Annotated in this window: 61 protein-coding genes and 1 pseudogene (1 of these 62 only partly in view); 29 read left to right on the top strand and 33 right to left on the bottom strand. The window is 71.4% G+C overall.

All coding sequences use genetic code 11. The annotated features are described in order from the left end of the window. Together BLT43_RS16675 and BLT43_RS16670 are read left to right on the top strand one after the other, a co-directional pair. Positions 1-323, top strand: partial view of an AzlC family ABC transporter permease gene (locus tag BLT43_RS16675; protein ID WP_090114801.1) — the 3' end only. Its footprint begins 391 nt before the window's first position; the window shows 323 of its 714 coding nt (coding positions 392-714); its start codon lies off the left edge, out of view; it ends in the stop codon at positions 321-323. After that, on the top strand, positions 320-673 hold the full coding sequence (locus tag BLT43_RS16670) for an AzlD domain-containing protein (protein ID WP_090114718.1): 354 nt from the start codon (positions 320-322) through the stop codon (positions 671-673). The genes BLT43_RS16675 and BLT43_RS16670 overlap by 4 nt, the downstream gene beginning before the upstream one ends. Before the next feature lie 2 nt (positions 674-675). Here the strand turns inward: BLT43_RS16670 and BLT43_RS16665 are convergent, their stop codons facing one another. Genes BLT43_RS16665 through BLT43_RS16655 form a run of 3 tightly spaced genes read right to left on the bottom strand, consistent with a single transcriptional unit; the run spans position 676 to position 2004 of the window. Then, complete coding sequence (locus tag BLT43_RS16665) at positions 676-1287, bottom strand: hypothetical protein (protein WP_090114716.1); 612 nt, start codon at positions 1285-1287, stop codon at positions 676-678. Between the two features lie 7 nt (positions 1288-1294). Continuing rightward, the gene (locus tag BLT43_RS16660; RefSeq protein ID WP_090114714.1) at positions 1295-1438 is read right to left on the bottom strand and encodes an aa3-type cytochrome c oxidase subunit IV; all 144 of its coding nucleotides are present in this window, start codon (positions 1436-1438) and stop codon (positions 1295-1297) included. Positions 1439-1494: 56 nt separating this feature from the next. Next, positions 1495-2004, bottom strand: a complete 510-nt coding sequence (locus BLT43_RS16655) for a DUF6173 family protein (RefSeq protein WP_090114712.1) — start codon at positions 2002-2004, stop codon at positions 1495-1497. A gap of 133 nt (positions 2005-2137) precedes the next feature. Here BLT43_RS16655 and BLT43_RS16650 point away from each other — a divergent pair, with 133 nt between their 5' ends. Continuing rightward, entirely contained in the window at positions 2138-3100 is a 963-nt protein-coding gene (locus BLT43_RS16650) for an acetyl-CoA carboxylase carboxyltransferase subunit alpha (protein ID WP_090114710.1), read from the top strand. Positions 3101-3154: 54 nt separating this feature from the next. Here the strand turns inward: BLT43_RS16650 and BLT43_RS16645 are convergent, their stop codons facing one another. The 4 genes from BLT43_RS16645 to BLT43_RS16630 are packed head-to-tail and all read right to left on the bottom strand — an operon-like array spanning position 3155 to position 6081. After that, positions 3155-3757 carry an MSMEG_1061 family FMN-dependent PPOX-type flavoprotein gene (locus tag BLT43_RS16645; RefSeq protein WP_090114708.1) on the bottom strand — a complete coding sequence of 201 codons (603 nt, stop codon included), beginning with the start codon at positions 3755-3757 and terminating at the stop codon, positions 3155-3157. Continuing rightward, positions 3744-4508, bottom strand: a complete 765-nt coding sequence (locus BLT43_RS16640) for a lysophospholipid acyltransferase family protein (RefSeq protein WP_090114706.1) — start codon at positions 4506-4508, stop codon at positions 3744-3746. Before BLT43_RS16640 ends, BLT43_RS16645 begins: the two co-directional genes overlap by 14 nt. Beyond that, positions 4505-5410: a cell division protein FtsX gene (locus tag BLT43_RS16635; RefSeq protein ID WP_090114704.1), complete on the bottom strand. Its 906-nt coding sequence runs from the start codon at positions 5408-5410 to the stop codon at positions 4505-4507. The genes BLT43_RS16640 and BLT43_RS16635 overlap by 4 nt, the downstream gene beginning before the upstream one ends. Continuing rightward, positions 5407-6081 (bottom strand): cell division ATP-binding protein FtsE, encoded by a 675-nt coding sequence (locus BLT43_RS16630; protein ID WP_090114701.1) that lies wholly within the window; start codon positions 6079-6081, stop codon positions 5407-5409. Before BLT43_RS16630 ends, BLT43_RS16635 begins: the two co-directional genes overlap by 4 nt. A gap of 172 nt (positions 6082-6253) precedes the next feature. Here BLT43_RS16630 and BLT43_RS19275 point away from each other — a divergent pair, with 172 nt between their 5' ends. Further along, complete coding sequence (locus BLT43_RS19275; RefSeq protein ID WP_090114699.1) at positions 6254-7567, top strand: zinc-ribbon domain-containing protein; 1314 nt, start codon at positions 6254-6256, stop codon at positions 7565-7567. 22 nt (positions 7568-7589) lie between these two features. On the opposite strand, the gene BLT43_RS16620 is transcribed toward BLT43_RS19275, so the two are convergent. Next, positions 7590-10148 carry a TIGR02302 family protein gene (locus tag BLT43_RS16620; protein WP_090114698.1) on the bottom strand — a complete coding sequence of 853 codons (2559 nt, stop codon included), beginning with the start codon at positions 10146-10148 and terminating at the stop codon, positions 7590-7592. A 58-nt stretch (positions 10149-10206) separates the two neighbouring features. Next, positions 10207-11472 carry a diaminopimelate decarboxylase gene (lysA, locus tag BLT43_RS16615; RefSeq protein ID WP_090114696.1) on the bottom strand — a complete coding sequence of 422 codons (1266 nt, stop codon included), beginning with the start codon at positions 11470-11472 and terminating at the stop codon, positions 10207-10209. 129 nt (positions 11473-11601) lie between these two features. On the opposite strand from lysA, the gene BLT43_RS16610 reads away from it, so the two are divergent. Continuing rightward, positions 11602-12429, top strand: a complete 828-nt coding sequence (locus tag BLT43_RS16610) for a class I SAM-dependent methyltransferase (RefSeq protein WP_090114695.1) — start codon at positions 11602-11604, stop codon at positions 12427-12429. A gap of 24 nt (positions 12430-12453) precedes the next feature. On the opposite strand, the gene BLT43_RS19405 is transcribed toward BLT43_RS16610, so the two are convergent. Genes BLT43_RS19405 through argH form a run of 3 tightly spaced genes read right to left on the bottom strand, consistent with a single transcriptional unit; the run spans position 12454 to position 14281 of the window. Next, positions 12454-12759 carry a DUF2834 domain-containing protein gene (locus BLT43_RS19405; RefSeq protein WP_090114694.1) on the bottom strand — a complete coding sequence of 102 codons (306 nt, stop codon included), beginning with the start codon at positions 12757-12759 and terminating at the stop codon, positions 12454-12456. Further along, a complete protein-coding gene (locus BLT43_RS19400; RefSeq protein WP_131802684.1) occupies positions 12756-12896 on the bottom strand; it encodes an argininosuccinate lyase in 141 nt (46 codons plus the stop codon). The genes BLT43_RS19405 and BLT43_RS19400 overlap by 4 nt, the downstream gene beginning before the upstream one ends. Then, a complete protein-coding gene (argH, locus tag BLT43_RS16600; RefSeq protein WP_090114692.1) occupies positions 12893-14281 on the bottom strand; it encodes an argininosuccinate lyase in 1389 nt (462 codons plus the stop codon). Before argH ends, BLT43_RS19400 begins: the two co-directional genes overlap by 4 nt. Before the next feature lie 24 nt (positions 14282-14305). Here argH and BLT43_RS16595 point away from each other — a divergent pair, with 24 nt between their 5' ends. Then, positions 14306-14863, top strand: coding sequence for a TlpA family protein disulfide reductase (locus tag BLT43_RS16595; protein ID WP_090114690.1), 558 nt, complete (start codon positions 14306-14308; stop codon positions 14861-14863). A 105-nt stretch (positions 14864-14968) separates the two neighbouring features. Here the strand turns inward: BLT43_RS16595 and BLT43_RS16590 are convergent, their stop codons facing one another. Then, positions 14969-15538, bottom strand: a complete 570-nt coding sequence (locus tag BLT43_RS16590) for a YqgE/AlgH family protein (protein ID WP_090114688.1) — start codon at positions 15536-15538, stop codon at positions 14969-14971. Between the two features lie 143 nt (positions 15539-15681). Here BLT43_RS16590 and BLT43_RS16585 point away from each other — a divergent pair, with 143 nt between their 5' ends. Continuing rightward, positions 15682-16479 (top strand): protein-disulfide reductase DsbD domain-containing protein, encoded by a 798-nt coding sequence (locus BLT43_RS16585; protein WP_090114686.1) that lies wholly within the window; start codon positions 15682-15684, stop codon positions 16477-16479. On the opposite strand, the gene moaB is transcribed toward BLT43_RS16585, so the two are convergent. From moaB to ubiA, 6 genes are read right to left on the bottom strand one after another with little or no spacing between them, the layout of a single operon-like run. Then, positions 16480-17007: a molybdenum cofactor biosynthesis protein B gene (moaB, locus tag BLT43_RS16580; protein ID WP_090114684.1), complete on the bottom strand. Its 528-nt coding sequence runs from the start codon at positions 17005-17007 to the stop codon at positions 16480-16482. A 2-nt stretch (positions 17008-17009) separates the two neighbouring features. Then, positions 17010-17627 (bottom strand): LysE family translocator, encoded by a 618-nt coding sequence (locus tag BLT43_RS16575; protein WP_090114682.1) that lies wholly within the window; start codon positions 17625-17627, stop codon positions 17010-17012. Between the two features lie 11 nt (positions 17628-17638). Next, complete coding sequence (locus BLT43_RS16570; RefSeq protein ID WP_090114681.1) at positions 17639-18424, bottom strand: uracil-DNA glycosylase; 786 nt, start codon at positions 18422-18424, stop codon at positions 17639-17641. Positions 18425-18466: 42 nt separating this feature from the next. Then, positions 18467-18793: a hypothetical protein gene (locus BLT43_RS16565; protein ID WP_090114679.1), complete on the bottom strand. Its 327-nt coding sequence runs from the start codon at positions 18791-18793 to the stop codon at positions 18467-18469. A 10-nt stretch (positions 18794-18803) separates the two neighbouring features. Continuing rightward, the gene (locus BLT43_RS16560; protein ID WP_090114677.1) at positions 18804-20762 is read right to left on the bottom strand and encodes an OmpA family protein; all 1959 of its coding nucleotides are present in this window, start codon (positions 20760-20762) and stop codon (positions 18804-18806) included. 59 nt (positions 20763-20821) lie between these two features. Next, positions 20822-21790 carry a 4-hydroxybenzoate octaprenyltransferase gene (ubiA, locus tag BLT43_RS16555; protein WP_090114675.1) on the bottom strand — a complete coding sequence of 323 codons (969 nt, stop codon included), beginning with the start codon at positions 21788-21790 and terminating at the stop codon, positions 20822-20824. Positions 21791-21802: 12 nt separating this feature from the next. On the opposite strand from ubiA, the gene BLT43_RS16550 reads away from it, so the two are divergent. The 3 genes from BLT43_RS16550 to BLT43_RS16540 all read left to right on the top strand — a co-directional run bounded on the left by BLT43_RS16550 (position 21803) and on the right by BLT43_RS16540 (position 24568). Then, positions 21803-22522 carry a 16S rRNA (uracil(1498)-N(3))-methyltransferase gene (locus BLT43_RS16550; protein WP_090114673.1) on the top strand — a complete coding sequence of 240 codons (720 nt, stop codon included), beginning with the start codon at positions 21803-21805 and terminating at the stop codon, positions 22520-22522. Between the two features lie 30 nt (positions 22523-22552). Continuing rightward, positions 22553-23068, top strand: a complete 516-nt coding sequence (locus BLT43_RS16545) for a hypothetical protein (RefSeq protein WP_090114800.1) — start codon at positions 22553-22555, stop codon at positions 23066-23068. A 129-nt stretch (positions 23069-23197) separates the two neighbouring features. After that, on the top strand, positions 23198-24568 hold the full coding sequence (locus BLT43_RS16540; RefSeq protein WP_090114672.1) for a glutamate--cysteine ligase: 1371 nt from the start codon (positions 23198-23200) through the stop codon (positions 24566-24568). Between the two features lie 36 nt (positions 24569-24604). Here the strand turns inward: BLT43_RS16540 and BLT43_RS16535 are convergent, their stop codons facing one another. The 5 genes from BLT43_RS16535 to BLT43_RS16515 all read right to left on the bottom strand — a co-directional run bounded on the left by BLT43_RS16535 (position 24605) and on the right by BLT43_RS16515 (position 28857). Beyond that, positions 24605-24919, bottom strand: coding sequence for an NINE protein (locus BLT43_RS16535; RefSeq protein WP_090114671.1), 315 nt, complete (start codon positions 24917-24919; stop codon positions 24605-24607). A 63-nt stretch (positions 24920-24982) separates the two neighbouring features. After that, positions 24983-25588 (bottom strand): glycerol-3-phosphate 1-O-acyltransferase PlsY, encoded by a 606-nt coding sequence (gene plsY, locus BLT43_RS16530; RefSeq protein WP_090114669.1) that lies wholly within the window; start codon positions 25586-25588, stop codon positions 24983-24985. Next, complete coding sequence (gene pyrC, locus BLT43_RS16525) at positions 25588-26865, bottom strand: dihydroorotase (RefSeq protein ID WP_090114668.1); 1278 nt, start codon at positions 26863-26865, stop codon at positions 25588-25590. Before pyrC ends, plsY begins: the two co-directional genes overlap by 1 nt. Next, positions 26862-27818, bottom strand: a complete 957-nt coding sequence (locus BLT43_RS16520) for an aspartate carbamoyltransferase catalytic subunit (protein ID WP_090114667.1) — start codon at positions 27816-27818, stop codon at positions 26862-26864. The genes pyrC and BLT43_RS16520 overlap by 4 nt, the downstream gene beginning before the upstream one ends. Before the next feature lie 91 nt (positions 27819-27909). After that, positions 27910-28857 carry an L-threonylcarbamoyladenylate synthase gene (locus BLT43_RS16515; protein ID WP_090114666.1) on the bottom strand — a complete coding sequence of 316 codons (948 nt, stop codon included), beginning with the start codon at positions 28855-28857 and terminating at the stop codon, positions 27910-27912. Between the two features lie 106 nt (positions 28858-28963). On the opposite strand from BLT43_RS16515, the gene BLT43_RS16510 reads away from it, so the two are divergent. The 5 genes from BLT43_RS16510 to BLT43_RS16490 all read left to right on the top strand — a co-directional run bounded on the left by BLT43_RS16510 (position 28964) and on the right by BLT43_RS16490 (position 33974). After that, positions 28964-30664, top strand: coding sequence for an acyl-CoA dehydrogenase (locus BLT43_RS16510; protein ID WP_090114664.1), 1701 nt, complete (start codon positions 28964-28966; stop codon positions 30662-30664). A 52-nt stretch (positions 30665-30716) separates the two neighbouring features. After that, complete coding sequence (locus BLT43_RS16505) at positions 30717-31757, top strand: MBL fold metallo-hydrolase (RefSeq protein WP_090114662.1); 1041 nt, start codon at positions 30717-30719, stop codon at positions 31755-31757. Further along, positions 31754-32719 carry an N-acetyl-D-Glu racemase DgcA gene (dgcA, locus tag BLT43_RS16500; protein ID WP_090114660.1) on the top strand — a complete coding sequence of 322 codons (966 nt, stop codon included), beginning with the start codon at positions 31754-31756 and terminating at the stop codon, positions 32717-32719. Before BLT43_RS16505 ends, dgcA begins: the two co-directional genes overlap by 4 nt. A gap of 62 nt (positions 32720-32781) precedes the next feature. Next, positions 32782-33642, top strand: coding sequence for a D-amino-acid transaminase (locus BLT43_RS16495; RefSeq protein WP_090114658.1), 861 nt, complete (start codon positions 32782-32784; stop codon positions 33640-33642). A gap of 17 nt (positions 33643-33659) precedes the next feature. Beyond that, positions 33660-33974 carry a DnaJ family domain-containing protein gene (locus tag BLT43_RS16490; RefSeq protein ID WP_090114656.1) on the top strand — a complete coding sequence of 105 codons (315 nt, stop codon included), beginning with the start codon at positions 33660-33662 and terminating at the stop codon, positions 33972-33974. Between the two features lie 4 nt (positions 33975-33978). Here BLT43_RS16490 and BLT43_RS16485 read toward each other — a convergent pair whose 3' ends face one another. Both BLT43_RS16485 and BLT43_RS16480 read right to left on the bottom strand, forming a co-directional pair. Continuing rightward, positions 33979-34299: a DUF1244 domain-containing protein gene (locus BLT43_RS16485; RefSeq protein ID WP_242652333.1), complete on the bottom strand. Its 321-nt coding sequence runs from the start codon at positions 34297-34299 to the stop codon at positions 33979-33981. Between the two features lie 20 nt (positions 34300-34319). Beyond that, positions 34320-35063, bottom strand: coding sequence for an N-formylglutamate amidohydrolase (locus BLT43_RS16480; protein ID WP_090114654.1), 744 nt, complete (start codon positions 35061-35063; stop codon positions 34320-34322). A gap of 170 nt (positions 35064-35233) precedes the next feature. On the opposite strand from BLT43_RS16480, the gene pyk reads away from it, so the two are divergent. Further along, positions 35234-36679: a pyruvate kinase gene (pyk, locus tag BLT43_RS16475; RefSeq protein WP_090114653.1), complete on the top strand. Its 1446-nt coding sequence runs from the start codon at positions 35234-35236 to the stop codon at positions 36677-36679. A 61-nt stretch (positions 36680-36740) separates the two neighbouring features. On the opposite strand, the gene BLT43_RS16470 is transcribed toward pyk, so the two are convergent. Both BLT43_RS16470 and BLT43_RS16465 read right to left on the bottom strand, forming a co-directional pair. After that, positions 36741-38168, bottom strand: coding sequence for a PepSY-associated TM helix domain-containing protein (locus BLT43_RS16470; protein ID WP_090114652.1), 1428 nt, complete (start codon positions 38166-38168; stop codon positions 36741-36743). Between the two features lie 172 nt (positions 38169-38340). Next, positions 38341-38700 carry a hypothetical protein gene (locus tag BLT43_RS16465; RefSeq protein WP_090114651.1) on the bottom strand — a complete coding sequence of 120 codons (360 nt, stop codon included), beginning with the start codon at positions 38698-38700 and terminating at the stop codon, positions 38341-38343. Positions 38701-38964: 264 nt separating this feature from the next. On the opposite strand from BLT43_RS16465, the gene rpmI reads away from it, so the two are divergent. The 5 genes from rpmI to pheT all read left to right on the top strand — a co-directional run bounded on the left by rpmI (position 38965) and on the right by pheT (position 43804). Then, positions 38965-39165 carry a 50S ribosomal protein L35 gene (rpmI, locus tag BLT43_RS16460; protein WP_090114650.1) on the top strand — a complete coding sequence of 67 codons (201 nt, stop codon included), beginning with the start codon at positions 38965-38967 and terminating at the stop codon, positions 39163-39165. Positions 39166-39177: 12 nt separating this feature from the next. After that, a complete protein-coding gene (gene rplT, locus BLT43_RS16455) occupies positions 39178-39540 on the top strand; it encodes a 50S ribosomal protein L20 (protein WP_090114649.1) in 363 nt (120 codons plus the stop codon). A gap of 111 nt (positions 39541-39651) precedes the next feature. Continuing rightward, positions 39652-40719: a phenylalanine--tRNA ligase subunit alpha gene (gene pheS, locus BLT43_RS16450; protein ID WP_090114648.1), complete on the top strand. Its 1068-nt coding sequence runs from the start codon at positions 39652-39654 to the stop codon at positions 40717-40719. Next, the gene (locus tag BLT43_RS18980; RefSeq protein ID WP_131802683.1) at positions 40719-41414 is read left to right on the top strand and encodes a hypothetical protein; all 696 of its coding nucleotides are present in this window, start codon (positions 40719-40721) and stop codon (positions 41412-41414) included. The genes pheS and BLT43_RS18980 overlap by 1 nt, the downstream gene beginning before the upstream one ends. Beyond that, positions 41411-43804: a phenylalanine--tRNA ligase subunit beta gene (gene pheT, locus BLT43_RS16445; RefSeq protein WP_090114647.1), complete on the top strand. Its 2394-nt coding sequence runs from the start codon at positions 41411-41413 to the stop codon at positions 43802-43804. Before BLT43_RS18980 ends, pheT begins: the two co-directional genes overlap by 4 nt. Positions 43805-43858: 54 nt before the next feature. Here the strand turns inward: pheT and BLT43_RS16440 are convergent, their stop codons facing one another. Then, entirely contained in the window at positions 43859-44560 is a 702-nt protein-coding gene (locus BLT43_RS16440; RefSeq protein ID WP_090114646.1) for a glutathione S-transferase family protein, read from the bottom strand. A gap of 123 nt (positions 44561-44683) precedes the next feature. On the opposite strand from BLT43_RS16440, the gene mscL reads away from it, so the two are divergent. Together mscL and BLT43_RS16430 are read left to right on the top strand one after the other, a co-directional pair. Further along, positions 44684-45124 (top strand): large conductance mechanosensitive channel protein MscL, encoded by a 441-nt coding sequence (gene mscL, locus BLT43_RS16435; RefSeq protein ID WP_090114645.1) that lies wholly within the window; start codon positions 44684-44686, stop codon positions 45122-45124. Positions 45125-45227: 103 nt separating this feature from the next. After that, positions 45228-45758, top strand: a complete 531-nt coding sequence (locus BLT43_RS16430) for an FMN-dependent NADH-azoreductase (protein ID WP_090114644.1) — start codon at positions 45228-45230, stop codon at positions 45756-45758. A gap of 95 nt (positions 45759-45853) precedes the next feature. Here the strand turns inward: BLT43_RS16430 and ald are convergent, their stop codons facing one another. Next, the gene (gene ald / locus BLT43_RS16425; protein WP_090114643.1) at positions 45854-46972 is read right to left on the bottom strand and encodes an alanine dehydrogenase; all 1119 of its coding nucleotides are present in this window, start codon (positions 46970-46972) and stop codon (positions 45854-45856) included. A 129-nt stretch (positions 46973-47101) separates the two neighbouring features. Here ald and BLT43_RS16420 point away from each other — a divergent pair, with 129 nt between their 5' ends. After that, complete coding sequence (locus BLT43_RS16420) at positions 47102-47563, top strand: Lrp/AsnC family transcriptional regulator (RefSeq protein ID WP_090114641.1); 462 nt, start codon at positions 47102-47104, stop codon at positions 47561-47563. Between the two features lie 55 nt (positions 47564-47618). Here BLT43_RS16420 and BLT43_RS16415 read toward each other — a convergent pair whose 3' ends face one another. Next, positions 47619-48149: a peroxiredoxin-like family protein gene (locus BLT43_RS16415; RefSeq protein WP_090114640.1), complete on the bottom strand. Its 531-nt coding sequence runs from the start codon at positions 48147-48149 to the stop codon at positions 47619-47621. A 95-nt stretch (positions 48150-48244) separates the two neighbouring features. Continuing rightward, positions 48245-48559, bottom strand: coding sequence for a hypothetical protein (locus tag BLT43_RS16410; RefSeq protein ID WP_090114638.1), 315 nt, complete (start codon positions 48557-48559; stop codon positions 48245-48247). Between the two features lie 169 nt (positions 48560-48728). On the opposite strand from BLT43_RS16410, the gene BLT43_RS16405 reads away from it, so the two are divergent. Then, positions 48729-49247 carry a GNAT family N-acetyltransferase gene (locus BLT43_RS16405; RefSeq protein ID WP_090114636.1) on the top strand — a complete coding sequence of 173 codons (519 nt, stop codon included), beginning with the start codon at positions 48729-48731 and terminating at the stop codon, positions 49245-49247. An 82-nt stretch (positions 49248-49329) separates the two neighbouring features. Here BLT43_RS16405 and rpsU read toward each other — a convergent pair whose 3' ends face one another. Beyond that, positions 49330-49536, bottom strand: coding sequence for a 30S ribosomal protein S21 (rpsU, locus tag BLT43_RS16400; protein ID WP_007255353.1), 207 nt, complete (start codon positions 49534-49536; stop codon positions 49330-49332). Positions 49537-49640: 104 nt separating this feature from the next. Between rpsU and BLT43_RS16395 the strand changes: the two genes are divergently transcribed. The 4 genes and pseudogenes from BLT43_RS16395 to BLT43_RS16380 form a co-directional block, all read left to right on the top strand. After that, complete coding sequence (locus tag BLT43_RS16395; protein WP_090114634.1) at positions 49641-50366, top strand: COQ9 family protein; 726 nt, start codon at positions 49641-49643, stop codon at positions 50364-50366. Then, the gene (locus BLT43_RS16390; protein ID WP_090114632.1) at positions 50363-51340 is read left to right on the top strand and encodes an NAD(P)H-quinone oxidoreductase; all 978 of its coding nucleotides are present in this window, start codon (positions 50363-50365) and stop codon (positions 51338-51340) included. Before BLT43_RS16395 ends, BLT43_RS16390 begins: the two co-directional genes overlap by 4 nt. A 341-nt stretch (positions 51341-51681) precedes the next feature. Beyond that, positions 51682-52440: an electron transfer flavoprotein subunit beta/FixA family protein gene (locus BLT43_RS16385; RefSeq protein ID WP_090114394.1), complete on the top strand. Its 759-nt coding sequence runs from the start codon at positions 51682-51684 to the stop codon at positions 52438-52440. After that, a pseudogene (locus BLT43_RS16380) lies at positions 52440-52911 on the top strand (electron transfer flavoprotein subunit alpha/FixB family protein); the annotation flags it as partial. The gene BLT43_RS16385 and the pseudogene BLT43_RS16380, both read left to right, overlap by 1 nt.

The raw sequence follows: 52911 nt of genomic DNA, 5'->3' as shown, positions 1-52911 counted from the left end.
GGCGGCTCGACCAGAAGCTCGCCTATTTCTTCGGCGCGGTGCTGCCGGTCTGCCCGCTGTGGTACGTCTTCACCGTGGTCGGCGCGCTGGTCGGCGCGGCGATCCCGGGCTGGATGGCGCTCGATTTCGCGGTGCCGATCACCTTCCTCGCGCTGATCGCGCCGATGCTGCGCACGCTGGCGCATCTGGCCGCGGCGCTGACCTCGATCGTTCTGGCGCTGGCGCTGGCCTTCCTGCCCTACAATCTCGGCCTGCTGCTGGCCGCCGTCGCGGCGATGATGGTCGGGGCCAGGGTCGAGCTGATGATGCGGAGCGAGGCATGACCCCCGACATCGACATCGACACCGCCACGATCTGGACCGTGATCCTCGTGCTCGGGGCGGGCAGCTTCGTGCTGCGCTTTTCCTTCCTCGGCATGATCGGCGCCAAGCCGCTACCCGAATGGGTGCTGCGCCACCTGCGCTACACCGCGGTGGCGGTGCTGCCGGGGCTCGTGGCGCCGGCCGTGCTCTGGCCCGCCGCCACCGGCGGCGAACCCGATCTCGCGCGCGGGCTGGCCGCGCTCGCGGTGATCGTGGTCGGGCTCGTCACGCGCAACGTGCTGGCCGCGATGGCGGCCGGGGCGGGGGTGCTCTACGCGGTGATCGGCGCGACCGCGGCACTGGCGCTCTGAGATCAGCCCTCGAGCTGGCGCGCCACCGAGCGCGTCGCGTCGCGCAGGCTGCTGCTGTCGTTCTCGTTGAACTCGCGGGTGCTCACGCCGGGCAGTTCGCCGAAGCGGTCCGACAGCTCGTCGGGAAACCAGGTCGTGCCGACCCGCTCGAAGCCCGGCAGCGCCGAGATCAGCCGCGAGGCGGCGCGGGTGCACTGCACCTTCGGCACCGGCCCGGCCGTCTTGGCCAGCCGGAACGCCTGCTCGGCGGTGGCGGCGGGCACCTCCTTGCGCTGCACGACGGTCGTGAAGGAGACGCGCGAATGGTAGGAGATGTAGGAGGCCTCGACCTCGGGCGTGATGCCGTAGAGCAGGTCGTTGCGCTCGGGGATCGAGGCATGGCCGTAGCTGCCGGCCGGGTCGAACATCACCCGCTGGCTGGCATTGATCATCAGCCCGGTATGCGCACCGTTGCCCGATCCGAGGTTCTTCACCGTGATCAGGGTGAGCGCCGGCGGCCCGTCATGCCGGTAGGCCACGCGCGCCAGCGCGTCGTCGGGCGCCCAGACCGGCTCGCCCGCGCCGCAGCCCGCCAGCGCCAGCGGCGCGGCGGCAAGGAAGAGCCGACGATGCATGGGGCGATCAGGCGTTGACCAGCGCCAGCAGGATCAGCGCGACGATGATCGCGATGGTGCCCCGGACGGTGAGCTTCATGAACCCGTCGAAGGTCTTTTCCTGCTCGGTGATGTCCATGGTGCCGTGCTCGTGCTTGTGATCGTCGGCCATGTCGGGCTCCTGCGTCTGCGTGTCGCTGGGCGGGTTAGCCCAATTCGGTGACGCTGTCACGATGTCTCGCCTGCGGCATCGGGCCCGCGTTGCGCGGCGGCGTCGTCCTCCTCCTCCGTCTCCTCCAGCTCGCGCGCGAGCCGGAAGCCGATCCGCTCGGCCGGTTCCTCGGGCCGCTGCCGGGGCAGGGCGCGCAGGATCACCGACAACTGCGTGACGTGCTGGATCAGCTGCGTCTTCGCGCCCGAGGGGTCGGTGCCGTAGAAGGTCACGATGTCGGGGTCGAAATAGCCCATCCCCTCGATCCGGAGCACGCCGGAATGGCCGCCGGTCATCGCCATGGCGACCTCCTGGTCGGCGTCGAGCGCCTGCTCGAAGCGCTGGATGTAGAGGATCAGCCGCTCATAGGCCCAGCGGGCCGGGGTCTTGGCATCGGCCGGGCGGCGCAGCGCCGGCGGCAGCACGGCGTCGGCCGGGCGGTCTTCGCCGGCATGGACCTCGCGCAGCCGCGGCAGCGCCTCGGCCTCGAGCGCCTCGGCGGCGGTGGCGATCACGTGGTCGGGCATGGCGGGGGTCCTTCTCGCGCTCCGGTCTTCCCGACACTGGCCCGCCCGCCCTGCGCGTCAAGTCGGCCACGAGTTGCATGGCCCCGCCGGAGGCGGCATATACGGGCGGCAGCGCAACCGAAGGGCCCGTCGCATGACCATCTACCTCGAATTCGAGAAGCCGCTCGCCGAGATCGAGGGCCAGGCCGCGGAATTGCGGGCCCTGGCGCAGCGCAGCCCGGAGATGGATGTCGAGAAGGAGGCCGCCGCGCTCGACCGCAAGAGCCACGAGATGCTGGTCCAGCTCTACGCCAACCTGACGCCCTGGCGGAAATGCCAGGTGGCGCGCCACCCCGAGCGGCCGCATTGCAAGGACTACATCGAGCGGCTCTTCACCGAGTACACGCCGCTGGCCGGCGACCGCAACTTCGCCGACGACCACGCGGTGATGGGCGGGCTCGCGCGCTTCAACGGCCGCCCCGTCATGGTGATCGGCCACGAGAAGGGCCATGACACCAAGAGCCGGATCGAGCGCAATTTCGGCATGGCGCGGCCCGAGGGCTATCGCAAGGCGATCCGGCTGATGGACATGGCCGACCGCTTCGGCCTGCCGGTGGTGACGCTGGTCGACACGCCCGGCGCCTATCCCGGCAAGGGCGCCGAGGAGCGCGGCCAGTCCGAGGCGATCGCGCGCTCGACCGAGAAATGCCTGCAGGTCAAGGTGCCGCTGGTGTCGGTGATCATCGGCGAGGGCGGCTCGGGCGGCGCGGTGGCCTTCGCCACCGCCAACCGCGTGGCGATGCTCGAGCACTCGATCTACTCGGTGATCTCGCCCGAGGGCTGCGCCTCGATCCTGTGGAAGGACGCCGAGAAGATGCGCGAGGCGGCCGAGGCGCTGCGGCTGACGGCGCAGAACCTCAAGGAGCTGGGCGTCTGCGACCGCATCGTCGCCGAGCCGCTGGGCGGCGCGCATCGCGACCGCACCGCCGCGATCGACGCGGTCGGCCGCGAGATCGCGGCGATGCTGGACGAGATGAAGGATCTCGACGGGCAGGGCCTGCGCGCCGACCGGCGCAAGAAGTATCTCGACCTCGGCTCGAAGGGCCTCGCCGCCTGAGGCGGCCGGCGCCCCTGCGGGGGCGCCTCTACCCGCTCGTGCCCCGTCCGGGTCTCACCACATCGATTCGCGCGCCCGCTTGGGCCATGCGGCGTCGTAGGCCGCGGCGTCGATGTCGTCGCGCCCCTCGGCCAGCAGCTCGCCGACGCTGGGCAGCCCCGCCGCCTCGTCTTCGCCGCGCCACAGCCGCGCGCGCAGGATCGCGCGGGCGCATTGCACGTAGACCTCCTCCACCGCGACCACGATGACGCTGCGCGGCTGCCGCCCGTCGCGCTCGAACCGGGCGAGGTGGCCCGGCTCGACGCTGATCACGGCGCGGCCGTTGACGCGCACCACGTTGTGCGAGCCCGGCACAATGAACATCAGGCTGACCCGGCCGTCGCGGACGATGTTGCGTAGCGAATCGAGCCGGTTGTTGCCGCGCCAGTCGGGCAGCAGCAGCGTCCGGTCGTCCGGCATCGCCACCACCGGGCCGTCATCGCCGCGCGGGCTGGCATCGGTGCCCTCAGGCCCGGTCGTGGCCAGCACGCAGAAGCGCGCCGCCGCGATCCAGTCGCGGTAGAGCGGGGTCAGGCGGTCGCGGATCTTGTCGCGCGCGGCGGGCGAGGCGGCGCCGTAGAGCGCCTCGAGCGCGGCGATGTCGTCAATGGTCCTCAACCGGGCCTCCGAGCGCGATCGGGAAGCCCGCCTCGGCCATCAGCCGGTCCGAGCGCGATTCCACCATGTCCTCGAGCCGGCTCATGAACTCGGCCGGCGGCAGGCCGGGCGGGATCTCGGGCAGGAACTCGACGATGGCGGTGCCGGGGCGGCGCAGCACGCCGCGCTTGGGCCAGAACACGCCGACATTGCAGGCGACCGGCACGCAGGGCTGGCCCAGCTCGCGGTAGAGCGCGGCGGTGCCGACCTTGTAGGGCGCGGCCACGCCCGGCGCGACGCGGGTGCCCTGCGGGTAGATGATCAGCTGGCCGGGGTCGGCGTTGCCGGCGCGCACGTCCTCGGTCATCTGCCGGATCGCCGCGCCGCGCTTGCCGCGATCGACCGGCACGCAGCCGATCCGGAGCGCGATCTGGCCGAGGATCGGCGCGTAGACCAGCTCCTTCTTCATGATGAACTTGCCGCGCGGCACCGCGCCGTAGATCAGGATGATGTCGAGGAAGCTCTGGTGCTTGGCGGCGATCATCACCTCTCGCGTGGGCGGCGTGCCGCGCACCTCGGTCCTGAGCCCCAGCATGACGCGGGCCAGCCAGCGCACGATCCGGCACCAGCGATGCGCGGCCGCCACCGCGCCGTCGCGATGCGCCAGCGTCCAGGGCAGGTAGGCCAGCGCGACGGGGATCATCGCGGCGTAGATCAGGATGCTGAAGGCAAGGCTCCTGAGCCAGCGCCAGGCATAGGCGGGTCCGGTCATGACTGTCGCTCCAATGTGCGTCGCGCCGCCGCGCGGGTGGCGGTGAAGGCCACCGCGGCGGCCAGTGGCGGGATCGGCAGCAGCCAGAGCCATTGCCCGCCCGCCAGCCCGAAGCCGCCCAGAAAGCCCGCATCCGCCGCGCCGCCCGGCAGGACGAGCAGGATCGCCGCGCCGAGCGTGGTGCCGGAGGCCGCGCCCCACAGCGCGCGCAGCGTGAAGCGGCGCACGAAGGCGCGCGCGATATAGGCGTCGCGGGCGCCGATCAGCCGCAGCACGCGGATGACCTGGGCATTGGCCGACAGCGCCGATTGCGCGGCCAGCGTGATCATCGCCGCCATCGCCCCGCCGATCAGCGCCATCGCCAGCCAGCCCAGCAGCCGCAGCCGCGCGGCCGCCGCCACCAGCGGCTCGCGCCAGCGGGTGTGGTCGTCGAGCACGGCGCCCGGCACCTCGGCCTGAAGCCGTGCCCTGAGCCCGGTGGCATCGTAGCCCGGCCGGTCCTCGACGATCTCGATCAGCTGCGGGATCGGCAGCTGCTCGAGCGGCAGGTCGGGCCCGAACCACGGCGTCAGCAGCGCCTGCGTCTCCTCGGCGTCGAGCGCGCGCGCCTCGGCGATGCCCGGCGTGGTGGCGAGCAGCTCGAGCGCGGCGCGGCGCTGCGCCGCCATCTGCTCGGGCGGGGCCGAGATCCGCAGGGTCGCGGTGCGCGCCAGCTCCTCCGACCAGCGTTCGGCCAGCCGGCCGGTCGAGAGCGAGAAGGCCAGCGCGAAGACCGCCAGCAGCGCCATCGCCGCGGCGGTGAAGATGGTCAGCCGGGCGGTGAAGCCGGTCGGCGGCACGGTGCGGTCGGCCTGCACGTCGCCCGCCAGCAGGTCGAGGATCTGCGCCAGCAGCCGGCTCACAGCTCGGCCCCGGCCATCATGAGCTGCCGTCCCTTGAGCCGCAGCGTACGCGCCGCGACCTGCGCCTTGGCGGCGCGGATCAGGTTGAGGTCGTGGGTGGCGATCAGCACCGCCTTGCCCATGCGGTTGAGTTCAACCAGCAGCGCCAGCAGCCGCTGCGACATCTCCCAGTCGATGTTGCCGGTGGGCTCGTCGGCGATGATCACGTCGGGCGACATGATCACGGCGCGGGCCAGCGCGGCGCGCTGGCGTTCGCCGCCAGACAGCTCGGGCGGCCGCCGCCCGGCCTGCCGGTTCAGCCCGACCCAGGCCATCAGGTCGGGCAGGTAGGCCTCGGCCTCGGCGCGCCGGCCGGCGACCGAAAGCGGCAGCGCCACGTTTTCGGCGACGGAAAGATGGTCGAGGAACTGGCAGTCCTGGTGCACCACGCCGATCCGGCGGCGGGTCAGCGCCAGCCCGTCGCGCGCCATGCCGCGCGTGGTCTCGCCGAACAGCGCGACCTCCCCGGCGGTCGGCACGAGGTCGCCGTAGCACAGCTTGAGAAGGGTGGTCTTGCCGGCGCCGGAGGGGCCGGTCAGGAAGTGGAAGGATCCCGGCGCGAGCACCAGCGAGAGGCCGGAAAACAATTCCCCGCCGCCATAGCTGTAGGCCACGTCGCGTAGCTCGATCACCCGCCTCTCCCTGCTCTGGCCCCCTTCTGCCGGAAGCGGGACGGCGTTGCAATTGCAGCGCTGCATCAGCCGGGCCCGGCGAGGGCGGGCTTTCTTGGCGGCAGGGCGGCGCGGCGCTAGGGTTGGGCCGGATGAAGGCCGCCCCGATGGGGCGGGCAAAGGGACGCGACGCATGCGCTTGATCTGCCCGAATTGCGGGGCCCAGTACGAGGTGGACGAGGAGGCGGTGCCCGAGGAGGGCCGCGAGGTGCAGTGCTCGGATTGCGGCCTGACCTGGCTGGCCCGGCGCGAGGCGCCCGGCGCGCCGGCCGACGACCCGGCGCCCGAGGGGCCCGAGGGCGCGGCCCCCGCCCCGGACGAGGTCGAGGCCGAGGACGAGGATGAAGACGAGGCGGCTGCCGCGCCGCCGCCGATGCCGCGCCGTCGCACCATCACCCCCGAGATCGAGGAGATCCTGCGCGCCGAGGCCGAGCGGGAGGAGGCCCAACGACGCGCCGAGGCCGGCCTGCGCCGCCGCGATGCGCCGGACCGGGACGAGGCCGAGGAGACGGCGCCGGACGAGCGCCACGATCCGCCCCCGCCCGATGCCGAAGCGGCGGCAGAGCCCGAGGCCGACGACACCCGCACGCTCAAGCCCGATGACAACGATCCGCGGGCTGCCCCGTCAGGCGCGCCCTCGGTCGAGGAAACGGCCGAGGAGACGGTCGAGACGCGGCCCGCGCCGGAGCACGCGGCGGAGCCCGACGCCCCGGAAGCGTCGATCTTCGGGGAGGATGATTTGAGCGGGGAGGAGGCGGAGAACGCCGCGCTCGCCCGCGCGCTGCGCTCCGAGCCGGAGGCCGAGCCGCTGCCGGCAGCTCCGCTGCCGCCGGAACGTGAACGGGAACGGGAGCGGGAACCTGAATTGGAGACCGACGCGGCGCGGGGCTTCGGCGCCGAGGCCCCGGCCGAACCCGAGGAGGAGGCATGGGCCGCGCCGCCGTCGGAGCGCGTGACGGAGGCCGATGCCGTGACGGCCGAGCCGCCGCAGGACGAGCTGCCGCCCGACGAGATCGCGGAGATCGAGCGCCACGAGGCGCCGGAGGCGATGGCGGCCCGGGACGAGGTCGAGGCCCCGGAGGAGGACGCCGCGCGGGCGCGGGCCCGCGCCGCCGCCGCCTCGACCGGGGCGGTGTCGCGCCGCGACCTGCTGCCCGACATCGAGGAGATCAACTCCACGCTGCGCGGCACCGCGCTCAAGAGCGGCGGCGTGCTGCGGCCGGTGCAGGACGACGGCGACGGCAGCCGGGCCCGCGGGTTCCGGCTCGGTTTCGCGGCGGCGATGCTGCTCGCCACGGTTCTGGCGCTGGTCTATGCCCATGCCGGCCGGCTGGCCGAGATGATGCCGGTCCTGGCCGAGCCGCTCGCCGCCTATGCGGACTGGGTGGATACCGGGCGGGTGTGGCTCGACGACCGGCTGCAGGCGCTGCTGCTGCGCATCTCCTGAGCCGCGCGGGCCGGCCGGCCGCTCAGAACAGGTCGAGCAGGCGCTCGAGGTAGTCGCGTTCGCTCTGCGGGCGCTCGCGTTCGCCGGCGCGGCGGCGGATCTCGTCCAGGAGCTCCTCGGCGCGGCGGGCCACGTCGCCGTCGCCAAGCAGCGAATCCTCGGTGCCCATCCGCCCGTTCGACCCCATGTCCCGGCCCAGCGGGTCGCGGCGGCCGGGGCCGGTCTCGGCGCCGGTGCCGCCGCGGGCCTCGCCCTGTCCGGGCTGCGGCTCGCCGTTCTCGGCCAGCGCGCGGCCCAGCTCGCGCACGCCCTCGCGCAGCGCCTCCATCGCCTCGGCCTGCCTATCGATCGCGCCGGCGAGATCGTCCGAGCGCAGCGCCCGCTCGGCCTCGTCCATCGCGCCCTCGGCCCGGTCGAGCGCGCCGCGGGCGCGGTCGGCGCTCTCGCCGTCGAGGCGGGGCAGGGCGCCGCGCTGGCGCTCAAGCTCGTCGCGCAGCGCCTGCTGCCGGTCGGCGAGCGAGCCGCGCATGTCGCCCTGCCCGTCGCCGCCCTGCTGGCCCGGCTGCGGCTGGCCGTCCTGCGGCGGGCCGTTGTCACCGGGCTGTCCGGCGCCGGGCTGGCGGCCCGGAGACTGGCCGCGCTGGCCGGGCTGGCGCCCGTTGAACCGGTCCTGCAGGTCGCGGAAGGCCTCGTCCGACAGGTCCTGCTGGCCGCGCAGCGTGTCCTGCAGATCCTGCATCGAACGCTGGCCCGGGGTCTGCGGGCCGCCGCCGCCTTCGCCCTGCGTGACGCGCAGGTTCTCCATCATGCGGTTGAGCTGCTCCATCAGCTCGGCCGCCTCGGCCATCCGGCCTTCCTCCATCAGCTCCTGGATCCGGTCCATCAGCGCCTGCAGCTCGTCCTGCGTGACCTGCATGCCCTCGTTCTGGCCGGTCTGCGGCTGGTCGAGGCCGCTCTCGCCCGGCTCGGCGTTCTCGGCCAGCATCCGCAGGTAGTCGTCGGTGGCGGCGCGCAGCTCGTCCATCAGCTCGGCGATCTCGTCTGGCGTGGCGCCCTCGCGCATCGCCTCGGCCAGCCGTTCCTGCGCCCGGCGCAGCCGCTCGCGCGCATCGGCCAGCGTGCCGTCCTCGAGCTGCACCGCGAGATCCCACAGCGCCTGCGCGATCTCGGCCTGCGCGGCATCGCTCAGCCCGCCCGGCGCGCCGGCGGCGGTGTCGAGCCGGCGCAGCGCCACGCGCAGCCGCAGGTAGGTGCTGCGGTCGCGAAACAGCCCCTCGGGGCGGTGCGAGACCGCCCGCAGCACGTCGCGCACGCGGGCCGCGTTCTGCTTGGACCACAGAAGGTCGCGGCGCTGCTCGGCCACGGCACGGGCCAGCGGCTGGAAGAAGCGCCGCCCCGGCAGGGTGGTCGGGTAGGGGCCCGATTCGCCGGTCTGCTCGGCGGCATCGGTCGCCTGCAGCGTGATCCGCACCGGCAGGTTGGCGAAGGGGTGTTGCGAGAAGTCGCCCGCCAGCACCTCCTCGACCTCGTCGCGCGCGCCGCTGTAGGGCATCGGCAGGTCGACCACGATCGGCTCGCGCGCCTGCCATTCGGTGGCGAGGCCGTGGCGGCGCTCCACCGCCTCGACGTCGAGCGCGATGCGCGCGGTGCCCGAGACCACGCCGTGATCGTCGCTGGCGCGGAAGGGCAGCGTCATCTGCCCCAGCCCCTCGGTCTCGAGCGGGCCGGCGACGGCGATCTCGGGCGCGGCGTCGGGGGTGACGGTGACGTCCCACGCCGCGCCGCCGGGGCCGGAAATGGCGATGCGGCCGTCGCGGGTGACGATGAAGCTCTGGCTGGCGTCGGAGGCGGCCGGCAGGTCCTCGGTGCGGCCCGAGACGGTCTCCGAAAGGGTCAGCGCGCCGATTTCGCCGTAGAGCCGCACGGTGATCCGGCTGTTCTCGGGTACCGCGAGCGGGCCGGGCGGCTGGTCGGCAAGGTAGAGCGAGGGCAGGCCGGTATGGGCGGGCGGCTCGATCCAGCCTTCCCAGACCGGGCCCTCGGCCAGCGCGCCGCCGCCGCCCGGCGTCATGCCGACGACCGAGCCCACGCGCCAGACCGAGCCGAAGAGCAGCGCCACGACGAGGAACAGGAGCGCGATGTAGCGCAGTCCGAACGGGTCGCGCGCGGCCAGCCGCAGGTCGGGCCGGGCCGGGGCGGCATGGTCGCTGCGCGCGCGCATCCGCTTCAGATGCGCGGCCCAGAGCGCCTCGGAGCCGATATCGCCGCGCCCCGTCGCCTGCGCATCGAGAAGCGCCGAGACCGGGCGGCCGGGCAGGCTGCGGTCGAGCCGGTCGATCGCGGCGGCGCGCGAGGGCCAGCGGAAGCGCCACAGCCCCCAGCCCAGCGCGACGGCCGCGCCGAGCACCGCGATCACCGCCCAGCCCCAGAAGATCTCGACCGGCAGCCGGTCCTGCCAGCCCGCGATCAGCGGCGCCAGCGCCACGGCCAGCACGGTCCAGAGCGGCCAGAAGGCGCGCAGCGCGCGCTCGGCGACCATGCCGGCGCGGGTCAGCGCGACGGGGCGTTTCAGATGCGACAGGGGATCGCGGGTCTCGGTCAGGGTGCCGGTGCTCCGTGGCGCGGGATGGGCCTCTCCATCATAGCCATTCGGGGATGGTATCGCGCGCGATCATTTCCTCATAGCTGGGGCGGCGGCGGATAACCGCGAATTGATCGTCGCGCACAAGCACTTCCGGGATCAAGGGGCGGGCGTTGTACTCGCTGGCCATCACCGCGCCGTAGGCCCCGGCCGAGCGGAAGGCCACGAGGTCGCCCTCGGCGACGGGCGGCAGGTCGCGGCCGCGCGCGAAGGTGTCGCCGGTCTCGCAGACCGGGCCGACCACGTCCCATTTGCGGGTCTCTGCGCCGGCCTCGGGCTCGACCACCGGGACGATGTCGTGATGCGCCTCGTACATCGCCGGGCGGATCAGGTCGTTCATCGCAGCATCAAGGATCAGGAAGTCGCGCCCCTCGCCGGACTTGGCGTAGGTGACGCGGCTGACCAGCAGACCGGCATTGCCGGCGACCAGCCGGCCCGGCTCGATCTCGATCTCGCAACCCAGATGCCCGACCGTGCGCCGGATCAGCGCGCCGTAGTCGAAGGGCAGCGGCGGCGCCTCGTTGACCCGCTCGTAGGGGATGCCCAAGCCCCCGCCGAGATCGAGGCGGCGGATGTCGTGGCCCTCGGCGCGCAGGGTCTCGGTCAGCTCGGCCACCTTGGTGAAGGCCGCCTCGAAGGGGGCGAGCTCGGTCAGCTGGCTGCCGATATGCACGTCTATGCCGATCACCTCGATTCCGGGCAGGGCGGCGGCCATGGCATAGACCTCGCGCGCCCGCGCGATCGGGATGCCGAACTTGTTCTCGGACTTGCCGGTGGCGATCTTGGCGTGGGTCTTCGCATCCACGTCCGGGTTCACGCGGATGGTGATCGGGGCGGTCCTGCCCAGCGACACGGCCACCTCGGAGAGCGCCTGCATCTCGGGCTCGCTCTCGACGTTGAACTGGCGGATGCCGCCCTCGAGCGCCATGCGCATCTCGTCGCGGGTCTTGCCGACGCCGGAGAAGACGATGCGCTCGCCCGGGATGCCGGCGGCGCGGGCGCGGGCGTATTCGCCGCCCGAGACGATGTCCATCCCGGCCCCGGCCTCGCCCAGAAGCTTCAGCACCGCGACGTTGCCGAGCGACTTGACCGCGAAGCAGACGAGGTGCGGCAGCCCTTCGAGCGCGTCCTCGAACAGCTTGAGATGGCGCAGCAGCGTCGCGGAGGAATAGACGTAGACCGGCGTGCCGACGCTGGCGACGATCTCGGAAATGGCGACATCCTCGGCCATCAGCCGGCCGTCGCGGTAGAGGAAATGGTCCAAGGCTGGCGCTCCGCTGCAGATTCCGGCTCGGGTCTTAACAGATCGGTTGGTGATCCCAACCCCCGCGATTGTCGCGGCGGGCCGCCCGGCATGTTATGATCATGGCCGGGAACCGCCTAGGGCGGGGGGATGATGGGCGACTACGCGACATTCGCGGAGCGCGAGCGCGAAGGCTGGTCGAGCGCCGGGATCGCGGCCGCCTTCCGGCACTGGTTCGGGCCCGCCGCCGAGGTGGGGGCGCGGCGGCTGGTCGAGATCGCCGATCCGCGGCCGCACCAGGAGGTGCTCGACCTGTGCTGCGGCCAGGGCGCGATGACGCGGATGCTGCGCGCGACCGGCGCGCATGTCGTGGCGCTCGACTTCTCCGAGACGATGCTCGAGGCGGCGCGGGCCAACGCGCCGCGGGCCGAGTATCACCTGGGCGACGCGCAGGACCTGCCCTTCGACGCGGGCCGCTTCGACGCGGTGCTGTGCTCGCTGGGCATCCCGCATCTGCCGGACCAGCCGCGCGCGCTGGCCGAGGTGGCGCGGGTGCTGCGGCCGGGCGGGCGCTTCGCGATGTCGGCTTGGGTCGGGCCGGAGGCCTCGCCGGCCTTCGCCGCCATCTTGGGGCCGATCCGCGAACATGCCGAACCCGGCCTGATCCCGAAGCAGCCGGACCTGAACCGCTTTGCCCGCCCGGCCGAGGCCGAGCCGCTGATCGCGGAGGCGGGGCTGCGCTACGAGGGCATCGAGCGGTTGAAGGCGGTGCTCGAGATCGAATCGCCCGACCAGCTGTTCGAGGCCTTCTCGACCGGCACGGTCGCGGTCTCGATGCTGCTGCGCGACCAGCCGCGCGAACGGGTGGCGGCGATCCTCGCCGGCTCGATCGCGGCGGTGCGGTTGCAGCCGCAGACCGAGACCGGCTGGCAGGTGGCGATGCCGCTGGCGGTGCTGAGCGCGACCAGGCCCGACTAGATGGACCCGATCAAACGAGCCCGGCTAGATCGGCCGGGTGCGCAGGAACAGAAACAGCGGCAGGCCGCAGCCGACGCCGATCAGGGCGGTGGCGGGGATCGCCAGCAGCGCCTCCCAGTTGCGCCGCACCCGGACCTCGACGAGGATCCAGGCGATCAGCGTGATCGCGGCGATCACCAGCTCCCAGGCCAGCGCCTTGGTGGCGAGATTGGCGCCCCAGGCGGCCAGCAGACCGTCCCAGGAATAGCCGTTCTGCGCGAACCACGCGATCGACCAGCGCATCGGGTGCAGCGCGCCCCAGACCGCCAGCGCCAGCCAGAACCACCTCACGGCCGCGCCTCGCCCAGGCCGCCCAGCGTCCGGCCGGGGCCCGTGGCGCCGTAATCCAGCGTCGCCCCGGCCCGCTCGGGCGGGGCCTCGGCGCCGCAGCCGGCGAGCAGGAGCAGCGCCACGAGCGCCGGTCTCACCGCAGCGCCTCGCGCCAGCGGGCGATCTGGGCGCGCACGTTGTCGGGCGCGGTGCCGCCATAGGCGCTGCGCGAGGCGACCGAGTTCTCGACCGTCAGCACACCGAATACGTCCTCGGTGATGCCCTCATGCACGGCCTGCATGTCCTCGAGCGAAAGCTCCGGCAGGTCGCAGCCCTTCTCCTCGGCGCGCGCCACCAGCGACCCGGTGACGTGATGCGCGTCGCGGAAGGGCAGGCCCAACTCGCGCACCAGCCAGTCGGCAAGGTCGGTCGCGGTCGAGAAGCCCGAGGCCGCGGCGGCGCGCATCGGCTCGGGGTTGCCGGTCATGTCGGCCACCATGCCGGTCATCGCGGCCAGCGACAGCATCAGGTTGTCGGCGGCGTCGAAGACCTGCTCCTTGTCCTCCTGCATGTCCTTGCCATAGGCGAGCGGCAGGCCCTTCATCACCGTGAGCAGCGCCACGTTGGCGCCCATGATCCGGCCGATCTTGGCGCGGATCAGCTCGGCGGCGTCGGGATTGCGCTTCTGCGGCATGATCGAGGAGCCGGTCGACCAACGATCCGACATCGCCACGAAGCGGAACTGCGCCGAGGACCAGATCACCAGCTCTTCGGAGAGCCGCGACAGGTGCATGGCGCAGATCGTCGCGGCCGACAGGAACTCGAGCGCGAAGTCGCGGTCCGACACGGCGTCGAGGCTGTTGGCCATCGGCCGGTCGAAGCCGAGCGCCTTCGCGGTCGCCTCGCGGTCGATCGGGAAGGAGGTGCCGGCGAGCGCGGCGGCGCCCAAGGGGCTTTCGTTCATCAGCGCGCGGGCATTTGCGAAGCGCGCCCGGTCGCGGGCGAACATCTCGACATAGGCCATCATGTGGTGGCCCCAGGTCACCGGCTGCGCGGTCTGCAGGTGGGTGAAGCCGGGCATCACCCAGTCGGCGCCGGTCTCGGCCTGGCCGAGCAGCGCCTCGATCAGCGCCTTCAGCGCCGCGTCGGCGGCGTCGCACTGGTCGCGCACCCATAGCCGCAGGTCGGTCGCGACCTGGTCGTTGCGCGAGCGCGCGGTGTGCAGCCGGCCCGCCGGCTCGCCGATCAGCTGCTTGAGGCGGGCCTCGACGTTCATGTGGATGTCCTCGAGCGCGGTCGAGAACTCGAAGCTGCCGCCTTCGATCTCTGACAAGACCGTGAGAAGGCCTTTCCTGATCTCTTCCGCATCCTTAGCGTCGATGATGCCCTGCGCCGCGAGCATCGCGGCATGGGCCCGGGACCCTTCGATGTCCTGCGGCGCCAGTCGCCGGTCGTAGCCGATCGAGGCGTTGATCGCCTCCATGATCGCATCCGGCCCGGCGGCGAAACGGCCGCCCCACATCGCGTTGGAGCTCTCGGTCATCACTTGGTCCTTAAGGGAAGTCACATGCGCAGCGTCGTTCTCATCGGTCTTTACATGGCGTCAGTGAGCCTTGCAAACGCGGACCCCGCGGCGCTCGAGGCGCTGCGCGAGGGCGACATGCGCAAGCTCGCCGTGCATGCCGAACCGCAGCCCGGCTCGGACGTGGCCTTCGAGGCCGAGGACGGCACGGAGATGACGCTGGCCGAGTTCGAGGGCAAGCCGGTGCTGGTGAACTTCTGGGCCACGTGGTGCGCGCCCTGCCGGGTGGAGATGCCGCAGCTCGCCGCGCTGCAGGACGAATACGGCGGCGACGATTTCGAGGTCGTGACCATCGCCACCGGCCGCAACGACCCGGCCGGGATGGAGCGTTTCCTGACCGAGATCGGCGCCGAGAGCCTGCCGCGCCACAAGGACCCGCGCCAGACGCTGGCGCGCGATCTGGGCGTGCTCGGCCTGCCGGTGACGCTGATCCTCGACGCCGAGGGGCAGGAGATCGCCCGGCTGCAGGGCGAGGCGGACTGGTCCTCCGACAGCGCGCGAGCCATCGTCGAGGCGCTGATCGCCGAAGGGCAGGAGGGCTGACAGGGCGGGATCTGCGTATTTGAAGAGAAAAGTAGTCCAGAGAGGTCTACTTTTCTCCGAAAATACGCAAGGCGACCGGCCGGGGCCGGGCGCGCCGCTCGAAGGTCAGGCCGTGCCGGAGGTCGAGGACAGGGTCAGCGGGTCGATGCCGATGCCCTTGAGCGCGGCGGTCCACTTGTGCTCGTTGGCGCGGCCGAAGACCACGGCGTGCTGCGCCTCGCCGATCAGCCAGCCGTTCTGGGCGATCTCGTCCTCGAGCTGGCCCGGCCCCCAGCCGGCATAGCCCAGCGCCAGCAGCGAGGATTTCGGCCCGCGCCCATGCGCGATCTCCTCGAGCACGTCGAGCGTCGCGGTCATGGCGGTGCCCTCGTCGACCTGCAGCGTGCCCTGCTCGGATTCATAGTCGGTCGAATGCAGCACGAAGCCGCGGCTCTCCTCGACCGGGCCGCCGATATGCACGCGGATGTCGCGCAGGCCCGGATCGGGCGAGATGCCGAGCTGGTCGAGCAGGTCGGAGAACCGCACCTCGGTCGCCGGCTTGTTGACGATCAGCCCCATCGCGCCGTCCTCGGAATGGGCGCAGATGAAGATCACCGCATGGTCGAAGCGCGGATCGCCCATGCCGGGCATGGCGATCAGCAGCTTGCCGCTCAGGTCTGCGTTCAGGGCTTTCATGATTCAACAATGTGGCCTGCGGCAGGCGCGATCAAGGGCCGGGGGCAGGCTTCGTCGCGGCGGCGTGAACGCCGGCGGGCCCGAGCGGGCCTCTCGCGCCGACGTGACTTCCCTTTGATCACGCGCAGGGGCACACCCGTGCCATGAGACAATTCGCCCCGCTTCTCGCCGCCGCGCTGGCCTGCGGCCCCGCCCTTGCCGGCCCCGCCGACCAGATCGTCCGCCTCGACGTGCTGCCGGGCTGGCGCACCGAGACCGGCACCCACATGGCCGGGTTCCGGCTGACCATGGCGCCGGGCTGGAAGACCTACTGGCGCGCGCCGGGCGAGGCGGGCATTCCGCCGGAGGTGGACTGGACCGGATCGGAGAACGTGGCGAGCGTGCGCTTCCACTGGCCGGTGCCGGAGGTGTTCGAGCAGAGCGGCTACGAATCCATCGGCTATGCCGAGCAGGTGACGATCCCGGTCGAGCTTACGCCCGCCGCGCCGGGCGCGCCGGCGCGGATGCGCGGCCGGCTCGACATCGGCGTCTGCGAGGAGGTCTGCGTGCCGGTCTCGCTCGATTTCGCGGCCGACCTGCCGGTCAGCGCCGATCGCGACGCTTCGCTGTCGGTGGCGCTGGCCGACCGGCCGATGACGCCCGCCGAGGCGGGGCTCGACGCCGCGACCTGCGCCGTCCGGCCGTCGGAAAGGGGGCTGGCGCTGACCGCGACGCTGGCGCTTCCGCCGCTCGGCGCCGAGGAGACCGTGGTGGTCGAGACCGGCGACCCGGCGCTCTGGACCACGCCGGCACGGGTGCGGCGCGAGGGCGGGCGCCTGGTGGCGACCACCGAGATCGGCCATGCCGGCGGGCAGGGCGTGGCGCTCGACCGTTCGGCGCTGACGCTCACGGTGCTGGGCGGCGGCCGCGCGGTCGAGATCAGCGGCTGCCCGGCCGCCTGATCACTTGCGCCGCAGGTGCTCGTCGAGCCGCGGCATGATCTCGACGAAGTTGCAGGGCCTGTGGCGGTAGTCGAGCTGCTTCTCCAGAATCTCGTCCCAGGCGTCGCGGCAGGCGCCGGGCGAGCCGGGCAGGGCGAAGAGATAGGTGCCGTTTGCCACGCCGCCGGTGGCGCGGCTCTGCACCGCCGAGGTGCCGATCTTGCCCATCGACACCATCGTGAACACCGTGCCGAAGGCGTCGATCTCCTTCTCGTAGACATCGCGATGCGCCTCGACCGTCACGTCGCGCCCGGTGAGCCCGGTGCCGCCGGTCGAGATCACCACGTCGATCTCGGGGTCGGCGCACCATGCGCGCAGCCGCGCGGCGATGGCGGCGCGGTCGTCGGGCAGGATGTTGCGCGCGGCGAGGTGATGGCCGGCCGCGATCAACCGCTCTTCCAGCGTGTCGCCGGAGCGGTCGTCGGCGCGGCTGCGGCTGTCGCTCACGGTGAGCACGGCGATGCGGACGGGCAGGAAGTCGCGATCCATTCTCAGGCCTTCTGCACGAGGGCGAGCCGGGCGGCGAGGCCGGCGAAGATCGAGGCCGAGACCCAGCCGAGCCAGCGCTGGAACCGGGCCGAGCCGGCCAGGCGCCGGCCGACGCCGCCGGCGAAGACGCCGACCGCGCCGTTGACCACCAGGCCGCCCAGGGCCAGCACCGCGCCGAGCGCGAGGAACTGCGCCAGCAGCGGCCGCGCCGGGTCGGTGAACTGCGGCAGGAAGGCCAGCACGAACAGGATCACCTTGGGGTTGGTGAGGTTCACGACCAGCCCCTGCCGGAAGGCGCGGGCCGGTCGCACGGCGGGGAGGTCGGCGGCCGGGGCGCCCGCGCGCAGGGCGGCGACGGCCAGCCACAGCAGGTAGGCCACGCCGGCCCAGCGGATGGCGTCGAAGAGCCAGGGCAGGGCCGCCACCGCCGCGCCGAGCCCGAGGCCCGCCAGCGTGACATGGCCGAGGATCGCCAGCGCGATCCCGGCATCGGCGGCGAGCGCGGCGCGCGGCCCGCCACGCAGGCCCTGGCCGAGGCAGAACATCATGTCCGCGCCGGGCGTCAGGTTCAGCGCCAGCGCGGCGGGCACGAAGGCCAGGAGGGTGAGCGGGTCGATCATGCGGTCTCCCGTCAGCGCGGCCGGTCGAGCCGGGCGCGCAGCGTCAGAAGGTCGGCCCAGGCCTCGCGCTTGAGCGCCGGATCGGCCAGCAGCCGCGCGGGCGGGAAGATCGGCAGCGCCGGGCGGCCCATCAGCTCGGCCCAGCGGCCGCGCAGCCGGTGCAGCCCGCCGCCATCCATCAGCGCCGCGCAGGCCACAGAGCCCATCACCACCAGCAGGTCCGGGCCGGCCAGCTCGACATGGCGTTCGAGGAAGGGGCGCATCATCGCCAGGTCCTTGGGGTCGGGCGCGTGGTCGCCCGGCGAGCGCCAGGGCAGCACGGGGGCCATGTAGACCGCGCCTTCGAGGTCGGGCGCCTCGGCCGACAGCCCGATCGCGCCGAGCATCCGTTCGAGCAGCACCGCGCCCGCGCCCGCGACCGGCGCGCCGGCGCGGTCCTCGTCGCGGCGCGGCGGATCGAGCAGCAGCATCACCCGCGCCCCGGCCCGGCCGGCGGCGAAGACGGTGCTGCGGGCGCCGCGCCGCAGCTCGCAGGGCTCGAAGGCGTCCATCGCCGCGGCGAGCGCCTCGAGATCGGGGGCGGCGGCGGCGGCGGCGCGGGCCAGCTCGACCGGGTCGGGCGCCTCGGGGCGGGGCGCCACGGCAGGGGCTGCGCCGGGGGCGGGCACCGCGGCGGGGCGCGCATCGGTCAGGGTGTAGCGGTCGAGCGGCGCGTCGAGAATCGCCTCGTCGGCGCCCATCTCGATCTGCCAGTCGAGCAGCGCCCGTGCGCGCCAGTAATCCAGTGCCGATTCCATGCCGCGCAGGCTATGCCGGATCGCGCCGGGATGGCAGGGGGCTCAGCCCGCGTTCTGACGCTCGATCCAGGCGCGCAGCTCCTCGGCCTCGCCGCGCGCCTCGCGCAGCGCCTCCATCGCGGCGCGCAGCTCGGCCTCGGACTGCTTGATCTGGCCGGTCAGCTCGGCTTCGCGGTCCTCGGCATAGGTGATCGCCTGGTCGCGGGTCTCCTCGGCCTCGTGCAGCGCCTGGGCCATGCGGTCGAGCTCGCCGATATCGGCGCGGGTGACGCGGGTGAAGCGGTTCACCAGCCAGCTGGCGAACCAGCCCAGCGCGAAGGCGGCGAAGAGGATGACCGCCGTGGCGATGATGAACTCGGTCCTGTTCACGTTCCTGTCCCTACTCGTCGTCGTCCGAGGGCCGCGCCCTCGGGCCCGTTCCGGGCTTGTCCATGGCCTGCGGCGCGTCCGCGTCGATCACCGTCGCCTCCTCTGTCGCCGCGTCCGCGTCCGGGTCCGCGGCCGCGTCGGCCTGTTCGGGGCCTTCGGCCTGCGCGCCGGTCAGCCGGAACTCGATCCGGCGGTTGGCCTCGCGGCCGTCGGCGGTGTCGTTGTCGGCGATCGGGTCGGCCTCGCCGTAGCCCACGGCGGTGAAGCCCGCCACCGGCACGCGCGAGCGGCGCAGCGCCTCGACCACGGCGTCGGCCCGCTTCTGGCTCAGCGCGAGGTTCATCTCGTCGCGGCCCTGGCTGTCGGTGTAGCCGGCCACCTCGATCTCGAGCTCGGGGCAGCGGCGCACGATCTCGGCGATGTCGTCGACCACGGGCCGCGCCTCGGCGGTGATCGAGGCCGATCCCGGGTCGAAGGTGATCTTGGTGTCGGCCGTCACGTAGGTGATCTGGCGCAGGCATTCCTCGGGGCTGGGCAGGCCGGCGATCGGGTCGAGCGCCTCCTCGTAGCTGACGTCGATCTCGAACTCGGCACCCTGGCCGAGCTTCTCGGCCATCAGCCGGGCGATCTCGGCCGAGGCGGTCTTGCGGCCGGTGCGGCCCGACACGGCGACGGTCTCGGGGCCGACCTCGAGGCTGCCCTCGCGCAGCAGCGCCAGCGCGTCGAGCCCGGCCAGCACCCGCACCGACCAGTCGGCCGGCAGCGCGTCGGCGAGGCGGGTCGAGATCTCGACCTCGTCGCGGCCGAAGCGGGCGCGGGCGAAGTTCTCGGTGGTGGTGGCGCTGAGCTGGTCGGCCAGCCGCCCGGTCAGGCGCACCGTGCCGTCCTCGGCGAGCCGCGCGGAAAAGCGCGGCGCGTCCTCGGGGCGGGCCTCGGCCGGTTCCGGCAGCACCGCCTCGAGCGCGAAGAGATCGGGCAGGGCGTTGCCGAGCCGGCCGGCGACGCGGTCGAGCTGCGCCTCGTCGGTGCCCTGCGCGGCCACCAGCGAGACGTCGGCATCCGAGAAGGTGACGCTGCCGCCGCCGAGCTCGGCCAGCGCGCCGATCGCCTCGGCCACCGCCTCGCCCCAGTTGCCCGACGGCACGCCGAGCCCCAGCCGGCAGTCGAAGGGCGCCTCGGCGCCGGCCTCTTCGGCGGCCGCCGTGATCTGCGCCAGCGCGGCTTCGGTGTCGGCCGAGCAGGCGTCGAAGCGGGCGCCGTCATCGTCGATCACGAAGCGGGCGGTGAAGGGGGCGATCACCGGGCGGGGAGCGCGGATCCGCAGCGTCAGCCGGACCGAGTCGGGCTTCAGCCGGGCCAGCTCGGCCTCGAGCCGGCGCTGCGCCTCGGGGCTGTCTGCGATCGCCTCGATCCGCACCCGGCCCGGGCGGACCGAGAGCTTGGCGCGCGGCAGGCTCTCGAGCGCGCGGGCGGCGTAGCGCAGCGCCGGCGCCCAGCCCGCGGGCACCGGGTGGTCGGCCACGTCGAGCAGGTCGCTGACGCCGCCCTCGCCGGCGAGATCGGCCAGCTCGCTCGACAGCGCCTCGCGGTCGGTCGCGGCGGGCAGCAGGCCGATCAGCGACACGCCGCCATCGTTGCGCAGGATCTCGACCGCGAAGTCGGGCGGTGGCGGCGTCTCGGCCTCGGCCACCTGCATGTTGTCGATCACCCGGCTCGAATCGACGATGCCGCCTGCCACCGACATGGCGCGGAAGCGCACCGCCTCGGTCGGCGCGGCGCCTTCGAGGATCACCTGCAGCCCGTCGCCCTGCACGCGGGCCCAGTCGTGTCCCTGCGCGGCCAGCGCGGCGCGGACCTCGGTCACGGAGACGTCCTCGACCACCGCCACGGCGGTGCGGGCGGCGATCGCGGAAAGCCCGCCGGCGGCGGCGAAGGCGATCAGCGTGGCGGCGATGGGGGGCAGGCGCATCCCGGCCTCGAGGGTTGTTGCGATCCGCGCCTTTTACGGGCCGCGCCCGGAGGGATCAATCACAGCGCCAGCGCGACGGCGAAAAACGGCAAGGGCAGGAGGCCCGTGTCGCGGTTCGAACGGAACAGCCGCAACAGGCCCGGCCCGTCCTCGGGGTCGAAGCGCGACAGCTGCCAGACCATGTGCCAGCCCATCGCCCAAGGCCCGCCCAGCGCCACCACCAGCGACAGGAGCGAACGCTCGCGCATCGCCAGCAGCACCGCCAGCCCCATCAGCAGCACCGTGGCGACCAGAAAGCCCCTGAGCCAGGCCTTGGAGCGGTCGCCGAACAGCCGGGCGGTCGACTTCACCCCGATCAGCGCGTCGTCCTCGGCGTCCTGGTGGGCGTAGATCGTGTCGTAGAACAGCGTCCAGGCGATGCCGGCGAGATAGAGCACCACCGGCGCCCAGGAGAGCGCCCCGGTCAGCGCCGCCCAGGCCAGCAGCGCGCCCCAGTTGAAGGCCAGCCCGAGAAAGACCTGCGGCCACCATGTGAAGCGCTTGGCGAAGGGGTAGATCGCGACCGGGGCGAGCGACAGCACGCCCAGCCCGATCGCCGCCCAGTCGAAGGTCAGCAGGATCGCCAGCGAGACCAGCGACTGCGCCGCCATCCAGATCAGCGCGCCGGTCACGGTGACCTGCCCCGAGGGGATCGGCCGCGAGCGGGTGCGCGCCACCGAGCCGTCGATGTGCCGGTCGGTCACGTCGTTCCAGGTGCAGCCGGCGCCGCGCATCAGGAAGGCGCCCAGCGCGCAGCCGAGGCCGATCCAGGCGGCTTTCGGGCCGAAGCCGTCCACTGCCAGCGCGGCCAGCATCAGCCCCCACCAGCAGGGCAGCAGCAGGAGCCAGGTGCCGATCGGCCGGTCGGCGCGGCTCAGCCGCAGGTAGGGCCGGGTCGCGGGCGGCGCCAGCCGGTCCACCCAGTTGCCGCGCACCGCGTCCGCGACGCCCCCCTCCGGGCCCTCTGGTGTCCGATCCGCCGCTTTCATATGGTCCGCCCCATGGCATCCAAGGTCCGGCTGTATCTAGATCACCCGCTCGCCCAAGGGCAAACCGTTCAGCTTCCGGCGGCGCAGGCGCATTACCTCTCGGGGGTGATGCGGCTGCCGGCGGGCACGGTGCTGTCGGTCTTCGACGGCCGCTCGGGCGAGTTCGACGCGACCATCCTGCAGGCGAACAAGCGCGGCGGCGAGCTGGAGATCGGCGAACTCACCCGTCCGTTCCAGCCGCCGCCCGACCTGTGGCTGGCCTTCGCGCCGATCAAGAAGGCGCGCACCGACTTCATCGTCGAGAAGGCGGTCGAGATGGGGGCGGCGCGGATCCTGCCGGTACTGACCGAGTTCACCAATTCCGAGCGGGTGCGGGTGGATCGTCTGCAGGCCCATGCCGTCGAGGCGGCCGAGCAATGCGGCGGCACATTCGTGCCGGAGGTGGCCGAACCGGTGAAGCTGGCGAAGCTGCTCGACGGCTGGCCCGGCGGGCGGCGGCTGATGTTCTGCGACGAGCGGCTGGTGGGCGAGACCGGCGAGCTGCCGGACCTGCCCGGGCCCTGGGCGGTGCTGGTCGGGCCGGAAGGCGGGTTCTCGCAGGCCGAGCGGACGCGGCTGCGCAAGCTCGACGGGGCGCACCCGGTCAGCCTCGGGCCGCGCATCCTGCGCGCCGACACGGCGGCGGTGGCGGCGCTGACGCTCTGGCAGCACCGTCTCGGAGACTGGCGATGAGCCGGGCGGCCGCAGATGCGGGGCGGTTCGATGGCTGAGCTGCTGCGCCCCGAGGCGCGCGCCATGCTGTGGCGCGGGCGCGAGGTGATCGCCGGGCTCGCCGTCGCCGGGCTCGGGCTGTGGTGGGCGCTGACGAGCTTCGGCATCCTGCAATGGCTGGGCTGGCTGCTCGCGGCGCTGGGCGGCGGGCTGGTGGTCGGCGGCATCCAGCGCTGGCGCTTCCGGCAGGAGGGGCGGGGCCCCGGCATCGTGCGGATCGACGAGGGCCGCGTCGCCTATATGGGGCCCCTGACCGGCGGCACGGTCGATCTCGATGCCGTGACCCGGCTCAGGCTCGACCGCTCGGCCAGGCCCGCGCACTGGCTGCTCGAGACCGGTTCCGAGGTGCTCGCCATCCCGGTCACGGCCGACGGGGCCGAGGCGCTGTTCGACGCCTTCGCCGCGCTGCCGGGGCTGAAGCGCGGCCGGATGCTGGAGCTGCTGAACGGCACCGGCCGCGACGCCGTGACCGTCTGGACCCGGCCGGCGCGGCTCACCGTGGTGTGAGCCCGGCGACGTCCCAAGCTGTGCGCCTGCGCGAACCGGACCCGCGAGAAACCGGGGGACGCCTCCATTGACTTGTCGCGCCATGCGCGACACCTGTAGCCCCGCCTATCGAGTAACGGAGCCAGCCCCATGTCCATCCCCCAATCCGGCGGCGGTCCGATCGAGCATCACGGCCAGCTCGCCGAGTACCTCGCCCGGGGCTGCAAGCCCGAGGCCGATTGGCGCATCGGCACCGAGCACGAGAAGTTCGGCTATTGCCGCGACAGCCTGAAGCCGCTGCCCTATGAGGGGCCGCGCTCGATCCGCGCCATGCTGGAAGGCCTGCGCGACCGCTTCGGCTGGTCCCCCGTGGAAGAGCAGGGCAAGCTGATCGGGCTGGAGCGCGACGGCGCCAACATCAGCCTCGAGCCGGGCGGACAGTTCGAGCTGTCGGGCGCGCCTCTCGAGACCATCCACCAGACCTGCGACGAGGTGAACCAGCACCTCGCCGAGGTGAAGAGCGTCGCCGACGAGATCGGCGTCGGCTTCATCGGGCTCGGCGCCGCGCCGGAATGGACGCAAGAGCAGATGCCGATGATGCCCAAGGGGCGCTACCGGCTGATGACCGACTACATGGACCGCGTCGGCACCCACGGGAAGCAGATGATGTACCGCACCTGCACGGTGCAGGTGAATCTCGACTTCTCGTCGGAGGCCGACATGGTCAAGAAGCTGCGCGTCGCGCTGGCGCTGCAGCCGGTGGCCACCGCGCTCTTCGCCAACTCGCCCTTCTTCGAGGGCAGGCCCAACGGCATGAAGTCCTGGCGCTCGCGCATCTGGCGGGGCCTCGACGACTCGCGCACCGGCATGCTGCCCTTTGCCTTCGAGGAGGGCATGGGTTTCGAGCGCTACGTCAACTGGGTGCTCGACGTGCCGATGTACTTCGTCTACCGCGAGGGCAAGTACATCGACGCGCTGGGCCAGTCCTTCCGCGACTTCCTGAAGGGCGAGCTGCCGGCGCTGCCGGGCGAGAAGCCGACGCTGTCGGACTGGGCCGACCACCTGACCACGGTGTTCCCCGAGGCGCGGGTCAAGAAGTTCATCGAGATGCGCGGCGCCGATGGCGGCCCGTGGCGCCGTCTCTGCGCGCTGCCGGCCTTCTGGGTCGGGCTGACCTACGACACGACCGCGCTCGACGCGGCCTGGGATCTCGTGAAGGGCTGGGACGCCGAGACCCGCGAAAGCTTGCGCGTGGCCGCCGCCGAAGAGGGGCTGCAGGCGCGGGTCGGCGACATCTCGATGCACGAGCTGGCGCGGCAGGCGGTGGCGATCGCCGAGACCGGCCTCAAGAACCGCGCCCGGCCCGGCAATGGCGGGCTGATCCCCGACGAGACGCATTTCCTCAACGCGCTGAAGGAGAGCGTCGAGACCGGGCGCACCCCGGCCGACGAGCTGCTGGCCGAGTACGAGGGCGAGTGGGGCGGCGACCTGAAGAAGATCTACGCCGCGCATTCCTACTGAGCGGCGCGGGCTGGGCGGCGAAGGGCGCGCGGTGCGCTACTCGGCGGCGAGGCCCTGCGCCTCCTGCCGGGCGGCGTGCTCGTCCCTGAGCCGGGCGCGCAGGGCGCGGTTCTCGTCCAGCACCATGCGCGGCAGGCGGACGAGGTCCCACAGGGTCCAGACCAGCGTCACCGCCAGCCCCACCACCGTCACCGCCAGCATCAGCATCATCGCCGCGCTGCCGCGACGGCCGAGATAGAAGCGGTGCGCGCCCAGCGGCCCGAGAAACAGCGCCAGCAGCAGCGCCGTCGGGTACTGCTTGCCCTCGCGAGCCACGCGGGCATCGATGCGGAGACGTTCGAGTTCGGTCATGCCCGCTGAATGGCACGGCGCCGCATCCGCCGACAAGCGCCGATCGGGAAACGCAGCGTTGGCCTATTTCGCGCCGATCCGCGGCTCGGTGCCGGCGCGCAGCCGCGCGATGTTGGCGGCGTGGCGGGCATAGAGGATGAGCGCGAGCACCATCCCCAGCACGACGATCCGGCCCTCGCCCAGAAGCAGCGACCACAGCGGCGCGAAGCCCGCCGCCAGAAGCGCCGCGAGCGAGGAATAGCGGAAGGCGAAGGCCGCCGCGAGCCAGGTGGCGCAGGCGGCAAGACCCACCGGCCAGCTCAGCGCGATCAGGAGGCCCAGATGCGTCGCCACGCCCTTGCCGCCGCGAAACCGCAGCCAGACCGGGTAGCAATGCCCGGCGAAGGCCGCGGCCCCCGCGATCTGCGCCGCGTCCTCGGCGGCGAAGATCCGCGCCAGGATCACCGCCGCGATCGCCTTGCCGGCGTCGAGCAGCAGCGTGGCCAGCGCCGCCGGCTTCGAGCCGGTCCGGAGCACGTTGGTCGCGCCGATATTGCCCGAGCCGATGGCGCGCACGTCGCCCAGCCCCATCAGCCGGGTGATCACCAGCCCGAAGGGGATGGAGCCCAAGAGGTATCCGACGGCCGCCCAGAGGATCAAAAGGGCGGTGGGGCTCTCCATCAGCGGCATCAGGCGGTCTCCGTCACGCTCCGACCTGCGACCCAGGTCCCGAGGACCCTGCCTTGCAGCCGCGCCCCGTCAAAGGGGGTGTTGCGCGATTTCGACCTGAGTGTGGCCCGGTCGAGCACGAAGGGCGCGTCCGGATCGAACCAGACGAGGTCGGCCGGCGCGCCGGCCGCGAGCCGCCCGGTCTCGAGCCCCAGCCGCTTCGACGGGTTGAGCGAGAGCGCCCGGAACAGCGCCGGCAGGTCGATCCGCTCGGCGTGGTAGAGCCGGAGCGCCGCGGGCAGCAGCGTCTCGAGCCCGACCGCGCCGGAGGCGGCTTCCTCGAAGGGCAGGCGCTTGCTCTCCTCGTCCTGCGGCGTGTGCATCGAGCACAGCACGTCGATCAGCCCCGAGGCCAGCGCCTCGACCGCGGCCTCGCGGTCCTCCTCCGAGCGCAGCGGCGGCTTCAGCTTGAAGAAGCTGCGGTAGTCCGCGACGTCGAGCTCGTTCAGCGTCAGGTGGTGCACCGAGACGCCCGCCGTGATGTCGAGGCCGTTGGTCTTGGCGCGCGTGAGCGCCGGCAGGGCGCGGGCGGTGGTGATCTGGTCGGCGTGGTAGCGCGCGCCCGTCATCTCGACGAGCGCGATGTCGCGGTCGAGCGCCATGCGCTCGGCCATCGGCGACACGCCCGGCAGCCCGCGCAGCGAGGCGAACTTGCCCGATGTCACGCAGGCGCCGTTCGACAGCCCCGGCTCCTGCACGTGGCCCATGACCAGCGCGCCGAGCGAGTGGGCATAAGTCAGCGCGCGGGAATAGACCTTGGTGTCGGTGACGACCCGGTCGCAATCGGTGAAGGCGACCGCGCCGGCATCCTTCAGAAAGCCGATCTCGGTCATCTCGCGGCCCTCGCGGCCCTTGGTCAGCGCCGCCATCGGCAGCACCCGCACCGGGCTGTCCTCGCGGGCGCGGCGCACCACGAATTCGAGCGTCTCGGGCGTGTCGATCGCGGGGCTGGTGTCGGGGCGCGTCACCATGGTGGTGACGCCGCCCGCCGCCGCGGCGCGGCCGGCGGAGGCGAAGCTTTCCTTGTGGCGCTCGCCGGGCTCGGAGACCTTGACGCCGAGATCGACGATGCCCGGCGCGAGGCACTTGCCGCGGCAGTCGATCACCTCGCGCGCCTCGGGCAGCTCGGTTCCCTCGATCACCGCCTTGACGTGGCCTCCCTCGACCAGCAGCGCGCCGCGGCGCTCGGTCCCGGCCTCGGGGTCGATCAGGCGGGCATTGGTGAAAAGCGTGCTCATGCCGTGGCCTCCGTACCGGTCCGCTCGGCGCGCAGGTTGCGCGCCAGAAGCTCCATCGCCGCCATCCGCACCGCGACGCCCATCTCGACCTGCTCCTGGATCACCGAGCGGTTGATGTCGTCGGCGATGGTGCCGTCGATCTCGACGCCGCGGTTCATCGGGCCGGGATGCATGACGATGGCGTCGTCCTTGGCGTGCGCAAGCTTGGCGGCGTCGAGCCCGTAGCGGTGGAAATACTCGCGCTCGGAGGGGATGAAGCCGCCATCCATGCGCTCCTTCTGCAGCCGCAGCATCATCACCACGTCGACGTCCTTCAGGCCCTCTTCCATGTCGTCGAACACCTCGACGCCGAACTCGGCCACGCCCGATGGCATCAGCGTCGGCGGCGCGATCAGCCGCAGCCGGTTCTCCATCTTGCCCAAGAGCATGATGTTCGAGCGCGCGACGCGGCTATGGGCGATGTCGCCGCAGATCGCGATCGACAGCCGGTGCAGCCGCCCCTTGGCGCGGCGGATGGTCAGCGCGTCCAGAAGTGCCTGCGTCGGGTGCTCGTGCCGGCCGTCGCCCGCGTTCAGCACCGCGCAGTTCACCTTCTGCGCCAGCAGGTCGACCGCGCCCGAATTGGGGTGGCGCACCACCAAGAGGTCGGGGCGCATCGCGTTCAGCGTCAGCGCCGTGTCGATCAGCGTTTCGCCCTTCTTCAGCGAGCTGGCCTGCATCGCCATGTTCATCACGTCGGCCCCGAGCCGCTTGCCGGCCAGCTCGAAGCTGGCCTGGGTGCGGGTCGAGTTCTCGAAGAACATGTTGATCTGGGTGAGGCCGGCGAGCACGTCGCGCGGCGCGCGGCCCTCGCGGTTGAGCGTGGCGTAATGGTCGGCCCGGTCGAGCAGCTCGGTGATCTCGAGCGGGTGCAGCGGCTCGATCCCGAGCAGGTGGCGGTGACGGAAGGTCATGGGGCAGGGCTCCTGTCGGTCGCGCGCCTTATAGGGCCGCGCGCGGCGCGGCGTAAAGCGCGGGGCGGGCGCGATTTCCCCTTCGCGACCGTCAGTCGCGCGGTGCCGCCGCCCGGCGCAGCCGGTCGTTGATCGCCCGGCCGAGCCCGTGATCGGGGATCGGCGCCACGGCGATCCGCTCGGCCCCCATCGCGTCGAGCTGGTGCAGGCAGGAGAACAGGTTCGCCGCCGCCTCGACCAGATCGCCGCTGGGCGAGAGGTTCATGTCCGCGCCGAGCGCGCCGAAGCCGAGATAGGTCTCGCCCGGCTCGGTCTCGGTGGCGTCGAGCCGCACGCTGCCGCTGGGCGCGTAATGCGAGGCCAGCTGGCCGGGCGCGCTGGGCGCGGTCGACGGCGCGACCGGGCCGAGGCCGAGCGCCCGCCCGAGGCAGGCCTCGATCGCCTCGACCGGTAGCCCGCCGGCGCGCAGCAGCACCGGTTCGTCCTCGCTGCAGTCGACGATGGTGGATTCGACGCCGACGCCGCAGGGCCCGCCATCGACCACCGCCTCGATCCGGCCGGCAAGGCCCGCGATCACGTGCTGCGCCGTGGTCGGGCTGACCCGGCCCGAGGGGTTGGCCGAGGGCGCGGCCACGGGGCGCGCGGTCTCGCGCAGGATCGCCTGCGCGACGGGGTGGTCGGGCACCCGCACCGCCAGAGTGTCGAGCCCGGCCGTCACCAGCTTGGAGATCCCGGCATAGGCGCGGATCGGCAGCACCAGCGTCAGCGCGCCGGGCCAGAAGGCCCCGGCCAGCCGCCGCGCGTCCTCGGTCATCACGCAATAGGCCTCGACCGCCTCGGCATCGGGCAGGTGCACGATCAGCGGGTTGAAGCTCGGCCGGCCCTTGGCCTCGTAGATCCGCGCCACCGCGGTGTCGTCGGTCGCGTCGGCGCCGAGCCCGTAGACGGTCTCGGTCGGGAAGGAGACGAGCCCGCCCCTGCGCAGCATCTGGGCGGCGCGGCGCAGGCCTGCATCGTCGGCATCGAGGTGTCTGGTCATGACGTGGCGTTCGGGCTTGATCGGTTCCCGGGCACCGTATCAGGCTCTGCGCCGAGGAGAAATGACGCCCGGCCTTCCGAATGCCACGCGTCGGAGGAGACCCGCAATGCCCTATACATCCCCAGTCGACGATTTCCGTTTCATTCTCGACCACGTGGTCGGTTTCGACGCGGTCGCCGCCACCGAGCGCTACGCCGAGGCGACGCCCGACATGGTGAGCGCGATCCTGACCGAGGCCGGCAAGATGTGCGACAGCGTGCTGGCGCCGCTGAACCGCGCCGGCGACCTGACCCCGGCGAAGCTCGAGAACGGGGTGGTGCGCACCTCGCCCGGCTATGCCGAGGGCTACCGCGCCATCGCCGATGGCGGCTGGGTCGGCATGGCCGCCGACCCCGAGCATGGCGGCATGGGGCTGCCGATGACCGTGACCACCGCGGTGAACGAGATGATGGGCGGCGCCTGCCTGGCGCTGCAGCTCAACCCGCTGATGACCCAGGCCGAGATCGAGGCGCTGGAGCACCACGCCTCGCCCGAGCTGCAGGCGCTCTACCTGCCCAAGCTGGTGTCGGGCGAATGGTGCGGCACGATGAACCTGACCGAGCCGCAGGCCGGCTCCGACGTCGGCGCGCTCCGCACCAAGGCCGAGCCGAAGGGCGACGGCACCTACGCGATCAGCGGCCAGAAGATCTACATCACCTGGGGCGACAACGACTTTTCCGACAACGTCGTGCACATGGTGCTGGCGCGGCTGCCCGACGGCGCGCCGGGCACCAAGGGCATCAGCCTGTTCCTCGTGCCGAAATACATCCCCGACGCCGACGGTAAGCCGGGCGAGGCCAACTCGCTGCGCGTGGTCAGCCTCGAGCACAAGATGGGCATCCACGGCTCGCCCACGGCTGTGATGGAATATGACGGCGCCACCGGCTGGCTGGTGGGCGAGCCGCATGCCGGGATGGCGGCGATGTTCACCATGATGAACAACGCCCGCCTCGGCGTCGGCGGCCAGGCGATCGGCGTGGCCGAGGCCGCGACGCAGGCGGCGCTGGCCTATGCGATGGACCGCAAGCAGGGCAAGGCCGGCGGCTCGGGCGCGATCGTCGAACATGCCGACGTGCGCGGCATGCTGGCGCGGATGCGGGCCGAGACCTTCGCCGCGCGTGCCATCGCGCTGGCCTGCGCCAGGGCGATGGACATGGGCCGCGCCGACGACAGCTCTGCTGCGCGGGCGCGCGCCGCCTTCCTGACGCCGATCGCCAAGGCCTACGGCACCGAGACCGGCATCTCGGTCGCCGATCTCGGCATCCAGGTGCATGGCGGCATGGGCTTCATCGAGGAGACCGGCGCGGCGCAGTTCCTGCGCGACGTCCGCATCACCGCGATCTACGAGGGCACCAACGGCATCCAGGCGATGGACCTCGTCGGCCGCAAGCTGATGGATGGCGGCGAGGCGGCCTTCGCGCTGCTCGACGAGATCGAGGCCGGGGCCGAGGCGGCGCGCGGCTCGCTGCCCGACCTGGCCGAGCCGGTCTGGCAGGCCGCCGAGGCGCTGCGCGAGGCGACCGACTGGCTGCTCGCGCGCGACCCGGCCGAGCGTTTCGCAGGGGCGCTGGCCTATCTGCGCGCCTTCGCGCGGGTTCTGGGCGGGCACATGCACCTGCGCGCCGCGATGGCGGGCGACGGCAAGCGCAAGCGGCTCGCCGCCTTCTACATCGCGCGGATGCTGCCCGAGCACGCCGCCCATCTCGCCGCGCTGCGCGCGGGCGCGGGCAGCGTCATGGCGCTCGGGGCCGAGGATCTCGGGGTCTGACGCCCGCGCGCCCCGGCTTGCCGCCGCGCCCGCGCTGCGGCATGTCGGGGGCATGACCGATCGTGCCACCGCCCGGACCGCCGAGGTCCACGAGCCGCCCGCACCGGGCGAAGCCGCAGAGATCGCCCCGGGGGTGTTCTGGCTGCGCCTGCCGCTGCCCTGGGCGCTCGACCACGTGAACCTCTACGCGCTCGACGAGGGCGACGGCTGGAGCGTGATCGACACCGGGCTCGACACCAAGGCCATCCGCGAGGTCTGGGAGGCGCTGCTTGCCGGCCCGCTCGGCGGCAAACCGGTGCGGCGGGTGGTGGTGACGCATCACCACCCCGACCATGTCGGGCTTGCCGGCTGGCTGATGGCGAAGTTCGGCGCGGAACTCCTGATGCCGCGCACCGGCTACCTGCTGGCGCGGATGCTGCTTCTGGACGAGCAGAGCCTGCCCACCAAGGAGACGCTGGCCTTCTGGAAGCGCGCCGGGATGGACCCGGAGCTTCTGGCGCAGCGCCGCACCGAGAGGCCCTTCAACTTCGCCGACTGGGTCGCGCCGCTGCCCTTGGGCTACACCCGTCTGCGCGAGGGCGGCACGATCCGCATGGGCGGGCGCGACTGGACCATCCGCATGGGCGAGGGCCACGCGCCCGAGCATGCGACCTTCTGGAGCGCGGACGACGACCTCGTGATCGGTGGCGACCAGCTTCTGCCCGGCATCAGCCCCAATCTCGGCGTGCAGCCGACCGAGCCCGAGAACGACCCGGTGAGCGACTGGATCGCCGCCTGCGATCGGCTGTCGCGCTTCGCTGAGGCGCGGCATTTCGTGCTGCCCGGCCACAAGCGGCCCTATCGCGGCTTGCCCGAACGGCTGGCGCAGATGGCGCAGGGCCATCGCGAGGCGCTCGACCGGCTGGAGCGGCATATCGCCGTGCCGCGCGCCGCCTCCGACTGCTTCGCGCCGCTGTTCCGCCGCTCGGTCACGCGCGACGTCTACGGCCTCGCGCTGGGCGAGGCGCTCGGGCACCTGAACGCGCTGGTGGCGCAGGGGCGGGCGGTGCGGCACACCGACGAGGCCGGCATCTGGCGCTGGAGGGCGGCATGACCATCACGGTGCTCGACGACAGCTTTCCGCTGGCGCGTGCCTTCACCATCAGCCGCGGCTCGCGCATGGCCGCGCATGTGCTGAGCGTGCGGGTGGCGCGCGACGGCGTGGCGGGGCAGGGCGAATGCGTGCCCTATGCCCGCTACGGCGAGAGCCTCGAAAGCGTGCGCGCGCAGATCGAGGCGCTGCCGCATGACATCGACCGCCGCAGCCTGCAGGAGGCGCTGCCCGCCGGCGCCGCGCGCAACGCGGTGGATTGCGCGCTGTGGGATCTCGAAGCCAAGCGCGCCGGCGTGCCGGTCTGGAAGCTGGCGGGGCTCGAGGCCCCGAAGCCGCTCGTCACCGCCTACACCCTGTCGCTCGACGCGCCCGAGGCGATGGAGGCGCGGGCGCGCGAAGAGGCGCACCGGCCGCTTCTGAAGATCAAGCTCGGCACGCCCGACGACATGGCCCGGCTCGAGGCGGTGCGCCGCGGCGCGCCCCGATCGACCATCATCGTCGACGCCAACGAGGGCTGGACCGCCGCGACCTATGCCGAGCTCGCGCCGCACCTGCTGCGGCTGGGCGTGGCGCTGGTCGAGCAGCCGCTGCCCGCGGGCGAGGACGCGGCGCTGGAGGGCGTCGCCCGGCCGCTGCCGGTCTGCGCCGACGAAAGCTGCCACGACCGCGCCTCGCTGCCCGGCTTGCGCGGCCGCTACGACATGGCCAACATCAAGCTCGACAAGACCGGCGGGCTGACCGAGGCGCTGGCCCTGCGCGACGCGGCTCGGGCCGAGGGCTTCCGCGTGATGGTCGGCTGCATGGTCGGCTCGTCGCTCGCCATGGCGCCGGCGCATCTGGTGGCGCAGGGCGCGGAGGTGGTCGATCTCGACGGGCCGCTGCTGCTCGCCGCCGACCGCGAGCCGCCGATGCGCCATGACGGCGAGGGGCTGCACCCGGCCGAATCCGCGCTCTGGGGCTGACCGCTCTGGCGGAGCGCGTCACCTTGCGGCAGAAGGGGCGCGCCAGCCACGAGGAGAGCGCCATGACCCGCACCGTCTACGTCAACGGGGAATACCTGCCCGAAACCGAGGCCAAGGTCTCGATCTTCGACCGCGGTTTCCTGATGGCCGACGGCGTCTACGAGGTGACCTCGGTGCTCGGCGGCAAGCTGATCGACTTCGAGGGCCACGCCAAGCGGCTGGAGCGCAGCCTGCACGAGCTGCAGATCCGCAAGCCGATGGAGGACGAGGCGCTGCTCGAGATCCACCGCGAGCTGGTGGCGCGCAACGAGATCGAGGACGGGATGATCTACCTGCAGGTCACCCGCGGCGCGCCGGGCGACCGGGACTTCGCCTTCCCGCCGGCCGAGACCGAGCCGACGGTGGTGCTGTTCACGCAAAGCAAGCCCGGCCTCGCCGACAGTCCGCAGGCCAGGGAGGGCATCCGCGTCATCTCGATCCCCGACATCCGCTGGGGCCGGCGCGACATCAAGACGGTGCAGCTGCTCTACCCCTCGATGGGCAAGATGATGGCCAAGGCCGCGGGGGTCGACGACGCCTGGATGGTCGAGGACGACCACGTCACCGAGGGCACCTCGAACAACGCCTACATCGTCAAGGGCAACACCATCGTCACCCGTCATCTCGGCCACGAGATCCTGCACGGCATCACCCGCAACGCGGTGCTGCGCTTCGCCCGCGAATCGCAGATGAAGGTGGAGGAGCGCGCCTTCACCATCGAGGAGGCCAAGCAGGCCGACGAGGCCTTCATCACCTCGGCCTCGACCTTCGTGATGCCGGTGGTGGAGATCGACGGCATGACGCTCGGCGAAGGCGTGCCGGGCCCGGTGGCAAGCCGGCTGCGCGAGATCTATCTGGAGGAAAGCCGCAAGGCGGCGCTCTGAGAACAGGAGGCTTCGTCATGGACCACCCGCTGATCGACCTGATCGGACAGGCCATCGCCAAGGCCGAGAGGGAAGGCGCCTTCGACGACCTGCCCGGCAAGGGCAAGCCGATCCCCGACCTGCACATGCCCGGCGACGCCGTGCTCGACCGGTTGATGCGCGAATCGGGCGCCAAGCCGCAGGCGGTGACGCTTAAGGCGCAGATCGCCGAGTCCAAGGCGCGGCTGGCCGAACTGACCGGCGAGGAGGCGCGCCGCGAAGAGATGCGCGTCCTCGCCGACCTGGAGCTGCGGCTGTCGCTCGAGATGGAGGCGATGCGCCGCTACGGCTGAGGGCTCAGCCCTCGCTCGCCTCGTGCTTCTGCGCCGCGTCGAAGGCGGCGCGCGCCTCTTCGCTCGCCTCGCGCTGGTGCTTCTCGCGCCACTCGGCATAGGGCATGCCGTAATAGGCCTCGCGCGCCTCGTCCTTGGACATCTCGTGGCCGCGCGCGGCGGCCTCCTCCTGCATCCAGCGCGACAGGCAGTTGCGGCAGAAGCCGGCGAGGTTCATCAGGTCGATGTTCTGCACCTCGGGGCGTTCCTCCATCAGGTGCCTTTGCAGCCTGCGGAACGCCGCCGCCTCGATCTCGGTGCGGGTCGCGTCGTCGATCTCGTCCATCTTGCTCATGTCGTCCTCCGTCACAGTCCGGTGGTCTCGAGGGTCTCGGTCAGGATCGGCGCCAGCCGCTCGGCCCAGGCGACCTGGCCGGCCTCGGTCTCGATCAGGTCGTTGCGGATCTCGATCAGCACGTTGGCGCGCCCCGGCCGCAGCGCGTGGCGGTCGATCGAATCGCCGGGCAGGTGGCCCGTGTAGGGCTGGTTGTCGCCGACCGTCAGGTCGTCCTCCTCGCGCAGCCGCGCGATCAGCGGGCGGGCGAGGCGCGAATCATGGTGGCTGTGCAGCACCGCCACCTGCCAGGGCCGGGGCGGGCGGCCGCGCAGCTGCGGCGTGTAGCTGTGGATCGCCACCACCACCGTGTCGTCGCGGCGCGCGGCGATCTCCTCGTAGGCGTCGTGATAGGGGCGGTGCAGCCGCTCGATCCGCTCGGCCACGTCCTCGGGGCCGGCATGGCGGTTGCCCGGCACGATCGAGCCGTCATAGAGCTTCATCACCAGTGTCGGGTCGTCCTCGCCGCGGTTGGGGTCGATCACCAGCCGCGAGAAGCACGACAGCACCGCCGGCGCGTCGAGCCGCTCGGCCAGCGCCTCGGTGACGCCCGCGGCGCCCACGTCCCACGCGATGTGGCGCGCCATGTCCGAGGCGGGCAGGCCGAGATCGCCGCCCGAGACCCAGCCGGGCACGTGGTTGCTCGCGTGGTCGCAGGTGACGAGCCAGCGCGATCCGCGCCCCTCGCCGACGGTGCGGTAGGCTTCTGACGACATATGGTGTGGCGATCCCTCTCGCTGTCCCTAACTTCTGTGGCACGCCAGTTGTGAGACCGGCGATTCTGGGCGATAAGGCGCCCGAACCGGCGTTGGTAGCGGTAACGGGACCGCCAGCCGCCTGTCACACATCTATCGCGTCCATGGGGCCAGTCGAGAGGATCCACCTGATGAAGCGCCATCGCAATGTGAAAATCGTGGCCACGCTGGGGCCGGCGTCGAGCACCTACGAGGTGATCCGCGCCCTCGTGGAGGCCGGGGCGGACGTGTTCCGCCTCAACATGAGCCATGGCGAGCATTCCGAGATCCGGGCCCGCCACGAGATCATCCGCCAGGTCGAGGCGGATCTCGGCTCGCCGATCGCCATCCTCGCGGACCTGCAGGGGCCGAAGCTGCGCGTCGGCACCTTTGCCAACGGCGAGGAGGAGCTGGTCGAAGGCGCGGCCTTCCGGCTCGACCTTGATGAGGCCGAGGGCGACGCCACCCGCGTGCGCCTGCCGCACAAGGAGATCTTCGACGCGCTCGAGCCGGGCGCCTCTCTGCTGGTCAACGACGGCAAGATCCGCCTGCGGGTGAAGGAGTGCGGCCCCGACTTCGCCGATTGCGAAGTGGTCGTCGGCGGTACCATCTCGAACCGCAAGGGCGTGAACGTGCCCGACGTGGTGCTGCCGCTGGCCGCGCTGTCGGAGAAGGACCGCAAGGACCTCGAATTCGTCTGCGATCTCGGGGTCGACTGGCTGGCGCTGAGCTTCGTGCAGCGCGCCGCCGACGTCGAGGAGGCGCGCCAGCTCTGCAAGGGCCGCGCCGCGATCCTGTCGAAGATCGAGAAGCCCGCCGCGGTGAAGGCCTTCGAGGAGATCCTCGCGGCCTCCGACGGCATCATGGTGGCGCGCGGCGATCTCGGCGTCGAGCTGCCGGTGCAGAACGTGCCGCCGATCCAGAAGCAGCTGGTGCGCCGCTGCCGCGCCGCCGCCAAGCCGGTGATCGTGGCGACGCAGATGCTCGAATCGATGATCGAGAGCCCGATGCCGACCCGCGCCGAGGTCTCTGACGTGGCGACCGCGATCTACGAGGGCGCCGACGCGATCATGCTCTCGGCCGAATCGGCGGCCGGCCAGTACCCGGTGCAGGCCGTGGCGACGATGGACAACGTCGCCGACGAGGTCGAGCACGACCCGACCTATCGCGACATCATCGAAAGCTCGCGCAAGGTGACGCACAACTCGGTCGCCGACGGCATCGTCGCCGCGGCGCGCGAGATCGCCGAAACCACCAACGTCAAGGCGATCTGCTGCTTCTCGCAATCGGGCACCACCGCCTCGCTGGTGGCGCGCGAGCGGCCGCGCGTGCCGATCCTGGCGCTGACCTCGGTGCAGAACACCGCGCGCCGGCTCTGCCTGACCTGGGGCACAAACTGCGTCATCACCGGCGAGGTCGACCGCTTCAAGGCGGCGGTGGTCGCGGCGGCGCGCGCCGCGCGCGAGCAGGGTCTCGCGACCGAGGCGGACATGATCGTGGTCACCGCCGGCGTGCCGTTCAACACGCCGGGCTCGACCAACATCCTGCGCGTCGCGCCCTGCGCCGAGCGGCTGATCTACTCGGCCGAATCCGAGTGAGCCCTGCGCCCCGAGGGGCGCGGATGTGGAAAGGCCGGGCATGTGCCCGGCCTTTCGCGTTTCAGGCGGTGCCGGGCCGGGCCGGGCGCAGCCGCGGCAGCACCAGACCGTCGAAGAGCAGCGCCGCCACCAGCGTCACGCCGGCGAGCGGGAAGGCCAGCGACAGCGCCAGCGCGACCGCCACCGCCGCGTTCCACTGCGGCATGTCGCGCGGCGCCGGCGGCGCGGCGAGCCGCAGGCTGCCCGCGGGGCGGCGCTTCCACCACATCGCGACGCCCGACAGGCACAGGAAGATCACCGCGAGGCAGACGAGGCTGTTGGCCAGCACGCTCCACAGGCCGAGCGTGCCCATGTGCAGCGCGATGCCCACCGCCATGGCCTTGCCCATGAGCGAGTAGTCCGCGAAGCGGACATCGGCCAGCAGGTCGCCCGAGTGGCGGTCGAGATGGACGACGCGGTCGCTGGTCGGGTCGGGGCTGTCGGTGCTCATGGAATCGCGGCTGAGCGTCCAGACGCCGGTCTCGCCCTTGGGCAGGTTGAGCTGGTAGCGCCCCTGAAAGCCGATCTCGCGGGCGAAGGCGTCGACGCGGTCGAGACCGGGCATGGCGCCGGCCGAGGGGCCGCCCTGCGGCGCCGGCGCGGCCATGCCGCCGCCATGGCCGGCATGCGGATCGGAGGCCGGCAGCGGCGTCTGCTCGAGCGCCCATGGCACCTCCTTGCCGCCGTCGTTCAGGCTGGCGTGGTCGAGGCTGCTGACCGGGATGCCGTCATACTTGCCGGCCGGGAAGCTCGACCAGGCCTGCACCATCATGCCGCCCCAGATGCCGGCCCAGGCGAGGCCGGAGATCAGGAAGAACAGCAGCGCCACCGAGATCCAGATCCCGACCGTGGCGTGCAGCGACAGCCACAGCGCGCGCCCGCGCGCCCCGAGCCGCGGCACGAGTGCCCGAAGCCCGCGCCCGTCGCGCGGCCACCACAGGTAGAGGCCGGTCACTAGCAGCACGACGCCGAGCGAGGCGGCGATCTCGATCATGCGGTCGCCGGTCACGCCGATCATCAGCTCGGCATGCAGGTTCTCGAAGAGATCGTACCAGCCGCTGCGGCGCGGGAAGGCGTCGATCACCTCGGCGGTGTAGGGGTCGACCACCGCCAGCATCGGGCCGTCGGCGGTGTTCACGCGAAACAGCGCCGCGAGATCGTCGGCGCGCGGGGCGATGTACTGCGCCAGCTCGCCCTCGGGCCAGAGCGCGGCCGCGGCTTCGGCCTGCTGCGACAGCGGCAGCGGCGCCTCGCCGGGGGTGACGGCGTTGCGCTCGCCGTCGCGGCCGTCGATCCAGGCGATCCAGAGCATCGCCATGCCGGTGATGGCCAGCATCAGGAAGAACGGGATGACGTAGAGCCCGGCATAGAAGTGCCAGCGCCAGACGGCGCGGTAGAGCCGGGCGCGGCGGCCCGGATCGGCGGGCGGGTGGGTGTCGATTGCGACCATGATCGAGATTCTCGGGTCAGGCGGCCGCGGGGCCGGGCAGGGGGATGCGCGCGACGGCGCGGAAGGGCAGGGCGCAGGGGCGCGGTGCCGCGAAGCGGTGGGGCATGGAACATACCTTCATCGGGCCGGTCCGGCGGACCGGCGGGTCAAGCTGTCGATCGGAGAAGCGGCGTCAGGCGCGCGGCGGTGCGCGCGGGGCCGCGTCATGCGCGGCGCGCGCCGGCACGATCGGGGCGACGTGGGCCGCGCCGATTCGCACCGCCGGCACGGTTTCGGCCGGGACCGGCAGCACCGGCGGGCGCGCCGTGTCGGTGGCGTCGAGCAGAAGGCAGTGATGCGGCGGGCCGGGGCTGCGCTCGACCGGGTTGCCGTCGCGGTCGAGCACCAGCGTCTCGAGCCCGTGCCCTGTGCAGATCACCACCGCCCTGAGGCCGAACGGGTCGAACGTCGCCAGCGCCGCCGAGGCCTGCGGCAGCAGCACGCCGAGCAGGGCGCCGGTCAGGAGCAGGAGACGCAGGAGCCGCAGCAGCATTTGACGGTCCGGTGAAGGGGCGGGTTGGGGCCTGCCGCGAGGGCACGCCGCCAGCCTTGCTCGGTAAGCCGGCTCGCGGGTTGCATCAAGCCTGTCGCGACTCGCGTGGCGTGAAGCCGCCGCGGACCATGCGCGGGCGCGCTTGCACTTCATCCCTTGCCTAACGCCCGCGCGCCGCATATACGGCGCGCTCATCCCGCGAGTCCGGCCTTCTTGGCATGCCGAGGCGCGCGGTCCCACCACCGTTCCGGAAGGGAGATGGAAATGCCCAAGATGAAGACGAAGTCGAGCTGCAAGAAGCGGTTCAAGGTGACGGCCTCCGGCCGGATCAAGGCCGGCCAGGCGGGCAAGCGCCACGGCATGATCAAGCGCACCAACAAGTTCATCCGTGACGCCCGCGGCACCACGGTCCTCGCCAAGGCTGATGAGCAGATCATCAAGCCGATGATGCCCTACGCGCGCTAAGGAGGTCAGGACATGAGCCGCACCAAAGGTGGTACCGTCACCCATCGCCGTCACAAGAAGATCCTCGACCAGGCGAAAGGCTACTACGATCGCCGTTCGCGGACCTTCAAGGTCGCCAAGCAGGCCGTCGACAAGGCCAACCAGTACGCGACCCGCGACCGCAAGACCCGCAAGCGCAACTTCCGCGCCCTGTGGATCCAGCGGATCAACGCCGGCGTCCGCGCGCATGACGAGGCGATGACCTATTCGCGCTTCATCAACGGCCTGGCCCTTGCCGGGATCGAGGTGGACCGCAAGGTTCTGGCCGATCTCGCGGTGCACGAGCCCGAGGCCTTCGGCGCGATCGTCGACAAGGCGCGCGCCGCTCTGGCCTGAAGGCCCTGAGCGACAAGATCTGAGGAAGCCGCGCCGCCCCCGACGGGCCGCGCGGCTTCTTGCGTTTCGGGGCCGGGGTGGTAGTCCGGACCGATGGAAAAGGGTGACGACATGGACGATCTTCGGGACAGGTATCTGGGGCTGATCGCCGAGGCCGGCGACGAGGCCGGAATCGAGGATCTGCGCGTGCGCGCGCTGGGCAAGAAGGGCGAGATCTCGGGCCTGATGAAGACGCTGGGCGGCATGAGCCCGGAAGAGCGCCAAGAAAAGGGCCCGAAGCTCAACGCGCTCAAGACCGAGATCGCCGACGCGCTGGCCGCGCGCAAGGCCTCGCTCGCCGACGCGGCGCTGGAGAAGCGGCTGCAGACCGAGTGGCTCGACGTGACGCTGCCGACGCGCCCCGCGCGCCAGGGCAGCATCCATCCGATCAGCCAGGTCACCGAGGAGATCGTCGCGATCTTCGCCGATATGGGCTTCTCGGTCGCCGAAGGCCCGCAGGTCGAGAGCGACTGGTACAATTTCGACGCGCTCAACATCCCCGGCCATCACCCGGCCCGCGCCGAGATGGACACCTTCTACACGCATCGCGCGCCCGGCGATAACCGCCCGCCGCACGTGCTGCGCACCCACACCTCGCCGGTGCAGATCCGCTCGATGGAAGCGAACGGCGCGCCGATCCGCATCATCTGCCCGGGCCGCGTCTACCGCGCCGATTACGACCAGACCCACACGCCGATGTTCCACCAGATCGAGGGCCTCGCCATCGGCACGGACATCACCATGGCGCATCTGAAATGGGTGCTGGAGGAAAGCCTCTCGGCCTTCTTCGGCACCAAGGTGAAGACCCGCTTCCGCGCCTCGCATTTCCCCTTCACCGAGCCCTCGGCCGAGGTCGACATCCAGTGCAGCTGGCAGGACGGCACCGTGAAGGTGGGCGAGGGCGACGACTGGCTCGAGGTGCTGGGCTCCGGCATGGTGCATCCCAAGGTGCTGAAGAACGCCGGCATCGACCCCGAGAAGTACCAGGGCTTCGCCTTCGGCATGGGCATCGACCGTCTGGCGATGCTGAAATACGGCATCCCCGACCTGCGGGCCTTCTTCGAGAGCGACCTGCGCTGGCTGCGCCATTACGGCTTTGCGGCGCTCGACGTGCCGACGCTGAGAGCGGAGACGGTATGATGCCTAGATCTTCTGCTCCGAGTCAAAAACCAAATGAAGTCGCCCAAGGTGAAGTCGAACAGGAAGAAATTAAAACTCTGGCAGACTTTCTAATGGATTCCGGCAGTAAAACCCATTTTGTATGGAGGAATCTGCTCGGAGACCACTATACTGCTACTAATGCTCAAGTAGAGGGTGCGACGGTAGGCTTTTCTAAGCTCACAGGGAAATTGCTCGCTGGTGTAGGTGGCGTGTCGGCACTTCTAGCTTTGGGCTCGTATGTGCTAAGTACCATTGATGAACTTCCGAAGGACCTGAAGGTGCTAGGAGTGCTCATCGTTCTGACTTTTTTGTTGGCTATCTGTTCGTTCGTTTCTGCGCTGGCAAAAGGAATGGCGGCAATAAACCTCGGCGATTTGGCTGTTAAAAGAGCGTTGTGGCCTCTTGGCGGCCTTCGGGTCGTTCGTGGAACGGACGATCAATTTTCGGCAATATTGCTTCGCGAGTATTCTAAAAGGGTAAGGGGCAAGGCGGGAATTGGCCGGACTGTTCGTTTGTTGGTCAGTGGAGTCGCAGGCGCGGCATTCATATTTGCCGTGATAATTTCTTTTGAGTTTTTGCTGCCCAGTCAATTTGAGAGGGCTGTTCTGTTTCTTGATAGGGTTGTTCTCCAGGAACAGACTCCTGTTACCAAAAAGTTGGAGATCGAAGGATGAAATTCACCCTCTCCTGGCTCAAGGACCATCTCGACACCACGGCGACCGTGGACGAGATCGCCGAGGCGCTCACCGATCTCGGGCTCGAGGTCGAGGGCGTCGAGAACCCGGCCGAGCAGCTGAAGAACTTCGTGCTCGGCAAGGTGGTCGCGGCCGAGAAGCACCCCGACGCCGACAAGCTGCAGGTCTGCCGCGTCGACCTGCCCGGCGGCGAGGACCAGATCATCTGCGGCGCGCCCAACGCGCGGCAGGGCATCACCGTCGTCGTCGCGCGCCCCGGCACCTACGTGCCCGGCCCCGACTTCACCATCGGCGTCGGCAAGATCCGCGGCGTCGAGAGCCACGGCATGATGTGCTCGGAGCGCGAGCTGGGCTTGGGCGACGCGCATGAGGGCATCATCGAGCTGCCCTCTGGCGAGGTCGGCCAGGGCTTCGCCGACTGGCTGGCTGAGAACGACCCCGCCAAGGTCGACCCGGTGATCGAGATCGCGATCACGCCGAACCGCGGCGACGCGCTCGGCATCCGCGGCATCGCGCGCGACCTCTCGGCCCGCGGTATCGGCACGCTCAAGCCGCTCGAGGTCAACTCGGTGCCGGGCGGGTATGACAGCCCCGTCGGCGTCGAGATCGCCGCCGACACCCGCGACGGCTGCCCGATCTTCGCCGGCCGGCTGATCCGCGGCGTGAAGAACGGCCCCTCGCCGGACTGGCTGCAGGACCGGCTGCGCGCCATCGGCCTGCGCCCGATCAGCTTCCTCGTCGACGTGACCAACTACGTCACCTACGACCTGAACCGCCCCTTGCACGTCTTCGACGCCGACAAGGTGGCGGGGAACCTGCTGGTGCACCGCGCCGAAGGCGGCGAGAGCTTCGCCGCGCTCGACGAGAAGACCTACACGCTCGAGAAGGGCATGATCGCGATCTCCGACGACAACGGCGTCGAGAGCCTCGCGGGCATCATGGGCGGCGCGGACACCGGCGTGACCGAGGAGACCACCAACGTCTTCGTCGAGAGCGCGCTGTGGAACCCGGTGCAGATCGCGCTGACCGGCCGGGCGCTGAAGATCCACTCGGACGCGCGCCAGCGCTTCGAGCGCGGCATCGACACCGACTTCGTCACCACCGGCCTGCAGATCGCGGTGCGGATGATCGTCGACCACGCCGGCGGCGACGCCTCCAAGATGGTGATCGCGGGCTCCACCCCGGACAATTCGCGCGCCTACCGGCACGACCCGAAGCGTGTGACCAAGCTCGTGGGCATGGACATCCCGGCCAAGGAACAGCGCCAGACGCTCGAGCGGCTGGGCTTCCGGCTCGACGGCGAGATGGCGCATGTCCCGGCCTGGCGCTCGGACATCCAGGGCGAGGCGGACCTGGTCGAGGAGGTCGCGCGCGTGGCCTCGCTGTCGAAGCTCAAGGGCGTGCCGCTGCCGCGGCCCGAGGGCGTGGCGCAGCCGGTGCTGACGCCGATGCAGACGCGTCTCGCCAAGGCGCGGCGCACCACGGCGGCCATCGGCTACGACGAATGCGTCACCTACAGCTTCATCGACGCCGAGGCGGCGCAACTGTTCGGCGGCGGCTCGGACGCCTCGAAGCTCGAGAACCCGATCTCGTCCGAGATGAGCCACATGCGCCCCGACCTGCTGCCGGGCCTGCTGCGCGCGGCCGCCCGCAACCAGGCGCGCGGGCAGGGGGATCTCGCGCTGTTCGAGGCGGGTCACGTCTTCTGGGGCGGCGAGCCGGGCGAGCAGCGGCTCTGCGTGGCGGGCCTGCTCACGGGGCGCACCGGGCCGAAGGACGTGCATGGCGCGTCGCGCCCGGTCGACATCTACGACGCCAAGGCCGATGCCGAGGCGGTGCTGGCCGCGATGGGCGCGCCGGCCAAGGTGCAGATCCTGCGCGGGGCCGAGGGCTGGTGGCATCCGGGCCGGCACGGCCGGATCTGCCTCGGCCCGAAAAAGGTGCTCGGCGTTTTCGGCGAGCTGCACCCCAAGGTGCTCGCGGCGCTCGACGTGAAGGGCCCGGCCGTGGCCTTCGTGCTCTGGCCCGAGGAAGTGCCGCTGCCGCGCCAGAACGGCGCCGCCCGCCCGGCCTTCACGCCGCCGGCGCTGCAGCCGGTCGAGCGTGACTTCGCCTTCGTGGTCGATGCCGGGGTCGAGGCGCTGACGCTGGTGAACGCGGCGCAGGGTGCGGACAAAGCGCTGATCGCGGATGTGCGGGTGTTCGACCAGTTCCAGGGCGGTAGCTTGGGCGAAGGTCGCAAGTCGGTGGCGATCACGGTGCGGCTGCAGCCGACCGAGAAGACGCTGACCGAGAAGGAGATCGAGGCGGTGGGCGCGAAGATCGTCGAGAAGGTGGCCAAGGCGACCGGCGGCGAGCTGCGCGGCTGAACCGGGCCTCCGAACGAATGAAAGGGGCGGGCCGCTGGCCCGCCCCTTGCCGTTTCAGCCCTCCGGGTTCGGGATGCGGCGGCCCTTCGCGGCGGCCGGGCGGGCGTAGAACCGCTCGACATAGCCCGGCACGTTCTTCAGCTCGTCCCAACCGACAAGGTGCTTCGCGCCGTAGAAGTCGAGCGCGTTGAGCCATGGCGCCATGGCGATGTCGGCGATCGAGAACTCGCCCACCAGCCAGTCGCGCCCCTCGAGCTGGCTGTCGACCACCGCCAGCAGACGCTTCGCCTCGTTCACGTAGCGCTCGCGCGGGCGCGGATCCTCGATCTCCTTGCCGCCGAGCTTCACGAAGTAGCCGAGCTGGCCGAACATCGGGCCGACGCCGCCCATCTGGAACATCAGCCACTGGATCACCTGATGCCGCTCGGCGGCATCGCGCCCGATCAGCTTGCCGGCCTTCTCGGCGAGATAGATCAGGATCGCGCCGCTCTCGAACAGCGGCAGCGGCGCGTCGCCCGGGCCGTTCGGGTCGATGATCGCGGGGATCTTGTTGTTGGGGTTGAGCGACAGGAACTCCGGGCTCTTCACGTCCGCGTCCTTCAACGTGACGAGATGCGGCTCGTAGGGCAGGCCCAGCTCCTCCAGCGCGATCGATACCTTCTGGCCGTTCGGCGTCGGGAAGGCGTAGAGCTGGATCACCGAAGGATCCTTCGGCGGCCATCTGCGGGTGATCGGGAAGGCGGAGAGGTCGGTCATGTCGTTTGTCCCGTCTGGGTGTGGTCGTCCCGACACCTAATGCGGCTTTCGCGCGATGGAAGCTGTCTCGCGGTGCCGCTGCTGCGCTACCCCTGTGCGCGAACGCCATAACGGGGGGCAGACATGCTCAGCGAATTCCGCAGCTTCATCGCCAAGGGCAACGTCATGGATCTCGCCGTCGGGATCATCATCGGCGCGGCCTTCACCGCGATCGTGCAGAGCCTCGTGCACGACCTGATCAACCCGGTGATCGGGCTGATCCTCGGCGGCATCGACTTCACCTCGATGTATGTCGTGCTCTCGGGCGATGTCCCGGCGGGCACCTCGCTGGAGGTGGCGCGCGAAAGCGGTGCCGCGGTCTTCGCCTACGGCGCCTTCCTCACCGCCGTGATCAACTTCCTGATCATCGCCTGGGTGGTGTTCCTGCTGGTCCGCGGCGTGAACCGGATCAAGGACGCCGCGGTGAAGCGCGGCGAGCCGGTGCCGAACGCGCCCAAGGGGCCGACGCAGGAAGAGCTGCTGACCCAGATCCGCGACCTGCTGAAGCGCGGCGACGCCGCCTGACGCGGTTGTGAGACGGCGAATGGGATCTGTGCGTTTTCTCGGAGTTCATTCCGGAGCTGCGCGCCCATAGGTGCTTTCCATCATCGAATTGAGGGCCTCCCCCATGACCATCCTGCACATCGACTCCTCCATCCTCGGCGAGAACTCGGTGTCCCGCCAACTCACCGCCGCCGTGGTCGAGCACCTGCTGGCCGAAGGGCCGCAGGAGGTTCTGCGCCGCGATCTCGCCGATGCCGCGAGCGAGGCCGCCTTCGACGGCGACCCGATCGAGCAGCTCTACGCCGCCGACACGCTGGTGATCGGCGCGCCGATGTACAACTTCGCGATCCCGCACCAGCTCAAGGCCTGGATCGACAGCGTCGCCGTCGCCGGCCGCACCTTCCGCTACACCGAGACCGGCCCCGAGGGGCTGGCCGGCGGCCGCCGCGCCATCGTGGTCTATGCCTCGGGCGGGGTGCATGACGGCGCGACCGACTTCGTCGAGCCCTATCTGCGGCAGGTGCTGGGCTTCATCGGCATCACCGACGTGACGGTGCTGCGGGTCGAGGGCACCGCGATGTCGCCGGAGGCGCGCGACGAGGCGATCGAGGCGGCGCTGGAGCGCGTGCCGGAGGTGACGAAGGCCGCCGCCTGACACGACGAGACCATCAATGACGACGGCCGGCGCGAGGGTCTCGCGCCGGCCGTTTTCGTTTCAAGGCCCGGTCCGGGCCCGGGTCGTGTTCCGGCTCAGCGCAGCAGCGCCTGTTGCGCCGAGATCGCCTCGCGGCCCAGCCCCTCGCCGACGGCGAGGTTGGTGATCTGCCCGGCATGGACGTTGAGGCCTTCGGCGAGATGCGCATCGTCGAGGCAGGCCTGCTTCCAGCCCTTGTCGGCCAACGCCAGCACGAAGGGCATGGTGGCGTTGCCAAGCGCCAGGGTCGAGGTGCGGGCCACCGCGCCGGGCATGTTGGCGACGCAGTAATGCATGATGCCGTCGACCTCGTAGATCGGGTCCTGGTGGGTGGTGGCCTTCGAGGTCTCGAAGCAGCCGCCCTGGTCGATCGCCACGTCGACGATCGCCGCGCCGGGCTTCATGGTCGAAAGCTGTTCGCGCGACACCAGCTTGGGCGCGGCGGCACCCGGCACCAGCACCGCGCCGATCACCATGTCGGCCTGCGCCACGGCCTCGGCGGTCGAGCCGGCGGAGGCGTAGAGCGTGCGGAACTGGCCGCCGAACACGTCGTCGAGATAGCGCATCCGCGGCAGCGACTTGTCGAGCACGGTCACCCGCGCGCCCATGCCGGCGGCGATCTTCGCGGCATGGGTGCCGACCACGCCGCCGCCGATCACCACGACGTTGGCCGGCGTCACGCCGGGCACGCCGCCCATCAGCACGCCGCGGCCGCCATTGGCCTTCTGCAGCGTCCAGGCGCCCATCTGCGGCGCGAGGCGTCCCGCCACCTCGGACATCGGCGCCAGCAGCGGCAGGCCGCCATTGCGGTCGGTCACGGTCTCGTAGGCGATGCAGGTCGCGCCCGAGTTTACGAGGTCCTCGGTCTGCTCGGGGTCGGGGGCGAGGTGGAGATAGGTGAAGAGCAGGTGGCCTGCGCGCAGCATGGCGCGCTCGGGGGCCTGCGGCTCCTTCACCTTCACGATCATCTCGGCCTCGGCGAAGACCTGCTCGGCGGTGTCGGCGATGCGGGCGCCGGCGGCGCGGTAGTCGTCATCGGTGAAGCCCGCGCCGTTGCCGGCACCGGCCTGCATGGTGACGATATGGCCGCGGCCCACGGCCTCGCGGGCGGCGTTGGGGGTCAGGCCGACGCGGAATTCCTGCGGCTTGATCTCGGTCGGGCATCCGATGTGCATGGGGGTCCTCCTTGTTTGCGTCGATGCTGGCGCATCGCGCTTGCAATTGCTGACGAGATCCTGTCCCCATGGGCGCAGTTTAACGCAGAAACTCGCGCATGGGCGCTATTTCGTCGAAGGATCTTGCGCATGGAGGCATTGGACCGGATCGACCGTGCGATCCTCGCGGCGCTGCAGGGGCAGGGGCGGCTGTCGAATGCCGAGCTGGCAGAGCGGGTGAACCTCTCGCCCTCGGCATGTCACCGCCGGGTACAGCGGCTGGAGCGCGACGGGCTGATCCGGGGCTACGTGGCGCTGCTGGACCCGCGCCGCATGGGGCGGCCGGTCACGGTCTTCGTGGAGATCACCTTGTCGGGGCAGGCGGACGAGCTGCTCGACGCCTTCGAGGCGGCGGTGGCGCGCATCCCCGATGTTCTGGAATGTCACCTGATGGCGGGAACGGCGGACTACCTGCTCAAGGTCGTGGCGCGTGACAGCGAGGATTTCGCGCAGATCCACCGTCGCCACCTCGCGCGGCTGCCCGGCGTGCAGACCATGCAGTCCAGCTTCGCGCTGCGCACGGTGCGCCATACCACTGCCCTGCCGATATGAGAACGCCGCCTCCCCGAGGGGAGACGGCGCGCCGGGTGCAGCAGGTCGGTCTAGATCAGGCGGCCAGCTTGGTGCCGCGGATCGGATAATCCTTGTCCCGGATGAAGTTCAGCCCGTTCAGCAGCCCTTCGAGGTCGGGCCGCGAGAAGGGTGCGTTCGAGATGTCGGCGATGTGCACCGTGCCCTTGGGGTTGATCACGAAGACCGCCGGCTCGGCGAAGGGATGGTCGGTTTCCTGCGGCGAGCGCGGGTCGGAGACGTAGAGGCCGAGATCGAGCATCTGCTGCACGCTGAGCCCGTAGGCCACGGGCGCGCTGGTGCCGGTGTCGTCGGCGAACTTGCGCGCCTTCTCCTCGCCGTCGCCAGAGACCAGCACCACGTCGATGTCGCTGTCGTGGAACTTGGGCAGCAGGCCTTCCAGCCCTTCGACGTATTTGTGGCAGATCGGGCAGTGCTGGCCGCGATAGACGATGACCAGCTGCCAGCCGCGGCCCTCGCGCGGCTGCCCCAGCGTGATCTCCTCGCCGCCAAGGCTGGGCAGGGTGATCTCGGGCAGGGCGGTGTCGGGGGTCGGTTTGCCGGGCATGATGCCTCCTCGTCGGTTTGAACTTGACGCGGCAACGCGCGGGACGCCGTTCGGGTCGGTGCGATCACGCAGAGGCGATGTGGAGTGAGCGGCGCCTAGCGCAGCACCTCGGAGGCGACGACGCGCCGCACGAAGGGCGCCATGCCGGCCGGCCCGGAGGCGCGGTCCTTGAGGTGGATCGTGACGTCGGGCCGCCGCGCGGCGACGACGCCGATCAGCTCGCCCCGGATGCGGTCGTCGAGCCCGGCGCCGATCACCACGCAGGCGATGGCCGGCTCGGCCTCGAGCTGGCGCTCGACCTCGTCGCGGTCATGCGCGCCGAGCCATTCGACCGGCATGTCCTCGAGCTCGCGCGCCACGGTCTCGACCACGCCGGGAAGGCGGCCCACCAGCAGGATGACAGGTTTCATCGTGACCTCCGGGCGTTGCGGGACGGGGCCAGTCTAGCGCGAAACCGCCCGCCTGTCCGCAGGCGCCATCGGTGCGGGGGGTCTTGCATGGGTTTCGCACCGGCATGAAGCCGTGGCAGCATGGGGGCTCGACAGGACGGCGACAGGGCAGTGCGGAGGGGATCACGGCATGCGAAGCTTCGAGACCGAGCGGCTGCGGGTGCGCGACTGGACGCCGGACATCGCCGATCCGGCGCGCCGGCAGGCGTTGCAGGCCGCGCTGGAAGAATTGCTGACCGAGCGGGTGCTGCGTCACCTGCCGCCGCCCCTGCGGCTGTCGGACGGGGCGGAGGAGATCGGCCCGTGGATCGAGGCGCGGGCGGCGGAAAGCGACGTGGGGCTCGTGCTCGAACGCGACACGGACCGGCTGGTGGGGCTGCTGATCCTGGCCTTCATGACCGGGGAGGCGGAGACCGCGGTGTGCCATCTGGGCTATCTCTTCGCGGAAACGGCCTGGGGGCGGGGCTATGCCACGGAGCTGGTCACGGGCCTCGCCGCGACGCTGGACCGCGAGCATCCCGTGATGCTGGCCGGCGGCGTCGGCCGGGACAACCCGGCCTCCGCGCGGGTGCTGCAGAAGGCGGGCTTCACCAAGGATCCGGAGCTGTCCGACGCCGAAACCGAGATCTACCTGCGCCGGCCCGGCTGAGCGCAGCCGACGCCGGGCAAGGAAAAACCCCCAGGGGCCGGGCCCGCGGGGGTTCCAGTCTTTCAAGCCGTGGCGCGGTGCTTCAGAGAAGCCCTTCGCGCTGGGCCTTCTTGCGAGCGAGCTTGCGCTGACGGCGGATGGCCTCGGCCTTCTCGCGCGCCTTTTTCTCGGAGGGCTTCTCGAAATGCTGCTTGAGCTTCATCTCGCGGAACACACCCTCGCGCTGCAACTTCTTCTTCAGAGCCCGGAGGGCCTGATCGACGTTGTTGTCGCGAACGCTAACCTGCATGTGGTTTTCACCACCTTTCTAAGCTGGAGTTTCAGGATTGCAGGAGCGCGCCGTATAGCAAAGCCCCGGCCGCCTGTCTAGGCTGGGGCAGAGAGGAGACGAGGATGACACACCCCTATGCTTCAGAGCCGGGCGGGGCGGGCGGCATCGACCCCGATCTCGACCGGCTGATCGACGCGGTCCTGCCGCATGTCGCCTTCGACGGCTGGTCCGACCATGCCTTCCACGCCGCGATCCGCGACGCCGACATGCTCGAATCCGAGGCCCGGGCGCTGTGCCCGCGCGGCGCGATCGACCTTGCCGTGGCGCAGCACGACCGCAGCGATGCCGAAATGGCCGCGCGGCTGCGCGCCGCCGATCTGTCGGCGATGCGCTACCGCGACCGGGTGGCCTTCGCGCTCCGAACCCGGATCGAGGTGGTCCCCGACAAGGAGGCGCTGCGCCGTGCCACGACGCTGTTCGCGCTGCCGACCCACGCCGCCGAGGGCTCGCGGCTGCTGTGGCGCACGGCCGACGCGATCTGGACGGCGCTGGGCGACGATTCGGACGACGTGAACTGGTACACCAAGCGCGCGACGCTTTCGGGCGTCTGGGCGTCCGTGGTGCTCTACTGGCTGGGCGACGACAGCCTCGACCACCAGGCGACCTGGGGCTTCATCGACCGCCGCATCGAGGACGTGATGCGGATCGAGGAGGTGAAGGCCAAGGCCCGCGATTCGGTGCTGCTGCGGCCGGTGACCGGCGCGCTGTCCTTCCTGTTCTCGGGCGTGCACGCGCCGCGCCACAAGCCGCCGATGGACCTGCCCGGGCACTGGAGCACCCGCCGATGACCATGAGAGCCGTCGAGATCACCCGCCCCGGCGGGCCCGAGATGCTGGTCGAAACCACTCGCCCGCGCCCCGAGCCGGGCCATGGCGAGGTCGCCATCGCGGTGGCCTTCGCCGGGGTGAACCGCCCCGACGCGCTGCAGCGCGCGGGCGCCTACGACCCGCCGCCCGGCGCCTCGGACCTGCCGGGGCTCGAGGTCGCGGGCCGCATCGCCGCCGTGGGGCCGGGCGTGACCGAATGGCAGGTGGGCGACGCGGTCTGCGCGCTGACACCGGGCGGCGGCTATGCCGAACGGGTGGTGACGCCCGCCGCGCATTGCCTGCCCGTGCCCGACGGCATGGACCTGCGCGAGGCCGCCTGCCTGCCGGAGACCTATTTCACCGTCTGGTCCAACGTCTTCATGCGCGGCGGGCTCGAGGGCGGCGAGCGGTTCCTGGTGCATGGCGGCTCCTCGGGCATCGGCACCACGGCGATCCAGCTCGCGCGGATCTTCGGCGCGCGGGTCTTCGCCACCGCCGGCTCGGCCGCGAAATGCGCCGCCTGCACGAGGCTCGGGGCCGAGCGGGCGATCAACTACCGCGAGGAGGACTTCGTCGAGGTGCTGCGCGCCGAGGGCGGTGCCGACGTGATCCTCGACATGGTCGGCGGCGACTACGTGGCGCGCAACCTCAAGGCGCTGGCCGATGACGGGCGGCTGGTGCAGATCGCCTTCCTGCAGGGGCCGCAGATGACGCTCAACCTCGCGCCGCTGATGGTGCGGCGGCTGACGCTGACCGGCTCGACGCTGCGGCCGCAATCGGTCGAGGCCAAGGCCGCGATCGCGCGCGAACTGCGCGAGAAGGTCTGGCCGCTGCTGTCGGCCGGCCGGATCGGCCCGGTGATGGACAGCAGCTTCCCGCTGGCCGAGGCCGCCGCGGCGCATGCCCGGATGGAGAGCTCGGAGCATATCGGCAAGATCGTGCTGAAGGTCGGTTGAATTACCCGCAAGGCGGCGCAACCCGCAGGGGGTGATCGGCGTTTGTCGGCACCCTCTGACAGGAAAGGACGCCGTCATGGCCGACAAGGGGAAGGACCACCAGACCAAGGGCGCGAAGCCCGGCGCGAGCAAGCCCAAGCCGAAGGGCAAGTGAGCGCGCGGGCGGCCTGACCGCCCGATTCCATCCGGCAGTGCCATTCGACCCGGCCCGCGGTGCCCCCGCGGGCCGTTGACGTGCGCGTAACGCGACGTCGCCTTGGCCCGAATGGTCGGTTTGGCCCTGTCACCCCCGGATCGGCCACGCTACCAATTCTCCGAAAGTCCGACAGGAGAGGGTGGAGATGAAGATCCTAGTCCCCGTGAAGCGGGTGATCGACTACAACGTGAAGGTGCGCGTCAAGGGCGACGGCACGGGCGTCGATCTGGCGAACGTGAAGATGTCGATGAACCCGTTCGACGAGATCGCGGTCGAGGAGGCGATCCGCCTGAAGGAGGCCGGCGTGGCCACCGAGGTGATCGCGGTCTCGATCGGCGTCAAGCAGGCGCAGGAAACGCTGCGTACGGCTCTGGCGATGGGTGCCGACCGGGCGATCCTGGTGGTCGCGGCCGACGCGCCGGAGCAGGACATCGAGCCGCTCGCCGTCGCCAAGATCCTCGCCAAGGTGGTCGAGGCGGAGCAGCCGCAGATGGTGCTCTGCGGCAAGCAGGCGATCGACAACGACATGAACGCCACCGGGCAGATGCTCTCGGCGCTCCTGGGCTGGTCGCAGGCCACCTTCGCCTCCGAGGTGAAGATCGAGGGCGAGCACGCGCAGGTGACGCGCGAGGTCGATGGGGGCCTGCAGACCATTTCGGTCAAGCTGCCGGCGATCGTCTCCGTGGACCTGCGCCTGAACGAGCCGCGCTATGCGTCGCTGCCCAACATCATGAAGGCCAAGAAGAAGCCCTTGGACGAGAAGACGGCCGGAGATTACGGCGTCGACGTCTCGCCGCGGCTCGAGGTGGTCAGGACCGCCGAGCCGCCGGCGCGGCAGGGCGGCATGATGGTCGGCTCGGTCGACGAGCTGGTCGAGAAACTCAAAGATCTGGGGGTGGTGTGATGGCTGCTGTCCTGCTTCTGGCCGAGGTCACCGATGGCGAGCTGAACCGCGACGCCACCGCGCGCGCGCTCAGCGCCGCAAGGCAGCTCGGCGAGGTGACGCTGCTCTGCGTCGGCGCCAAGGCCAAGGGCGCGGCCGAGGCCGCCGCCACGCTCGAGGGTGTCTCGAAGGTCCTTTGCGCCGAGGACGCGCTCTACAGCCACCGCCTGGCCGAGCCGGTCGCGGCGCTGGTGGCGCAGATGGCCGAGGGCTTCGAGGTGATCGCGGCGCCCGCGACCACCGACGCCAAGAACGTCATGCCGCGCGTCGCGGCGCTCTTGGACGTGATGATCGTGCCCGACGTGCTGGCGGTGCACGAGGACGGGTCGTTCGACCGCCCGGTCTATGCCGGCAACGCGATCCAGACCGTGCGCTCGCGCGACGCGGTGAAGGTCATCACCATCCGCACCACCGGCTTCGAGCCCGCGGGCG

The organism is Limimaricola pyoseonensis (assembly GCF_900102015.1).
Classification (GTDB): Bacteria; Pseudomonadota; Alphaproteobacteria; order Rhodobacterales; family Rhodobacteraceae; genus Limimaricola; species Limimaricola pyoseonensis.
This window is presented reverse-complemented; position numbering and strand designations above follow the sequence as displayed.

Bases quoted from the DNA above. Each gene is read 5' to 3' on its own strand.
- BLT43_RS16670 (WP_090114718.1), top strand. From the start codon at position 320: ATGACCCCCGACATCGACATCGACACCGCCACGATCTGGACCGTGATC.
- BLT43_RS16665 (WP_090114716.1), bottom strand. From the start codon at position 1,287: ATGCATCGTCGGCTCTTCCTTGCCGCCGCGCCGCTGGCGCTGGCGGGC.
- BLT43_RS16660 (WP_090114714.1), bottom strand. From the start codon at position 1,438: ATGGCCGACGATCACAAGCACGAGCACGGCACCATGGACATCACCGAG.
- BLT43_RS16655 (WP_090114712.1), bottom strand. From the start codon at position 2,004: ATGCCCGACCACGTGATCGCCACCGCCGCCGAGGCGCTCGAGGCCGAG.
- BLT43_RS16650 (WP_090114710.1), top strand. From the start codon at position 2,138: ATGACCATCTACCTCGAATTCGAGAAGCCGCTCGCCGAGATCGAGGGC.
- BLT43_RS16640 (WP_090114706.1), bottom strand. From the start codon at position 4,508: ATGACCGGACCCGCCTATGCCTGGCGCTGGCTCAGGAGCCTTGCCTTC.
- BLT43_RS19275 (WP_090114699.1), top strand. From the start codon at position 6,254: ATGCGCTTGATCTGCCCGAATTGCGGGGCCCAGTACGAGGTGGACGAG.
- BLT43_RS16610 (WP_090114695.1), top strand. From the start codon at position 11,602: ATGATGGGCGACTACGCGACATTCGCGGAGCGCGAGCGCGAAGGCTGG.
- argH (WP_090114692.1), bottom strand. From the start codon at position 14,281: ATGACCGAGAGCTCCAACGCGATGTGGGGCGGCCGTTTCGCCGCCGGG.
- BLT43_RS16595 (WP_090114690.1), top strand. From the start codon at position 14,306: ATGCGCAGCGTCGTTCTCATCGGTCTTTACATGGCGTCAGTGAGCCTT.
- BLT43_RS16590 (WP_090114688.1), bottom strand. From the start codon at position 15,538: ATGAAAGCCCTGAACGCAGACCTGAGCGGCAAGCTGCTGATCGCCATG.
- BLT43_RS16585 (WP_090114686.1), top strand. From the start codon at position 15,682: ATGAGACAATTCGCCCCGCTTCTCGCCGCCGCGCTGGCCTGCGGCCCC.
- moaB (WP_090114684.1), bottom strand. From the start codon at position 17,007: ATGGATCGCGACTTCCTGCCCGTCCGCATCGCCGTGCTCACCGTGAGC.
- BLT43_RS16575 (WP_090114682.1), bottom strand. From the start codon at position 17,627: ATGATCGACCCGCTCACCCTCCTGGCCTTCGTGCCCGCCGCGCTGGCG.
- BLT43_RS16570 (WP_090114681.1), bottom strand. From the start codon at position 18,424: ATGGAATCGGCACTGGATTACTGGCGCGCACGGGCGCTGCTCGACTGG.
- BLT43_RS16560 (WP_090114677.1), bottom strand. From the start codon at position 20,762: ATGCGCCTGCCCCCCATCGCCGCCACGCTGATCGCCTTCGCCGCCGCC.
- ubiA (WP_090114675.1), bottom strand. From the start codon at position 21,790: ATGAAAGCGGCGGATCGGACACCAGAGGGCCCGGAGGGGGGCGTCGCG.
- BLT43_RS16550 (WP_090114673.1), top strand. From the start codon at position 21,803: ATGGCATCCAAGGTCCGGCTGTATCTAGATCACCCGCTCGCCCAAGGG.
- BLT43_RS16545 (WP_090114800.1), top strand. From the start codon at position 22,553: ATGGCTGAGCTGCTGCGCCCCGAGGCGCGCGCCATGCTGTGGCGCGGG.
- BLT43_RS16540 (WP_090114672.1), top strand. From the start codon at position 23,198: ATGTCCATCCCCCAATCCGGCGGCGGTCCGATCGAGCATCACGGCCAG.
- BLT43_RS16535 (WP_090114671.1), bottom strand. From the start codon at position 24,919: ATGACCGAACTCGAACGTCTCCGCATCGATGCCCGCGTGGCTCGCGAG.
- plsY (WP_090114669.1), bottom strand. From the start codon at position 25,588: ATGCCGCTGATGGAGAGCCCCACCGCCCTTTTGATCCTCTGGGCGGCC.
- pyrC (WP_090114668.1), bottom strand. From the start codon at position 26,865: ATGAGCACGCTTTTCACCAATGCCCGCCTGATCGACCCCGAGGCCGGG.
- BLT43_RS16520 (WP_090114667.1), bottom strand. From the start codon at position 27,818: ATGACCTTCCGTCACCGCCACCTGCTCGGGATCGAGCCGCTGCACCCG.
- BLT43_RS16515 (WP_090114666.1), bottom strand. From the start codon at position 28,857: ATGACCAGACACCTCGATGCCGACGATGCAGGCCTGCGCCGCGCCGCC.
- BLT43_RS16510 (WP_090114664.1), top strand. From the start codon at position 28,964: ATGCCCTATACATCCCCAGTCGACGATTTCCGTTTCATTCTCGACCAC.
- BLT43_RS16505 (WP_090114662.1), top strand. From the start codon at position 30,717: ATGACCGATCGTGCCACCGCCCGGACCGCCGAGGTCCACGAGCCGCCC.
- dgcA (WP_090114660.1), top strand. From the start codon at position 31,754: ATGACCATCACGGTGCTCGACGACAGCTTTCCGCTGGCGCGTGCCTTC.
- BLT43_RS16495 (WP_090114658.1), top strand. From the start codon at position 32,782: ATGACCCGCACCGTCTACGTCAACGGGGAATACCTGCCCGAAACCGAG.
- BLT43_RS16490 (WP_090114656.1), top strand. From the start codon at position 33,660: ATGGACCACCCGCTGATCGACCTGATCGGACAGGCCATCGCCAAGGCC.
- BLT43_RS16485 (WP_242652333.1), bottom strand. From the start codon at position 34,299: ATGGACGAGATCGACGACGCGACCCGCACCGAGATCGAGGCGGCGGCG.
- BLT43_RS16480 (WP_090114654.1), bottom strand. From the start codon at position 35,063: ATGTCGTCAGAAGCCTACCGCACCGTCGGCGAGGGGCGCGGATCGCGC.
- pyk (WP_090114653.1), top strand. From the start codon at position 35,234: ATGAAGCGCCATCGCAATGTGAAAATCGTGGCCACGCTGGGGCCGGCG.
- BLT43_RS16470 (WP_090114652.1), bottom strand. From the start codon at position 38,168: ATGGTCGCAATCGACACCCACCCGCCCGCCGATCCGGGCCGCCGCGCC.
- BLT43_RS16465 (WP_090114651.1), bottom strand. From the start codon at position 38,700: ATGCTGCTGCGGCTCCTGCGTCTCCTGCTCCTGACCGGCGCCCTGCTC.
- rpmI (WP_090114650.1), top strand. From the start codon at position 38,965: ATGCCCAAGATGAAGACGAAGTCGAGCTGCAAGAAGCGGTTCAAGGTG.
- rplT (WP_090114649.1), top strand. From the start codon at position 39,178: ATGAGCCGCACCAAAGGTGGTACCGTCACCCATCGCCGTCACAAGAAG.
- pheS (WP_090114648.1), top strand. From the start codon at position 39,652: ATGGACGATCTTCGGGACAGGTATCTGGGGCTGATCGCCGAGGCCGGC.
- BLT43_RS18980 (WP_131802683.1), top strand. From the start codon at position 40,719: ATGCCTAGATCTTCTGCTCCGAGTCAAAAACCAAATGAAGTCGCCCAA.
- pheT (WP_090114647.1), top strand. From the start codon at position 41,411: ATGAAATTCACCCTCTCCTGGCTCAAGGACCATCTCGACACCACGGCG.
- BLT43_RS16440 (WP_090114646.1), bottom strand. From the start codon at position 44,560: ATGACCGACCTCTCCGCCTTCCCGATCACCCGCAGATGGCCGCCGAAG.
- mscL (WP_090114645.1), top strand. From the start codon at position 44,684: ATGCTCAGCGAATTCCGCAGCTTCATCGCCAAGGGCAACGTCATGGAT.
- BLT43_RS16430 (WP_090114644.1), top strand. From the start codon at position 45,228: ATGACCATCCTGCACATCGACTCCTCCATCCTCGGCGAGAACTCGGTG.
- ald (WP_090114643.1), bottom strand. From the start codon at position 46,972: ATGCACATCGGATGCCCGACCGAGATCAAGCCGCAGGAATTCCGCGTC.
- BLT43_RS16420 (WP_090114641.1), top strand. From the start codon at position 47,102: ATGGAGGCATTGGACCGGATCGACCGTGCGATCCTCGCGGCGCTGCAG.
- BLT43_RS16415 (WP_090114640.1), bottom strand. From the start codon at position 48,149: ATGCCCGGCAAACCGACCCCCGACACCGCCCTGCCCGAGATCACCCTG.
- BLT43_RS16410 (WP_090114638.1), bottom strand. From the start codon at position 48,559: ATGAAACCTGTCATCCTGCTGGTGGGCCGCCTTCCCGGCGTGGTCGAG.
- BLT43_RS16405 (WP_090114636.1), top strand. From the start codon at position 48,729: ATGCGAAGCTTCGAGACCGAGCGGCTGCGGGTGCGCGACTGGACGCCG.
- rpsU (WP_007255353.1), bottom strand. From the start codon at position 49,536: ATGCAGGTTAGCGTTCGCGACAACAACGTCGATCAGGCCCTCCGGGCT.
- BLT43_RS16395 (WP_090114634.1), top strand. From the start codon at position 49,641: ATGACACACCCCTATGCTTCAGAGCCGGGCGGGGCGGGCGGCATCGAC.
- BLT43_RS16390 (WP_090114632.1), top strand. From the start codon at position 50,363: ATGACCATGAGAGCCGTCGAGATCACCCGCCCCGGCGGGCCCGAGATG.
- BLT43_RS16385 (WP_090114394.1), top strand. From the start codon at position 51,682: ATGAAGATCCTAGTCCCCGTGAAGCGGGTGATCGACTACAACGTGAAG.